We start from the raw sequence: 57,671 nt of genomic DNA on the forward strand, positions 1-57,671 counted from the left end.
GGTTCGTGACCGGCTGGCAGGCGGTAAACCGCTGGCGATCGGGTCGGTGAATCTCGACCACATCCACCACTTCGGCGGCATCGAGCGGTCGCGCCTCAACCTGCCGGACGAGCGCCCGACCCACGAGTGGCTACTTCTGGCCGACGGCCAGCCGATCGTCGACAGGGCGAACGACCTGACCGGGACCAAGTGGCCGAGGTTGACGGGATCGGATCTGCTCCCGGACATCCTGCGTGTCGCGGAGACCATGGGCAATTCCGTCGGATTCGTCGGGGGAACTCCTCGGGTGCACGAGTTGCTCGGCAAGCGGCTCCGTCGTGACTACCCGGCACTCGATGTGGTCGGGTACTGGGAACCGGACCGGACGACCGTCGAAAGTCCCACTCTCGCACGGGAGATGGCAGAGCAGGTCCGGACGGCCGGCGCCGACATCGTGGTCGTCAGTCTGGGTAAGCCGACCCAGGAACTCTGGATCGAGGAGTTCGGTGACGTGACCGGTGCGCGGTTGCTGCTCGCCTTCGGTGCCGCCGCGGACTTCATGGCCGGTGAGGTCTCACGAGCGCCGCACTTCTTCAGCGAACACGGGCTCGAATGGTTGTTCCGCCTGGCCATGGAGCCGCGGCGGCTCGCGCGTCGCTACGTCGTCCAGGGTCCGGAAGCATGGTTCCGTCTTCGCGGCGCCTACCTGGTGGCGGACTCGGATCCGTCGACTGAGAAGAAGGGCACCACGGCACGATGACGAGACGTTACGGAGTAGCTGTGATCGGCGCCGGCTACTGGGGACCGAACCTGGCCAGGAACTTTCGGGCACACCCGGCCTGGGATCTGGTCGCCGTATGCGATCGTGACGAGTCCCGAGCGCTCGCCGTGGTCGGCGAGCGGTCGACGGTGGACGTGGAGACCAGTGTCGAGGCCGTCCTGGCGCGCGCCGATGTCGACGCGGTGGCCATCGCCACACCGGCGGCGACGCACGCCAGTATCGCCCTGGCGGCTCTGGACGCGGGAAAGCATGTGCTGGTGGAGAAGCCGCTGGCCCCTGGCTCTGCGGACGCGTCAAAGATGGTGCGGACGGCGAGCGACGCCGGCCTGACCCTGATGATCGACCACACCTACTGCTACACACCGGCCGTGCAGTACATCCACGACGTGATCGCGAAGGGGATGCTCGGCCGCATCCTCTACATCGAGTCCACCAGGATCAATCTCGGACTGATTCAGCCCGACGTCGACGTGTTGTGGGACCTGGCACCGCATGATCTTTCGGTGCTCGACTACATCCTTCCGGGTGGGCTGGCCCCGACTCGGGTGTCGGCCACGGAGTCCGACCCGCTGGGGTCCGGGAAGTCGTGCGTCTCGCACCTCACCGTCGAGATCGGCGACGGTGCGTCCGCGCACATCTCCGTGAACTGGTTGTCACCGACAAAGATTCGTCAGATGGTGATCGGTGGAAGCCACCGCACCCTGGTCTGGGACGACCTCGACCCGATCCGGCGAGTGTCGCTCCACGACCGTGGGGTGACGATGGGACAGCCCAGCCAGGACGACCGTCGACGCGCCGCCGTCTCGTACCGGCTGGGCGACATCACCGTGCCGGCCCTGGCGGAGACGGAAGCCTTGCGGCTCATGGTCGGCGAGTTCGCGGCCGCGATCCGGGAGGATCGGCCCGCTCGCACCGACGGTGCCGCCGGGCTCCGCGTGCTCTCGGTGCTCGAGGCCGCGTCGCACAGCGCCGCTCACCACGGTGAGGCCGTCCGGCCCCGCCACGTCGATTCCGAGACCGGGGACATGGAATGACCGAACTGAACGGTGCCACGGCTGTCGTCACGGGCGGTGCCGGCACGATCGGATCGACCATCGTCGATCAGCTCGTCGATGCCGGGTGCTCTCGAATCATCGCGCTCGACAACCTCACGCGGGGGCGTCGCGAGAACCTGGAGCAATCGCTCGAGGATCCGCGCGTCGAACTCGTCGAAGGCGACATCCGCGATCGCGATCTCGTGAACGACGTGGTGTCGGGCGCAGATGTGGTGTTCCATCAGGCGGCAATCCGGATCACACAGTGTGCCGAGGAGCCTCGGCTCGCACTCGAGGTATTGGTCGACGGGACCTTCACCGTGTTCGAGGCCGCCGCTGCGAACGGCGTCGACAAGATCGTGTCCGCCTCCTCCGCATCGGTGTACGGCCTCGCGGAGACGTTCCCGACCGGGGAGCGTCATCATCACCACAACAACGACACCTTCTACGGCGCGGCGAAGTCTTTCGGCGAGGGCATGCTCCGGAGTTTCCGCGCCATGTACGGCACCGATCACGTGTCCCTGCGGTACTTCAACGTCTACGGACCGAGAATGGACGTCCACGGTCTGTACACCGAGGTGCTCGTTCGGTGGATGGAGCGGATCACCGACGGGCGCTCACCCCTGATCTTCGGAGACGGCACTCAGACGATGGACTTCGCGTACACCGAGGACATCGCACGCGCCAACATTGCTGCCGCATCGTCCTCGATCGTGGACGGCGTCTACAACATCGGCAGTGGTCGTGAGACGAGCCTGCGGGAGCTGGCGGAGGCGTTGCTGCGCGTCATGGGCTCGGATCTTCCGATCGAGTTCGGGCCGGCCCGGACGGTCAACGCCGTGACCCGACGATTGGCCGACACATCCTCCGCAACAGTGGATCTCGGGTACTCGGCATCGGTCGAACTGGAGGACGGTCTGCGAGCACTCGTCGACTGGTGGCGACCGCGTCGACACGCGGTGTCGGGCCTGACGGCGTCCGGTTCCGGTCTGACGGCGTCCACGACGTGACTCGGCTCGACGTCATGCGCCCCTGGCTGGGAGCCGAGGAGATCGCCGCAGTGACGGCGGCGCTCGAGTCCGGCTGGATCGCACAGGGTCCGCGTGTGGCGGAGTTCGAGGCCGCGTTCGCGCGCCGCATGGGCGTGCACCACGCAGTCGCGGTGAGCAGTTGCACGACCGGCCTGCACCTCGCTCTCGTAGTGGCGGGGATCGAACCGGGAGACGACGTCGTCGTGCCGTCGTTCTCCTTCGTCGCGACGGCGAACGCGGTGCGGTACGTCGGGGCTCGACCGGTCTTCGCCGACGTCGACCGGACGACGGGCAACATGGACGCGACCACGCTCGCGGCCGTTCTGACACCTCGGACGCGCGCGGTCGTCGCCGTCGATCAAGGCGGTGTGCCGGTGGCGATCGACCACATCCGGCAAGTCACCGACCCGCTGGGCATCGTGGTCGTCGAGGACGCCGCGTGCGGCGCCGGCGCGACCTACCGGGGTCGCCCCGTGGGTGTCGGTGCGGACATCGCGGCCTGGTCGTTCCACCCCCGCAAGATCCTCACCACCGGGGAGGGCGGGATGGTGACGACAGATCGTGCGGACTGGGCCGACCGTGCGCGGTCACTGCGTGAGCACGCCACCAGCAGATCCGCGGCGTCACGGCACGAGGACACTCTGCCCGCGGCCGAGACCTACACCGAGGTGGCCTACAACTACCGCATGACCGACCTGCAGGCCGCGGTAGGCCTGGTCCAGTTGAGCAGGCTGGACGCCGTCATCGAGCGGCGTCGCGCACTTGCGCAGCGGTACCGGGACGCGTTCGCCGGTGTGCGCGGTCTGCGATGCGTGGCCGATCCCGAGAACGGGGAGGCGAACTTCCAGTCGTTCTGGGTCGAGATCGGACCGGATGCCGCGCGCAGCCGAGACGACTATCTCCGTGATCTGGCGGCCGACGACATCTCGGCGCGCAGGGGCATCATGGCCTCCCACATGCAGCCCGCATATCAGGGCAGCGACGCGGTCGTCGGTGATCTGAGCGTGACGGAGCACCTGACCGCGTCGACGCTGATTCTGCCGCTCTTCCACGCGATGACGGACGACGAGCACCGTCGTGTGGTCACGGTGATGGCGCAGCGCCCGTGAGTGTTCCGTGACGATCACCGACGACCATTCGGTGAAGGGTGCCATCGCCTGGGGCAGTGTGGGATCGATCGGGCTTCGTCTCGGCAGCCTCGGGGTGGGCATCTTCCTGGCACGCATGTTCGTGCCCGAGGACTTCGCCGTGTTCGCGGTCGCCTTGACGGTGTCGACGGTTCTCACCTCGATCGCCGACCTGGGTCTGTCCTCGGGCCTCGTTCGGTCGAAGGACCCGCACGGCGACGCACCGACGACGGCGACCATCAGCCTCGTCGTCGGGTGCGTCTTCGCCCTGGTGCTTCTCGCCGCCGCACCTCTGATCGAGCGCACGTTCGCCGTCGAGGGCTCGGCGGCGGTCGTGGCCGTGCTCGGGCTGTCGATCCCGCTGGCATCGGCGGGCGTCGTCCCGTACGCCTTCCTGTTGCGGCGGTTCGATCAGAAGTCCCTTCTGGCCGCCGCGTCCGCCGACTTCGTCGTCAGTGCGGCGGTGACCGTCGTCCTGGTACTGGCCGATGTGGGACCGATGTCGCTGGCCATCGCCCGGATCGCGGGTCAGCTGTGTGCGACGGGCGTGCAGTTCTTTCGTGCGGACATGCTGCCGCACTTCGGGTTCGACCGGTCGAGACTGCGGCCGGCCCTGGCGTTCGGAGCTCCGATCGCTGCAGCGAACGTGCTGTCGTGGTCGGTCGTGAGCATCGACAACCTCGTGGTGGCGAGAGTCGTCGGGGACGTCGCACTCGGCTTCTACGCACTCGCCTTCAACATCTCCACCTGGCCGACCAATGCGATGGGCACCATCGTGCGCGCGGTGGCTCTACCGTGGTTCGCACGGGAGTCCGAACAGGCCGGGGGTGTGGGCGGACGGCGGGCTGCACTCGCGCGGGCCGGTGCGCTCACCTGGGCAGGCGCTCTTCCGACCGGGGTGCTGCTCGCCGTGATGGCCGCACCCGTCATCTCGGTGCTCTACGGCGACCGCTGGACCGACGCATCAGGAGCCCTGGTGGCCCTCGGAGTGTTCGCGACGCTGCGAGTCATGTTCGATCTCTTCGCGACCTACCTGCTCGCACACGGTGCATCGCGCGTGGTGCTGACGATCCAGGTGCTGTGGATCGGAATCCTGGTGCCGGCGAGCATCGTCGGTGCCCGTGTGGGGGGCATCGAGGGTGTCGGGTGGTCGCACACCGCGGTGGGCCTCGTCGTCGTCCTGCCCCTGTATCTGATCGCAGTGCACCGAGTAGGGGCGGACATCGGCGCGCTGGGTCGTGCGGCGATTCGTCCCCTGATGGCCTTCGTGCCCGCAGCGGCCGCGGCGTTCGCCGCAGTGTCCCTCATCTCGAACCCCTGGCTCGCCGTGGTCACGGGAGGCGGCGCGGCGGCGTGCGTCTACGCCGCAGCCCTGCACGGATGGGTCGTCGCCCTGATGAAAGACGAGAACACCACCGCAGCACCGAGACGAGGAGTAGTTCGATGACGACTGTCGATCAGTCGATCGCCGCAGTTCGCCCTGCAGGAGGCCCGATCCCGCTGGTGGATCTCGGCGCCCAGATCAGCGAGATCCGCGACGAGTTGTGGCCGGCGCTCCGCCGAGTCGTGGACGACACGGCGTTCATCGGTGGGTCTCCGGTCCGGGAGTTCGAGAGTGCGTACGCCGACTATCTCGGCTCCACGCACTGCATCGGAGTGGCGAACGGGACCGACGCGCTCGAGATCGCCCTCCGCAGTGTGGGGGTCGGCCCGGGCGACGAGGTGGTGGTTCCCGCGAACAGCTTCGTCGCGTCCGCCGAGGCGGTCGAGCGAATCGGTGCCGTGACGGTGTTCGCGGACGTCGATCCGGACCATCTGCTTCTCGATCCGGCATCCTGTGCGGAGGTCCTGACACCCCGCACGCGTGCGATCGTTCCCGTGCACCTGTTCGGTCAGGTGGCCCCGGTGGAGAACCTGGTGTCGTCGTGCGCGGCCGCGGGAATCTCGATCGTCGAGGACTGTGCCCAGGCGCAGGGCGCACGGCGGGGTGGACGGACGGCCGGAACGCTGGGCGACGTGTCCGCCACCAGTTTCTATCCTGGCAAGAACCTGGGTGCCGTGGGTGATGCGGGTGCCGTGGTGACGTCGAACGACGAGTTCGCTCGGACTGCGCGCATGCTCGGCGCGCACGGCAGCGTGGCGAAGTATCACCACGAGATTCTCGGTTTCAATTCCCGCCTCGACGCGGTGCAGGCGGTCGTGTTGTCGCTCAAGCTGACTCGGCTCGACGACTGGAACACCCGCCGCAGGTCCGCGGCCGCGCGGTACGAGCAGATGTTGGCCGACGTGCCCGAGGTGGTGACGCCGCAGTCGGCGTCGGGGAACGACGACGTGTGGCACCTCTACGTGGTCCGCGTCCAGGATCGGGATCGTGTCGTCACGCGTCTCGGCGAACTGGGTATCGGTGCGGGAGTGCATTATCCCGTCCCACTGCACCTCACACCCGCCCTCGCGCACCGTGGGCGTGGGGTCGGGGCGCACCCGGTGGCGGAGGCGGCTGCCGGTGAGATCCTGTCGTTGCCGCTGCACCCGCACATCACCGAACAGCAGCAACAGACGGTGGTCGCCGCACTGGTGAGTGCGATCCGGGGGTCGTCGTGACGAGGTCGTCCCGCGTCGGCAGGCTCGTGTCCTCGGGCTCGGTTCACGAGTTGACGCAGCGAGTGGTACGCCGTCTCTACGACCGGACCGGCGCTCACAGACTGGAGTTCCCGATTCGCGTCGGCGACATCGTCGACTCGTCGTCGGTGCGTCTGCCACCGCCGTCCACGAGGCAGATGTCCGACGCGCTGGTGGTCGGATGGGTGTGTTCTCCGCCGGGAGCAGCATCCGGGGGACACGCGACGATGTTCCGGATGGTGGCGGCGCTGGAGGATGCCGGACACGAGTGCCGAATTCTCCTGTACGACCCGCACGGGGTGGATCTGGCGCGGTATCGAGAGACGATCAGGGCCAGGTGGCCACATGTCCGGGCCGCGGTGGAGGACATCGACGCCGGCCTCGGTGTCGCGGACGCGTACGTCGCCACGTCCTGGCAGTCGGCGCACGTCCTCGCCGGCCGGGGTGACATCCCCGGAACGCGACTCTACTTCGTGCAGGACTACGAACCGTACTTCTACCCGCCGGGCAGCGAATACGCACTGGCGGAGGACACCTACCGCTTCGGCTTCCACCTTCTGGCGCTGGGTCACATGGTGCACGACGAGATCCGCACGAACGTGGGAGTCGACAGTTCGGTGATCGAGTTCGGTTGCGACACGGACACGTATCGGGTGCGCGGAGCGACTCCCCGTCACGGGATCGCCTTCTACTCGAGGCCGGACACGGCGCGACGAGGATCGATTCTGGCCGGCGTGGCGCTGGACGAGTTCCACGCCCGACGACCCGATCAGACCATTCACCTGATCGGCCCGCGTCCGTTGTCCATGTCTGCTCCCGCCGTCGAGCACGGTGTGCTCACCCCGGAAGAGCTCGCGGCTCTGTACAACTCGTGTGTCGGCGGAATAGGGCTCTCGTTCACGAACATCTCGCTGGTGGTGGAGGAGATGGCGATGTGCGGCGCCGTTCCCGTCGTCAACGAGTCGCCGCGAGCACGCGCTGATGTGGTGCATCCCGGTGTGGTGTGGGCGCAACCCACACCCGGTGCGCTCGCCACGGCGCTCTGCGACGTCGTCGACCACCACGACGTGACGGGAAGAGCGAGCGCCATGGGGCGCGCGCGCCGTCCGGGGTCCTGGGACCAATCCGGTCGGTCGCTGGTCACAGCACTGACGCTCGCAGTTCGGAACGAGGTCGAGAAAGTGATGACGCCGTGAGAATTCTCGTCATACCGCACCAGATGTCCATGGGAGGCAGCCAGATCAATGCGATAGAGCTGGCCGCCAAGGTGCGCGACATGGGACACCACGTGGTGCTGTACGCACCGCACGGCGTCCTCGATCCGCTCGTCGACGAGGTCGGGGTGCCCCGCATCGTCAAACGAACCGACGCGGACCTGTCGCCAGGGTCCGTCCGGAGGCTCGTCGACATCGTCCGACGTGAACGTATCGATCTGATCCATGCGTACGAGTGGGGTCCGAGCCTGGAGGCGACGTTCGGGCCGCACCTGAGGTTCGGGGTGCCCGTACTCATGACGGTGCTGTCGATGGTCGTCGACGATTTCCTGCCCCGGCATCTGCCCATGACTCTCAGTACCCGCGAGATGGTGGACCAGAGGCGCGCGGTGCACGAGAGAGTGCTACTCACCGAGCCGCCCATCGACACGGATCTCAACACTGCCGGTGATCGTGCGGCGGCCCGCGCCGTCTTCGGATTCGAGGACGACGAGATCGTGGTGACCACGGTCTGCCGACTGACCTCCGACCTCGAGAAGCTCGAGGGCACACTCGTCGCCCTCGACGTTCTCGGCCGACTCGCGCACGATCGACGCGTGACGATGGTGATCGTGGGAGACGGTACCGGTCTCGACGAGGTCAGGCGACGAGCGGACATCGTCAATGCCGATCACGGCCGCACCGTGATCCACGTGACGGGACAGCTGCTCGATCCGCGGCCGGCGTACGACGCCGCCGACGTCATGATCGGGATGGGCAGCTCGGCCCTGAAGGGTCTCGCGTTCGGGAAGCCTCTGGTGGTGCAGGGTGAGGGCGGTTACTGGAAGCTGCTGACTCCCGACACCGTCGACGAGTTCCTCTACGCGGGATGGTTCGGCCGGGGAGGGCGCGGTGCCGCCGACTTCGAACCGGAGATCGTGCGCGTGCTCGATGACCGGGCCCTGCGCACCGAACTGGGTGTGTACGGCCTCGAACTGGCTCGGCGACGGTACTCGTTGACGGTCCTGGCGTCGGCACTCGAGTCGATGTACGAGGACGTCCTGTCGAGTGCGCCGGGGCGTGAACCACGCGCGCTCGCGCGATCGGCTCGCGAGGTTGCGAAGTTCCTCGCGTACAGGGTCGTACATCCGTCACCGGTCGCGTCGTCCGCCGACGGCCGGACCGCCTGACACCGTGCGTCGGGTCCCGTTCCCGCTCGCGAGTACCGCTGACGGTCGACGAGCGACCGTGTCGGTCGTCGTCCCCTGCTTCGACTACGCGCACTTCCTGCCGTCGGCGGTGATGTCCGTCCTCGACCAGACGGAGGTCGACGTGGAGGTCGTGATCGTCGACGATGCGTCGACGGACGACAGCCTCGCCGTGGCCACCGCTCTGGCGGAACGCTTCTCGATGGTCTCCGTCCTGGCACACACCACCAACCGCGGCCCGGTCGAGACCTTCAACGATGGTCTGGCCCGCGCACGCGGGGAGTTCCTGGTACGCCTGGACGCCGACGACATGCTGACACCCGGCTCGCTCGAGCGGTCCGCACGAGTGCTGCGGGACCGGCCCGGTGTGGGAATGGTGTACGGCCACCCCCTGCACATGTCCGGGGACGTGTGTCCGGCGCCGTCCACCCGGATCAGGGACGTGACCATCTGGTCCGACGGGGAATGGCTGCGCGACCGGTGCGTCGATGCACTCAACGTGGTGACCTCGCCTGAAGTCATGATGCGAATGTCGCTGGTGAACGAGGTCGGAGGTCAGATGCCGCTCGCCCACACCCACGACATGGAGATGTGGTTCAGACTGGCAGCGTTCGCGGACGTCGCCTACATCCGCGGTGTGGATCAGGCCTGGCATCGCGACCACCCCGCCAGTCTGTCCGCCCGCGAGGTGGATCCGATGCGCGACCTGTCGGAGCGGCGCGCGGCCTTCGACACCCTGTTCTCCGGTCCAGCAGGTGAGGTGGACGGCGCCGCGGAGATGTACGCCGCCGCTCGGAACGCTCTCGCTCGCGACGCCCTGCAGCGTGCCCGCGGGGCTTTCGACCGGCGCGCGGTCGATCTCGACCTCGTGGACCGCTGTCGAAGGTTCGCGGCCGGCGTCGACCCGGGCATCATCGGCACGACGGCGTGGGCCACCGTCGACGCGAGAGTGCGCCGCGGAGCGGGATCGGCTGTCCGCCCGTCCTACGTCGCCGACAGGGTCGCCCGCCGACTGCGGTCACAGGCCGCATGGCGGCGGTGGCACCGCGACGGCGTCTACTGACGATCGGCTTCGTCTCGCGTCCGAGCCGAGCGATCGGCCGTGTCTCCGTTCGGTCGCCCGATGCGCGGTGTGGGTCGTACGGAGCTGCCGGTCCGTGACCTGGTGACGGTCGTCGTGGTCGTCTCGTCCGGTGTCCGATGTTGCACGGTCAGAGCCGGTGTGGTGGCCGGTGTCGGCCGACGCGCGGGGATGACCGACGGCATGCTCGGTGGGCGTTGTCTCGTCGAGGTCTTCGGCTCCACGGTGGTCGCGGAGCGTGTGGTGGCGGATTCCCGTGCCGGTACGGGATTCGGTCCGGTGCCGTCGACCCGGTCGATCGGCGTGCCGGTCGGCGTCGTGGTGGGCCGACCGTGCGGCCGCGCCGGGATTCTGGTGGGCGCGGGCGTGGCCGCCGGAGTCTGCGGCCGTGGGGACGGCAGGGACGGTTCGGGAGCCGGCAGAGCCGACACCACGGGTACCGGACGCGTGACCTCGTGATCGTCCGACACGGGTGTCGCGCGACGGAGGTCGAGCGTGCTCGTCGTCCCGTCGTCCGGCCGGGTCCGAGTCGACGGCTCCACCGGGGGCTTCGACGGGGTCCGTCGACGGTCGTCCAGCGCACGGGCCACGGAGATGGCGCCGACCAGCAGCACGATGCCGCCGATTCCGGCCACCGCAGCATTGCGAAGACGGCTCGACACTCGCTCCACGGCTCCGGTGGGGATGTTGATCGGCTGGATCGTGATCATGAACTCCGGGGACGCGCCGTTCACCGACTGAGCGTCCCGTACCTGGACACTCAGCAGTTCGCCCAGTCGTGCAGCGGTCGCGACGGCCACGGCAGGGTCGGGTGCCGACGCGGTGATGGTCAGGATCTGAGCGGTGGTGGCGAGGCCCTGGCCGACAGTGAACTCGGTCGACAGCCCCTCGTTCTCGAGGATCGAACCGACGTCCTCCGACGACAGACGAGTGCGACCGACCTCTAGTACGAGTGTGGGATCGGTGGATCGGAGATACGGATTGTCAGCTCTGGCACCGAGTTCCGGGTCCGCGTCGATCGCGAGATCGCTGGGCAGCGACGGGGTGATCATCGCGTAGGACGACGATGCCTGGTATGCGCGCGGACCGAAGAAGAGCGCTCCCACGACCAGTGCACCGGCGAGCACGGCGAACGGTAGGGCGATGTACTTGTGACGCCACACGATGCGCACGACTGTCATCGGATCCATAGCGAGAGCCTTTCGGTGATCATGAGGGTGCGGCCGATCCGCGAGGTGCCGTGTTCCGAGCGATCATCCAGACCGCTCCGGACAACCCGACGAAGATCGGGAAGACGATGGTGAAGACCGGGAACGACAGCGAGTCGAACACTGCCGAACCGACGGCGGCGACGGCGCACGCGGCCCCGACGCTTGCCGCCAGCAACCGAAGCGACGGCTCACTCGACCAGAACGCCACTCCCACAGCCGCTACGACGGGCGTGAGCATGAAGAGCATCAGTGCGACCACGCCGATGAGCCCGAGTTCGATGGCACTGTTGAGGTATTCGTTGTCCAGGATCTGCAGGGCATTGGTCGGCATGTAGGTTGCCGGTCCGCTACCGAAGAACGGGTGACGTTCGATCATCGCCTGAATTCTCGGGTAGTTGTTCACGCGCGTGAGCAGCGACGGATCCGACTCGGCGTCCGCGAACAGCGTGGCCCGAAGCGTGGCGATCAGACCGGGTACGGACACGAAGAGAACCACCACGACGAAGGGGATGGCGATCGCCGACCAGCGACGCGCGAAACGGGGGAGGAACGGCACCGTGACGATCGCCCCGACGACCAGACCGAGAATGGCTGACCGCGACACCGTGATGACGGAAGCGAATGCAATTGCACCACATTGGGTCCAGTGCACCCAGGCCCGTCCGGACGGGTCGTGGAGCGCCCGCCACACCGCGAGCGGAAGGACCATCGCGAGGACGAGTCCCAGTTCGATCGGAGTGAAGGTGTTGCCGGCGACCCGAGTCAGCAGACCGCGCGCCTGGAAGGTCGTCGCTCCACCGTTGTCCGTCATCCCGACCATCAGAGTGCGGACGTGGTCGAGCGGGTCCGTCTTCATGACGAACTGGTACAGCGCGACGGCCGCACACACCGTCGCCGCGCGAACGAAGGTACGCGACAGTGTCATCGCGTGGTCCAGGGTGCGGACGGTCTCCGCGGTGACGGCGATGAGGGCCGTGATCGCGAACATCGTCAGGATCCACCGATCCGCGGACGCTCGCTGCACCTCGTCGACGTCGGACATGCGGATGTAGGACAGGACGGACGACAGCCACAGTGCTGCGAGTCCGATCCGTGCGGGGTGGCGATGAGGAATGGGGTCGTGTGCGCGCCACACCACGGCAGCGGCCCACACGACGAACATCGCGATGGCAACCAGCATCGCGGCGTATCCCACGGCCCCGATGGGTGCGAACACCATGTTGGCGGGAAGCACCAGAGCCGCCACGACGATGATCCGAAGCAACAGCGGGATCGCACCGACTGACGACTCCGGGCCGGCGCGACGTCCCGGAGGCGCTGTGCTGCTTACCATGTGGTGGTTCCTCGCGATCGGCCGCGCAGAGCGGTGAGGTCGGTCGTGCACCCCCCGATGAACCAACCGTCGTCTATAACATACCGCACGACTGCTCTTCGGGTCGGTTCCGAGGAGAAAGATCGATCGATCGAATGACACCTTGCCCATCGGTATGGTTTCCGGGTTCGAGAGATGGAACAGTGGGCCCCACAACGAGACACCGCCGCTCGTCGGGTGTGTATTCCGGTGCTCGACTTCCGAGAGGTTCTCCGTCATGAGACGCACACGAGTCGGCACGGTTCTCGCGGTCCTGGTCCTCGCGATCAGCGGGTGCACCGCGATCGAACCGCCGGGGACGTCGACCGCGTCTCCCACGCCCGTCTCGTCCTCGTCCGTGGTCGTGCGTCAGGTCGACGGTGGTCCCGACTTCTACTCGCGCTTCACTGACTCTCTGCCCGACGACCCCGACTTCTTCCCCATGGCGGTGTGGTCCGAGTCGGTGGTCGACGACACGGGGTGGCCCGTGGAGAAGGCCGCCGGCATCAACGTGTATCTCGAGCCGACGGCGGACACGGACCTGCAACGCATCGCCGACAACGGTATGTACGCGATCACGAGCTCGAGCACACCGGAGGGCCCGGTGGCCGGCTACTTCACCGCCGACGAGGCGGACATGTGGGCGGGACCCGGAAGTGCTGCGGCTACCGGACTCAGGCCGGGCGAAGGGGATGTCTGCGAACCGTCCGACGAGCCGTGCGGGTACTCGGTGATGGCGAAGGCCGCCGAGGGCGCGCCGGACGGGGCTTTGCGTTTCACCAACTACGGCAAGGGAGTCGCGTACTGGGAGTCGGACGAGCAGGCCGGCCGCTTCGTGAACGAGTACCAGGACGTGGTGTCCGCGGACGTGTACTGGTTCACCGACCCCTCGGTGTGCGCCGGGACCGAGGGCGGCGGGCTGGTCAACGACGGCGAGACCGTTCCGGACGACAGGTGCCGTCTCGCCGCCAACTACGGGCGGACGGTGGAGCGCGTTCGGTCGCTCGTCGATCCGCCGGGAAGCCGACCGGTGTGGGGATTCGTCGAGGTGGGACATCCGTTCCGTGAGGAGTGGGCCCCCACCATCACGGTGCCGGAGATCCGAGCCGCCGTGTGGAGCAGTCTCATCGCCGGAGCCCGCGGAATCACCTACTTCGTTCACAACTTCGGGGGGCCCTGTCCCACCCAGCACGCGATTCGTGACTGCGGCAGCGAATTGAGGGAGGGAATCGCGAGAACCGGTCGGGAGGTCGCGGAACTCGCCCCGGTCCTGAACTCCCCCTCGGTGGACGGACTGGTGCATCACGACTCCCGGATCGCGACGTCGACCCGCATCCACGGTGATGCGCTCTACATTCTCGCCGGATCCACCGAGCCGGGTCCGGTCGACGCGGAGATCACCGTTGACTGCGCGGTGTCGACGGCGTCGGTGGTCGGCGAGGGTCGCGACGTCCCGATCACCGACGGCCGCATCTCGGACACGTTCGAGGACGGCAACGCCGTCCACGTCTACCAGTTGCCGGGCGGCGCAGCATGTCTGACCTGACGCGGACGATCGAGATCGTGACACCGTCCTATGCACCCGATCTGGCGCTCTTCGAGGACCTGCACAGTTCGGTGGTGCGATTCACTGCCGACGAGGTTCGGCACAGGGTGATCGTGCCGCGCCGGGACGAGGCGCTGTTCACGGCGATCGGGTCCTCTCGTCTGGTGGTCTCGACCGTCGACGACGTCCTGCCGGCGTCGTTCGTGTCTGTCGCCGCCGTGACCGACATGGTCCGGCGGCTCAGCCGGGTGTCGGCGATAGGAAAGATCCAACAACTGGATCTGACGCGCCCGTGGCTCCCGGTACGGGGATGGATCGTGCAACAGGTCGTGAAGATTGCCATCGCGGCGGAGTCCACGGCATCCGTGGTCCTGCTGGCGGATTCGGACCTGACGTTCGTGTCCACAGTTGCGGCGGACGACTTTCTGCGTGACGGTGTCGTCCGCCTGTACTCGAGAGCAACAGGGGTCCATGCCGGAATGGCGGATCATCTGGATTGGCATCGGTCGGCTCGCCGGTTGCTCGGCCTGGACGAGACTGTGACCCCTCCGTTGCCGGATCACATCTGTGGCCTCGTCGCGTGGGACCCACGCCTCGTGCGCTCGATGGTGGACCACATCGCCGCCGTGGGCGGTCGTCACTGGATCCGCTGTGTCACCGCGGAACGTCATGTGTCCGAGTTCATCCTGTACGGCACGTACGTCGCCGAACTCGCCGATACACGTGACCGATCGTTCCTGTCCGATGATCCGCGGTGCCTCAGCCACTGGAGCACCGACACCTTGACGGAAAGCGACGGGCTCGCGTTCGCGTCGGCGGCACGCCCGTCCGACATCGCCGTCCAGATCCAGTCCACCTCGTGCACGACGCCGGAGACGCGGCGGTATCTCACGAAGTCCGTGATCGCCCGTCTGGCTCGGTGACTCCCGCCGGCGGCACGGGCTGATCCGGCAGTGTCTGCCGTCGTGAGGTGAGATCGTCGCGCAGAGCGGACAGACCTCGTCCCACTCGTCCTCGGGCCAGCGCGACCGGATACATCGCCAGCGCGACGCCGATGCCGGCGATCTGAGCGGCAACAGTGGTCGGGTCCTCGCCGATGGCCAGCGGGAGAACCAGATTGGCCAGACACAGTGCGATGAAGCACGCGAGGCTCCGCGACCCGATGATCCGTACGGCCCGCACCGCTGCAGGGGCACGGGACACGGCCGTTCTGGCGCACTGGTAGAGCACGACGAAGGCACACCACGCGAGAACGATGCGACCGGGACCGCACTCGGCCTTCCCGAACACCACCTCCTGCACGCCGTCGTTCGGCAGGAGGACAGCGATCGCAGCCACCAACGTTCCTGTCACGATCGCAGCAGACAGGGCGCGAGGGCCACGGAGCACTGCGACGACGGTCTGCCATCGCCACCCGAGCACATAGGCGCCCGTGAACAGGAACTGCCAGCAGGCGACATCGAAGAACGCGTCACCGTACGGGCGATTGGGAAGAGCGCCGTGCGTCGACACCGACCCCGCCGTGTACACCAGAGCGCTCAGCACGAGGACGAGCACACCTCGTCTGGCAGCCAGTAACGGCGCACTGACGGCTGTGGAGAGAAGCAGCACGACGTACATGGACAGCATGTCGACGTTGCCGGGATTCACCTGCAGTGTGAGCGTCCAGAAGATCAAGCGGGACAACGACTCGGGTCCTCGATCCGGGAGTCCGTCGAGATGGGCGAGGAATCCGTCGACGATCGCGAGACCCACGATGGCGATGTGGGCGACATAGAGGAGGGCGGTGCGCTTCAGCCGTCGGGTGCGGAGTGCCGCGACACCGTTCGCCCGCGCGGTCCTCCCGTGCACCATGCCCAGGACGAGACCGGACATGAGGACGAAACCCGAGGCACCGTCCACCCAGGGTTGGAAATGCACGATTCTCCACACCGTCGACCCCGACGAGAGGTGCGTCAGAACCATGCTGAGAACGCAGAGGCCCCGGACGACGTCGATGGCATCGTCTCTACCGAGTCTCGGAGAGGGTGAGATCGCAGGCGTCGACATCGAGTACGGTTCGTTCACGTCCTGCTCGTGTCGTCGCGGGCCCATCGGGCGGACGTGCGCCGAGACGCGCGTCGGCCCAGGGCGGCGAAGAGGCAGTACACCGCCGCGTCCAGGAGTGTTCCGGGACCGTGGACGGTACCGGCGACGTCCCGGAGCGTCCCGGTCGAGCTGGTGGTGGCAGGGGCGTCGCGGTTGCCCGAGTAGTTGCGCGACAGCACGGCGATCAAGGCTGCAGGAGTGCGGGGAACGAGCACGACGACGGGATCGGTGTCCACGACGATCTTCTCGTCGGTCGCGAACGCCGCGTCCACCACGACGTCGTCGGCGACCACGTCGGGGAACCGGCCCACCCTCGCGTGACCCTCCTCGGACAGGGCATAGCAGCCCGCGCCCCAGAGGTGGGATCGGACGAGGGGGAGCGAGGACCGCGCGCGGTAGTAACGTCGGACCAGGTGGCCCGCACCCGTCGCGTCGTATCGCGACGCGGGTCGGGCAGCGAGCAACGTGCCGTCGGCCAGGGCGGTCACCAGATCGACGACGGCCGCAGGTGTGATGACGACGTCGGCATCGAGGTACACGCGTGGCCACAGCTCGGCCACCTCGTCCGCACCGTTCATCGCCGCTGTCTTCGACGCGACGTCCAGGTCGAGAACACGGACACCCGGGCGACCTGCTGCGATGCGAGCGGTGTCGTCGGTGCAGCCGTTGCACGCGACGATCACCTCCACGACACCTCGGGCGGCGAGGTCGGCGAGTGCGTCGAGCGTCCGGGCGATGACGCGGGACTCGTTGTGCGCCGGGATGACGACCGAGCCCATGTCCCGACACTCTGTCGGACGAGGGGTCTCGGCTCGGAGGAGGTTCGACCACTCGTGGCGCCTGGCAACAGCCCGGTAGGTTGCCCTGTGCTTCGATGACCAGCAGCGCAAGGCCTCACCGAACAGGGTCACCGCGTGGAACGCGGCGACGAACGACCGTGCGTGATACTTCTGGACGTAGCGAATCTTGTTGACGGTCAGGAGATCTGACAGCGCCTGTGAGCTCCCGGACCCGCCGCCGGTGTGCTCCACCCGGGCCTCGGGAACGTACAGGACGAGTCCGTGGGAACGAAGCCTGCGGAAGTAGTCGGTCTCCTCCGAGTAGAGGAAGAAGCGTTCGTCCCACGGGCCTACCGCGTCGAGCGCTCCCGCCGACATCATCATCGCCGCCCCGGTGGCCCACTCGATGGAATGGGCGCGGTCGTAGACCGCGACGTCGCGGATCGTCTCGCTCGCCCACACAGGCCTGCGAGGCAGGCGGGCGCCCAGCATCGCGTCGACGAGGGTGGCGGGCAGGCGAGGCTCACGTCGGAGAGAGAACGACAGTCGGCCGTCGACGTCGTGCAGACGCGGGACAGCGGCGACCACACCCGGTTCACGCAGGGCGGCACGCAGTGCGGTGACGCACCCCGGCTGCACGACGCAGTCGGGATTGAGGATCAGCACGGCGCGAGTGGCCCCGATGCGTGACCGCGCGACGTTGATCGCGCCCGCGTACCCCAGATTCACCTCTCCGGCGACCACGATGACGTCATCGTGGGCGGCCAGAGTTGACGCCGTGCCGTCTCCGGAGTTGTTGTCGACCACCACCACTCGTATCGACGACACCGCGGCCTCCGAGCGCAGACTGTCGACGAGCGTGTTGATCGAGTCCGCATTGCGGTATGTCACGATCACGACGGCGACATCGGCCGTCGACTCGTCCGTGGTGAAGCGATCCTGTCGAACGACGGAGTCCGACCGTGCAAGAGGGGCGATCACGGTCGGAGTGGGGTGGCCGACGGGTACACGCCGTCATCGCGCAGTTCGTGTGCGACCCCGCACTCACACGTGAGGTCCTCCGCGAGACGGGCACCGCATCGGCACACCCAACCGATCTGCCGGGCCGGGTTGCCGACGACGAACGCATGGCGCGGCACGTCGCGGTTCACCACTGCCCCCGCTCCGACGAAGGACGATTCCCCGACGGTCACCCCGCACACGACGACGACACCGGCACCCAGCGTCGCACCACGCCGGATCAGAGTGGACGACAACGATTCCCCTGATCGGCTGATGTGAGCGCGCGGGCGCAGATCGTTCGTGAAGGTGACGCCGGGACCCAGGAAGACCTCGTCCTCGACCGTCACGCCGTCGAACAGCAGGACGCGGTTCTTCACGGTGACACCGTCGCCGATCCGTACACCGCCCTCGACGAAGACGTGGTCGCAGATGTTGCAGTCCGAGCCCACGACCGCGCCCGAGAGGATGTGCGCGAAGGCCCAGACCCGGGTGCCGGGACCGACGTGCGTGCTCTCGCACAGCGCGGCAGGATGAACGTACGGTCCGGTCTCACTGTCGGCGTGCTCACGCCGGGCCCCCGTGGCGATGCCCATGTCTCCCCTGACCGCTCACGTCCTCCCCGAAACCGACCTCGATCCTGCTGGAACGGCGTGTCGCGGGTGATGAGTTCGAATCTAGAGTGGCCGAGTCGGTCTGACCAGTCGTTCATACGACTGACCGACTCAGATGTGCCCGACCGACGACCGCACCCCTCCCCGAACCCGCGGAACCGGCGAGTCGAGGAGGGGTGCGGAGGAGGAGTTCCGACGCGGAGTCAGCGCAGGGTGCCCGTCAGGAACGGGTAGCCCTTCTTCGGGTGCTTCAGCGCCACGTCCCACTGCCCCGGCCCGACGCCCGTGCCCACCCGCTCGGCGTACACGTTGATCTTGGCGGGCAACACGATCGGCTTGCCGAAGCGCACCGAGTACGTGACACGGTCCTGGATCTTGCCGTCGACGGCGCTGAGTACGGCCGCCGCACTCCACATCCCGTGAGCGATGGTGCGCGGGAAGCCGAAGGCCTTGGCGCCCAGCGACGAGACGTGGATCGGGTTGCGGTCACCACTCACCGCCGCGTAGCGCGAGATGGTCTTCTGGTCCACCCGCAGAATCGAGGTGGGCGGCGGCGGGACCTCGTCGGCCGGCGGTGCCTCTCGAGGTCCACCGGACAGCGACGTCTTCTGGAGGCTGAGGAAGGTGGACGTCTGACGCCACACCAGCTCTCGGCCCACCGACACGTCGCTGACGACGTCGACGAGCAGTCCCTTCCGGTGCTCGCGGACGTTCTCCGCGTGCACCGCGATGTCGAGCGGCTCCGAGGTCCCGATGGGGCGGAAGCTCTCGATCACGTTCTCCGCGTGCACCGATCCCATGGCCGCGAACGGGAAGTCCTTGGACACCATGAGGGACATCACGGTGGGGAACACCAGGGTGAAGGGGTACGTCAGCGGCAGGGTGTCGCTGAGACGGAGGCCGGTCACCTTGGCGTACGTCGCGAGGTTGTCCCGATCGATCCGGATTCCGCCGAGGGTGTACGTCGCGTCCGGTGCCGTCGGCGTGCGCTTCCCGCCGCCGATGATCGGCAGCGAGTCGAGAGCCGCGCGGGTGTAGATGTCGCGGATCCTCGGCGGGCCGTCGAGCGGGATCACCGTGGCCACGTCGCTCACGCTCCGATCAGGGACTGGCCGCACACGCGGACGACCTGACCGGTGACAGCGTTGGAGGCCGGGCTCGCGAAGTACGCGATGGTCTCCGCGACGTCGACGGTCTGGCCGCCCTGCAGCAGCGAGCTCATCCGGCGGCCGGCCTCGCGAGTGGCGAACGGAATGGCCGCGGTCATGGCCGTCTCGATGAAGCCGGGCGCCACCGCGTTGATGGTGATGTCCTTCTTCGCCAGTTCGGGTGCCTCGGCGTGCACCAGGCCGATGACGCCGGCCTTGGACGTGCCGTAGTTGGTCTGGCCGCGGTTGCCGGCGATGCCCGCGATGGAGGACACGTCGATCACGCGGCCGCCGTCGTTCAGCGTGCCGGACTTCACCAGAGCGGTGGTGAGGCGGTGCGGCGCTGCGAGGTTGACGCCGATGACGGAGTTCCACCGGCCGTCGTCCATGTTGGCGAGGAGCTTGTCGCGCGTGATGCCGGCGTTGTGGACGACGATGTCGAGGCCGCCGCTGTGGCGCTCCTTCACGTGCTTCTCGAGCACCTCGGCAGCGTCGGGAGCCGTGACGTCGAGTGCCAGCGACGTGCCGCCGACCTTGTTGGCGGTCTGCGAGAGGGCCTCGCCGGCCGCGGGGATGTCGGCGCAGATGACGTGCGCGCCGTCGCGTGAGAGAACCTCGGCGATGGTGGCGCCGATGCCACGGGCGGCGCCGGTGACCAGAGCGACCTTGCCTTCGAGCGGCCGGTCCCACGAGGCGGGGGCCGTGGACCCGTCCTTGCCGACGGCGATGACCTGACCGGACACGAACGCGGACTTGGCCGAGAGCAGGAAGCGCAGGGTGGACTCGACACCGGACAGGTCCGGCGCGGCGTCGGGGGAGACGTAGACCAGCTGCGCGGTGCCGCCGCGGCGCAGTTCCTTGCCGACGCTGCGGGTGAAGCCCTCGAGCGCGCGCTGAGCGATGTGCTCCTCGATGTCGCCGGTCTCCTCGGGCGTGGTGCCGAGGACGACGACGCGGCTCGACGGTCCGAGGTTGCGGACCGCGGGCTGGAAGAACTGGTACAGCTGCTCGAGCTGCTCAATGTTCTCGATGCCGGTGGCGTCGAACACGAGGCCGCCCAGCTTGTCGTCGTGCGGGCTCGCGGCGGGGTAGTCCGAGAGCAGCACGCGCAGCGGCTCGACGAGGCGACCGCTGCCGCCGATCAGGACCGGGCCGGCGAGCGGAGGCTCACCCGGCTGGTAGCGACGCAGAGTCTCCGGCTTCGGCAGTCCCGCCTGCTTGGCGAGAAACGCGCCGGGAGCAGAGGAGAGGAACTGCGAGTAGAGGTCAGGGGCTCCCTTGGTGGCTGCCATGTTCCTACCTTCGTGTCGGGTATGTCGAACGGTATCGACAAGTAACTTACTCGTGAGTAAGAATAGAGTCCACGACGAAGCGGCCCCGACTGTGGCCGCGCCATCTGCGCACAGGGAGAATCGTTCGATGACCAGCAAAGAGAAGCGCCCCGTCGCGATCCTCGGTGGAAACAGAATACCGTTCGCGCGCTCGAACAAGGTGTACGCCAACGCCTCGAACCAGGACATGTTGACGGCGGCCGTCGACGGTCTCGTCTCCCGCTTCAACCTGCAGGGTGAGCGGCTCGGCCTCGTGGCCGGTGGTGCGGTGCTCAAGCACAGCCGCGACTTCAACCTCACCCGCGAGGTCGTCCTGGGCAGCGCGCTGAGCCCGTACACCCCGGCGTTCGACCTGCAGCAGGCCTGCGGCACGAGCATGCAGACGGTCATCGCCGTCGGCGATGCCATCGCGTCGGGCCGGATCGACGTGGGAATCGGCAGCGGTGTCGACACCACGTCCGACGCGCCCATCAGCGTCAACAACGAGCTGCGCGAGTTCCTGCTCACGCTCAACCGGGCGAAGAGCACCGCCGACCGCCTCAAGCTGCTCGCGGGCGTCCGCCCGTCGATGCTGGGGATCGAGATCCCGAAGAACGGCGAGCCCCGCACCGGCATGTCGATGGGCGAGCACGCCGCCGTCACGGCCAAGGAGTTCGGCGTGCGCCGCGAGGACCAGGACGCCCTCGCCGCGGCCAGCCACCAGAACATGGCGAAGGCCTACGACAGTGGCTTCTTCGACGACCTGGTCACCCCGTACCTCGGTCTGACCCGCGACGACAACCTGCGTCCGGACTCCACGGCCGAGAAGCTGGCCAAGCTGAAGCCCGTGTTCGGCACCTCGCTGGGCGACGCCACGATGACGGCCGGCAACTCGACGCCGCTCACCGACGGCGCGTCCTCCGTGCTGCTGTCCACCGACGAGTGGGCCGCGCAGCACAACCTGCCGGTGCTCGCGCACCTCGTCGACTCGGAGTTCGCGGCCGTGGACTACATCCACGGCAACGGCTCGTACAAGGACGGCCTGCTCATGGCGCCGACGTACGCCATCCCGCGTCTGCTCGAGCGCAACGGCCTGACACTGCAGGACTTCGACTACTACGAGATCCACGAGGCCTTCGCCTCCGTGGTGCTCGCGACGCTGCAGGCCTTCGAGAGCGACGAGTACTGCAAGGAGCGTCTGGGTCTCGACGGTGCGCTGGGATCGATCGATCGCAGCAAGCTGAACGTGAACGGCTCCTCGCTGGCCGCGGGTCACCCGTTCGCGGCGACCGGCGGACGCGTCGTGGCCACGCTCGCGAAGATGTTGGCGCAGAAGGGTTCCGGCCGCGGACTCATCTCCATCTGTGCCGCCGGTGGCCAGGGCATCACGGCCATCGTGGAGGCCTGAGCCTCCCGTACCGAACACGAGGACCCGGCTGCGAGGGGTGGCCGGGTCCTCTGCCGTTTCCCGGACCGAGCGGTCTGCGTCTGGCACAGTGGCGGGGTGCAGCGGTGGCGAGGCGAGAGTGGGTCCTGCGCGACCCTCCTCGAGGGCAACCCTCGGGAACATTCACGGAATCGGGCACTGCGTCCGACGCAGCGATGCACGCTTCGCGTGCTGGCCTGCGACGACGACGAGAGTCTCAGGTCGCCTCGCCCCGCCGCACGTCCTCGGTCCACTGCTCGCTGATGTCCAAGTCGTTCTGGCATCACCGCACGGCGCGGATGATCGCACCGCGCCTGGTCGACATCGCGTGGAACAGCACCGAGCTCGGTGAGGTGCTGGCCCGGTTCGAACACGTCGCGGACGTCGAGACCCTCATCACCAGGCTCCTCGAGCGGCGTAACCATGCGCCCGATTCGACGGAAGTCGCCGCCGAACTCCTCGAGGTCATCGGGTATCCCGGTGATCCGTTCGTCCTCCCCGCGCCGCCCGTCCGTCCCACTCCGGCGGTGCGCTTCGGGGTTCCCGCGTTCGCGACGACCGCCGAGCTCGCCGCGTCACTGGACGTCACCGTCTCCGAACTCGACTGGTTCGCCGACGTCGGCGGCTGGTTGCGTCGGGCGGCTCCGCCGCTGCGCCACTACCGGGCTCGTGAGGTGGCCAAGAGTCGCGGCGGGACGCGCATCCTGGAGATTCCCAAGCCGAGACTGCGCGAGATGCAGCGGCGCGTGCTCCACCGCGTCCTCGATCACGTGGTGCCGCATCCTGCCGCTCACGGTTTCCGGGCCGGTCGGAGTGCCGTGACCTTCGCGCGCCCGCACGAGGGCCGGGACGTCGTCGTCCGGGTCGATCTCGCGGACTTCTTCCCGACGGTGACGAGGCCGCGCGTGCGCGCCGTGTTCGAGGCCTGCGGGTACCCGTACCGGGTGGCGTCGGTCCTCGCCGGCGTCTGCACCACCGCGATGCCGGTCGACGAGGTCGCCGGTCTGGCCCGGACTCAGGCGGCATTGCTGCGCGTCCCGCACCTCCCGCAGGGAGCACCGACCTCGCCCGCGCTCGCCAATCTGGTGGCCCGCGGACTCGACCGTCGCGTCGCGGGCCTCGCCCGCGCCCGTGGGCTCGTCTACACCCGCTACGCCGACGACCTGGCGCTGTCGGGCCCGTCGGACACCGATGTGGTCACGATCCTCTGGGCGCTCGACCGCATCGTGCGCGACGAGGGCTTCGTGGTGAACGGTGACAAGACTCACGTCGCGCGTGCACACCGTCGGCAGACGCTGGCCGGGCTGGTGGTGAACGAGAGTGCCGCGGCGCCCCGTGACCGCTACGACGCACTCCGCGCGCTGCTCCACAACAGTGTTCGTACCGGTGCCGCTGCCCAGAATCGTGCAGGTGTACCGGACTTCCGTGCCTCGGTGTACGGGCAGATCGCCTGGATCGGCGAAAGCAGTCCTTCGCGGCGGTCACGACTTCTGGCCATGGCGGAACGAGTCGATTGGGACTCCTGACAGATCCGGGACGTTCGGTCTGATTCGAGTTGTAACGAGTGCGGTCGTCCGGCGATACTCCTCATGGCTCCGCATCGCTGCCTGACCCCCGACCCGGCAGCGGTGCGGAGCCGTCTTCGTGAGGAGTCGGGCTCCGACCCCAGTGGGTAGGCTCGAGCAGAGGGCGAACGCGCCTGTTCAGCACGACGGAAGGGAGCCGGGTGACCGAGGACGTACCGGCGCAGCACGAGCACCGGACCGCCCCCGAGGGCACGCGCTCCACCCGCCGGCGCACGATCGCGCTGTCCGCGGCCGGCGGCGTCGTCGCCGTGGCCGCGCTCCTGTACGCCGCCGACTGGTTCACCTCCACCGGTGACATCCCCCGCGGCGTGACCGTCGCGGGCGTCGAGGTCGGCGGCCGCAGTGTGGCGGAGGCGGACAACCGGCTCCGCGACGCCCTGGGTCCGCGCACCGACGCCCCGGTGGACGTGCGCGCGGACGATGTCGCCGCCACCCTCACCCCGGCCGCCGCCGGTCTCGGAATCGACTGGGCAGCAACCCTCGATCGTGTCGGCGACCAGCCTCTCTCCCCGTTCACCAGGCTCGCGTCGTTCTTCGGCACCCGCGAGATCGGTGTCGTGTCCACTGTCGACGACGCGGCACTCACCGCCGCCGTCGGATCGTTGTCCCCGCAGGTCGACCGCCCCGCGGTGGAGGGCGACGTGGTCATCGAGGCCGGCGTGCCCCGCGCCGTCGGACCCGTTCCCGGACGCACGCTCGACGTACCGGGTGCGGCGTCCGCGTTCCGCACCGACTGGGCCGAGGGCGGTCCGGTGGAGCTCCCCGTCGTCGTCGAGGAAGTCGAGGTCGACGCTGCCGCGATCGACGCGGCGATCCAGGACGTGGCGACGCCCGCGGTGTCGGCGCCGGTGGTCGTGACCGGCGAGGACGGTGCGACGACGACGCTCGCACCCGATCGCGTCGGCGAGGTCCTGAGCTTCGAACCGGACGACGACGGCGGTCTGCGGCCGGTGTACGACACGAATGCCGCGATCGGCATCCTCGCGCCCGGGCTGGCGGCCACCGAGACCCGGCCCGTCGACGCGCGCTTCGACTTCTCCGGGGGTCGACCCGTGGTGGTTCCGTCCGTCGACGGCACCGAGGTGCGCTGGCCGGAGACACTGGCCACCCTGCCGGACCTGCTGGCGGCGTCCGGTGACGCGCGCACCACCGTCGCGCAGTACGGACCGCGTCCGGCGGCACTGACCACGGACGCGGCGAACGCTCTCGGAATCCGGGAAGTGATCAGCGAGTACACGACCGGCGGGTTCGAGTACGCGTCGGGTGTCAACATCGGTCTCACGGCGGACATCGTGAACGGCGCCGTGGTGAAGCCGGGCGAGACGTTCTCACTCAATGGCTACACCGGTCCCCGCGGGACGGCGCAGGGGTTCGTCGAGTCGGGCATCATCGACAACGGCCGACCCGATCGCGCCGTCGGCGGAGGCATCAGCCAGTTCGCCACCACCCTGTACAACGCCGGCTACTTCGGCGGCATGGACGACGTCGATCACACCGAGCACAGCTACTACATCAGCCGCTACCCCGAGGCCCGCGAGGCGACGGTCTTCGAGGGCGCGATCGATCTGCAGTTCCGGAACCCGGCGTCGACGGGTGTGGTCGTCGAGTCGTTCGCCGACGGATCCTCCGTCACGGTGCGGTTGTGGGGCACCAAGACCGTCGAGGTGGAGTCGATCACCGGCTCCCGCAGCCGACCCACCACGCCGGACACCGTCCGGCTGCCGCGCGGAGAGCAATGTGTCGCGTCGAGCGGAGCGCCCGGCTTCACCACCAGCGACACCCGGATCATCCGCGACGCGGCGACGGGTGCGGAGATCTCGCGGAACACGCGCACGGTGCGCTACGACCCGGTGCCGATCGTCCGCTGCGAGTGAGGCCCGCCGTTGGGCTCGGCGTGATCCGAATCCAGGGGCTGTGACCTTGCCCAGTGCCGGGCCCGCGATGGTGGCGGCGGATGGCGCGCGGCCCTACCGTGGGGTTCCATGAGTCAGACCGCATCCTCCGAGCTCGACCAGGCGACCCTCCGTCAGGCGTACGGCACCTTCCCGAGTGGGGTCGTCGCCATCGCGGCTCGCATCGGCGACGTGCCGGTCGGTCTGGCCGCGAGCAGTTTCGTGTCGGTCTCCCTCGACCCGCCGCTGGTCGCGGTGTGCATCCAGAACACGTCGACCACGTGGCCCAAGTTCCGCGACGCGACGCACATCGGCATCAGCGTTCTCGGCGAGGCCCACGACGTGGCCGCGCGCAGCCTCGCGGCGAAGACGGGTGACCGGTTCGCTGGTCTGACGCTGGAGACGACGCCCGACGGGGCCATCTTCATCGACGGCGCGTCCTCGTGGCTCGACACCACGATCGAGCAGGAGCTGCCGGCGGGTGATCACGCCATCGTCCTGCTGCGCGTGCACGGTCTCGAGGTGCACTCCGACGTCGCGCCCATCGTGTTCCAGGGCAGCCGCTTCCGAAAGCTGGTCGTCGAGCAGCGCTGAGTCTCGTCCTCCAGTGTCGAGCGAGAATCCGCGGATCCGCAGATTTCCGAGCGATCGGGTGGCTCCGCACGCGCGCCTGGCGATCCACGCATCCGCCGTGGACTTTCAGTTAATCATCGTTTACTGTCCTGGTTAGTGAGTGTTAACTGACGGACGGGCTGAGCGATGACGATGCTGGACGGTGCTCGAACCGAGCGCACGAGCAGGCGGGACGATCACCTCGCGCTGGTCGACGAGCTGCACCGAGCCATGGCGGCCGCTGCCCGCGGCGGCAGTGACGCCTCCCGTGAGCGCCATGTATCCCGCGGCAAGCTGCTTCCGCGCGACCGTGTCGACACGCTGCTCGACGACGGCAGCCCGTTCCTCGAGATCGCCCCGCTGGCCGCGAACGGCATGTATGACGATGCGTGCCCGGGCGCCGGTGTGATCGCCGGAATCGGCCGGGTGTCGGGCCGCGAGGTGATGGTCGTGGCCAACGACGCCACGGTCAAGGGCGGCACGTACTACCCGATGACCGTCAAGAAGCATCTGCGCGCGCAGGAGATCGCCCTGCAAAACCGGCTGCCCTGCGTGTACCTCGTCGACTCGGGTGGCGCGTTCCTGCCGATGCAGGACGACGTGTTCCCCGACCGGGAACACTTCGGCCGGATCTTCTTCAACCAGGCGACGATGAGTGCGAAGGGCATCGCCCAGATCGCGGCGGTGATGGGGTCCTGCACCGCCGGTGGCGCGTACGTGCCCGCGATGAGCGACGAGGCGATCATCGTCCGCAACCAGGGCACCATCTTCCTGGGCGGACCGCCGCTGGTGAAGGCGGCCACCGGCGAGGTGGTCACGGCCGAGGACCTCGGTGGCGGCGACGTCCACTCCAAGATCTCGGGCGTGACGGATCACCTCGCGACCGACGATCGTGACGCGCTCCGCCGGGTCCGCGCGATCGTGGCGACCCTCGGCCCCCGCACGCCGTCGCCGTGGGAGGTACGCACACCGCTGCCTGCGAGCGATCAGTCGGAGCTGTACGACGTGGTGCCGACAGATCCGCGCACCCCGTACGACGTGCACGAGGTGATCACCCGCCTGGTGGACGGTGGGCAGTTCCAGGAGTTCAAGGCCGAGTACGGCACCACGCTGGTGACCGGGTTCGCCCACATCGACGGCCACCCGGTGGGCATCGTTGCGAACAACGGTGTGCTGTTCGGTGAGTCCGCAGTGAAGGGCGCCCACTTCATCGAGCTGTGTGACAAGCGCAGCGTCCCGTTGCTGTTCCTGCAGAACATCACCGGCTTCATGGTCGGGCGGGAGTACGAGGCGGGCGGCATCGCCAAGCACGGCGCGAAGATGGTCACCGCGGTGGCGTGTGCCCGGGTACCGAAGCTGACGGTCGTCATCGGCGGGTCCTACGGCGCGGGCAACTACTCGATGTGCGGCCGGGCGTACTCGCCGCGCTTCCTGTGGATGTGGCCGAACGCGCGCATCTCCGTCATGGGCGGGGAGCAGGCGGCGTCGGTGCTCGCGACCGTGCGCAGCGATCAGCGGTCCGCGTCCGGCGAGCCGTGGACCGAGGACGAGCAGGAGCGGTTCAAGGAACCCATCCGCCGTCAGTACGAGGAGCAGGGCAACCCGTACCACTCGACGGCGCGGCTGTGGGACGACGGCATCATCGATCCGGCCGACACCAGAACTGTTCTCTCACTTGCTCTGTCGGTGTGCGCCAACGCGCCGCTCGAGCCGGTGTCCTACGGCGTCTTCAGGATGTGAGTGTGATGACCACGATCGACACGGTGCTCGTCGCGAATCGCGGTGAGATCGCCGTCCGGGTGTTCCGGACACTGCGCACCGTGGGAATTCGCTCCGTCGCGGTGTACAGCGACGCGGACGCCGACGCGCTGCACGTGCGCTCCGCGGACACCGCGGTACGACTGGGTCCGGCGCCCGCACGCGAGAGCTATCTGAACATCGACAAGGTGATCGACGCGGCTCTCGCCAGCGGCGCCGACGCGATCCACCCCGGATACGGGTTCCTCTCGGAGAATGCGGCATTCGCGGCGGCGTGCGAGAAGAACGGCATCACGTTCATCGGCCCGCCGACACGTGCGATCGAGACCATGGGCGACAAGATCACGGCGAAGAAGGCGGTCTCCGCGTTCGACGTGCCGGTGGTGCCCGGTATCGCGGAACCCGGACTCACGGACGACGAACTGATCGCGGCCGCGGGCGACATCGGCTACCCCGTGCTGATCAAGCCGTCGGCCGGTGGCGGCGGCAAGGGCATGCATCTGGTCGAACGAGCCGAGGACCTGGCGGCGGCACTGGTGCGGGCCAGGCGAGAGGCGGCGTCGTCGTTCGGCGACGACACCCTCTTCCTCGAACGATTCGTGTTGCGTCCCCGGCACATCGAGGTGCAGGTGATGGCGGACGCCCACGGCCACGTGATCCATCTCGGTGAGCGCGAGTGCTCGCTGCAGCGCCGTCACCAGAAGGTGATCGAGGAGGCGCCGTCGCCGTTGCTCGACGAGGTGACGCGGGCGCGGATCGGCGAGGCCGCGTGTGCGACCGCACGCAGTGTCGACTATGTCGGCGCCGGCACCGTCGAGTTCATCGTCTCCGCCGACGCGCCCGACGACTTCTTCTTCATGGAGATGAACACCCGTCTGCAGGTGGAGCATCCGGTGACCGAGGAGGTCACCGGCATCGATCTCGTGGAGCTGCAGATACGGATGGCAGCGGGCGACACGCTGCCGCTGCAGCAGGAGGATGTGACGTTGACCGGTCACGCGATCGAGGCGCGTGTCTACGCGGAGGATCCGGGCCATGGCTTCCTGCCCACCGGCGGCCGAGTGATCGAACTGCATGAACCGGCGGGCACCGGTGTCCGCGTGGACTCGTCGCTCGCACCGGACACGGTGGTGGGCAGCGACTACGACCCGATGCTGGCCAAGGTCATCGCGCACGGTCGGGACCGCGCCGAGGCACTGCGCATCCTGCGGCGGGCGCTCGGCGAGACGGCGGTGCTCGGCGTGGGCACCAACATCGACTTCCTCTCGTACCTGCTGGCCGATCCCGACGTCGCCGCCGGCCGTCTGGACACGGGCCTGCTGGACCGGGTCGCACCCGACTACGCGGCGCCCGTCGCGACGGACGAGGTCATCGCCGCCGCAGCCGTGTTCGATTGGTGCGCAGCCTGGCCCGCGCAGGACGCCGGCGCGTGGACTGTTCCGAACGGGTGGCGTCTCGGTGGTCGGAGCGTACCGACGACAGTCCTCGTCGAGGACGCCGGGCGGCGGCGCACCGTCGCGGTGACCGGGTCGCCGGGCGACGCGGCGGTGACCGTCGACGGCGGAGATGCTCGGTCGCTGACGGTGACTCTCGACGGTGCGACTCTCGTGGTCGCGATCGACGGTCGCCGGACGACGTACAGGGCTGCGCGGGACGCGGACGGGCTCTGGCTCGCGGCTTCCGGTGGTGTGTGGCATCTGCGCCCCGCCGCGGAGATCGACCTCGCCGCCGGGGGCGAGATGGAGCTCGAGGACACGGTGCGCAGCCCCATGCCGGGCACCGTGATCGCCGTCGAGGTGGCGAACGGTGACACCGTCACGGCCGGAACCGTTCTCGTGGTCGTGGAAGCCATGAAGATGGAGCACGCCCTCACTGCTCCCGCGGACGGCATCGTCGAGGTGACGGTGGCGACAGGCGACCAGGTCGCCGTGAACCAGGTACTCGCACGCATGACCACGGACCCGAAAGAGGATGCAGCATGAGCACATCGACCGTCGCGGGACACAGCCTGTTGTCCGACGAGCACCAGCAGCTGATCGCCTCGGTGCGCGACTTCGCTCGCACCGTGGTGGCGCCCGTTGCCGCGCAGCACGATCGCGATCACACGTTTCCCTACGAGGTGGTCCGCGGCATGGCGGACATGGGACTGTTCGGACTGCCGTTCCCCGAGGAGTACGGCGGCATGGGCGGCGACTACTTCGCGCTGTGCCTCGCCCTCGAGGAGCTGGGCAAGGTGGATCAGAGCGTTGCGATCACGCTCGAAGCCGGTGTCTCCCTGGGCGCGATGCCCGTGTACCGCTTCGGTACGGACGCGCAGAAGAAGGAGTGGCTCCCCAAGCTGACGTCGGGCCGGGCGCTCGGCGCGTTCGGCCTCACCGAGCCCGGTGCCGGCAGCGACGCCGGCGGTACGCGCACCACCGCGGTGCGCGACGGTGATCACTGGGTGATCAACGGGTCGAAGCAGTTCATCACGAACTCCGGCACCGACATCACCGAGCTGGTGACGGTGACCGCCGTGACCGGAACCGATGCCTCCGGGCGCAAGCAGATCTCCTCGATCATCGTGCCGACGGACACCCCCGGCTTCGAGGCCGGTCCCGCGTACGACAAGGTCGGGTGGAACGCCTCGGACACTCACCCCCTGTCGTTCACCGATGTTCGTGTGCCGCTGGAGAATCTGCTCGGCGACGAGGGCCGTGGTTACGCCGGGTTCCTGCAGATCCTCGACGAGGGCCGTATCGCCATCGCTGCGCTCGCCGTCGGTGTGGCGCAGGGGTGCGTCGACGAGAGTGTGAAGTACGCGAAGGAGCGCGAGGCGTTCGGTACCGCCATCGGCCGGAACCAGGCCATCGCATTCAAGATCGCCCGCATGGAGGCGCGCGCCTACGCCGCCCGGACCGCCTACTACGACGCTGCAGCGCTCATGTCGGCGGGCAAGCCCTTCAAGAAGGAAGCGGCCATCGCCAAGCTGATCTCGTCGGAGGCCGCGATGGACAACGCGCGCGACGCCACGCAGGTGCACGGCGGCTACGGGTTCATGAACGAGTACACGGTCGCGCGGCACTACCGCGACAGCAAGATCCTCGAGATCGGCGAGGGCACCACGGAGGTGCAGCTGATGCTCATCGCGCGCCAGGTGGGGCTGTGACCGAACCGGAGCGCATCGTCCAGCGCGGCCTGTGGTTCGACGAGATGACGGTGGGCACCGTCTACGAGCACCGGCCCGGGCGCACCGTCACCGAGGCGGACAACGTCCTGTTCACCACCCTCACGATGAACACGCAGGCGCTGCATCTCGACGCCGCGTACAGCGTGGACACCGCGTTCGGGGAGCGGCTCGTGAACTCGATGTGGACGCTCTCCACGCTGGTCGGGCTCTCCGTCGCCCAGCTGACGCAGGGCACCATCGTCGCGAACCTCGGGTTCTCGGAGATCAGCTTCCCGAAGCCGATGCTGCACGGTGACACCCTCTACGGCGAGACGGTGATCGCGGACAAGCGAGAGTCGGCGTCGAGACCCGGAGAAGGCGTCGTGACGTTCGAGCACACGGGCCGCAATCAGCACGGCGACGTCGTCGCGCGCGCCGTGCGGAAGACCCTCGTCCGGATGGCTCCCGCGTCGTGACGGGGCTCGGTCCGGTCTGGATGTTCTGCCCGGCCGACAGGCCCGAGCGCTACCGGAAGGCCGCCGCGGCAGCAGACGTGGTGATCCTGGACCTCGAGGACGCGGTGGCCCCCGGTGACAAGGAAGCGGCGCGGCAGGCCGTCGTCGACACCCCACTCGATCCGGACCGCACCGTGATCCGCGTCAACGCGCGATCGACGCCGTACTTCGAGGCTGATCTGGCAGCCCTGTCCGAGACGGTCTACCACCGCGTGATGGTGCCCAAGTGTGAATCGGCGCAGGACGTCTCGGCACTGGCTCCACGATCGGTGGTCGCCCTCGTCGAGACCCCACTCGGGATCCTGCACGCTGCGGAGATCTGCGCAGCCGACGGGTGCGAGGGCATGATGTGGGGCGCGGAGGACCTGGTGGCCGCGCTCGGCGGAGCGTCCTCGCGTCGCGGCGACGGGTCGTATCGCGACGTGGCCGTGCACGCACGCTCGACCGCTCTGCTGGCGGCCAAGGCCTTCGGGCGCCAGGCTCTGGACTCGGTGTATCTGGACATCGCCGATCTCGACGGACTGCGCGCCGAGTCGGAGGACGCCGTCGCGGTGGGGTTCGACGCCAAGGTGGCGCTGCACCCGACGCAGGCCGCCGTGATCCGCGAGTGTTACACCCCCACAGCCGATCAGGTGGACTGGGCCCGTCGGGTCGTGGCTGCCGCCGCCACCGAGCGCGGAGTGTTCACCGTCGACGGCAGGATGGTCGACGCGCCGGTGATCCGGCACGCCGACCGCATCCTGCGGGGACTCGGCTAGCGAGTCGGTGTCGCGGTGGTACCCGTGACGACGCGCGGCAACGCGAGACCCAGCCCGATCATGCCGACGCCGAGCACGAGGTGCAGCCAGTTGTCGGCGTCGTTCAGCGGCACGAAGTTGGCGCTGCTCTCGTGGTCGATGACGAGCCCGTACACGAAGAGCACCAGGTAGATGATGCCGCCGCCGATGAGGTACAGCCTCGCCGAGGACGGTGCACGGGCCAGCAGGATCCCGGCGACGCCGAACAGCAGGTGCACGATGTTGTGCAGGATCGACACCTCGAAGATGCCCAGGAGCATCGCCCCGCTGTGGTGGCCCGCGAAGGTGAGCATGTCGTAGTCCGTCGTGATGCCCGGGACGAACCCGAGCACACCGACGAGAAGGAACACGACGCCGACGATCAGTGCTCCCCATTGAACCGGTGACCGGCGGACCACGGTACGGCCCGCTCTGTTCGTGTTCGCCATGGTGGATCCTCTCCTGTCGCGAGTGGGCCTGTCCCACTGCGCAACGCGAGGTGTAGCCGGTGGGCGTCGCGGTAAACGCGGTGTTCCTCAGTCGACGAGACGCTCGCCGGTGACGGTGGAGAAGAGGTGCGTGCGCTCGGCGGCATAGGCGAGCGTGACCACCTGTCCGCGCTGCGGTGGAATGCGGCCGTCCGCACGGACGACGATGAGCTGTTCGTCACCGTCGACCTTGGCGCGGCCGTAGGCATAGGCATCGGCTCCGAGTTCCTCGACCACGTCGATCGTGACCTCGAGGCCCGATCCGGTGGTGATCGCGAGGTCCTCGGGCCGAACCCCGAGCGTCACCGAGCTCTCGCCGATGCCGGCAACGGCACTGCGCGGAACGGGAACGACCTCACCACCGAACCGCACGCCACCGTCGACGAGCGGAAGTTCGAGCAGGTTCATGGCGGGGGAGCCGATGAAGCCGGCGACGAACACGTTGTTCGGGTGCTCGTACATCCGACGCGGCGTGTCGCACTGCTGCAGGACGCCGTCCTTCAACACGGCCACCCGATCGCCCATCGTCATGGCCTCTACCTGGTCATGTGTCACGTAGACGGTGGTCGTGGCGAGGCGGCGCTGCAGTGCCGAGATCTGCGCACGCGTCTGCACCCGGAGCTTGGCGTCGAGGTTGGACAGCGGTTCGTCCATCAGGAACACCTTGGGCTTGCGGACGATGGCACGACCCATCGCCACGCGCTGACGCTGTCCACCGGACAGCGCCTTCGGCTTGCGGTCCAGGTATGCCGTGAGGTCGAGGATCTTCGCGGCGTCCGCGACTCGGCGCTTGATCTCCGCCTTGTCCTCGCCGGCGATCCGCAGTCCGAAGCCCATGTTCTCGCCGACGGTCATGTGGGGATACAGCGCATAGTTCTGGAAGACCATCGCGATGTCGCGATCCTTCGGCTGGTGCTCGGTGACGTCCTCGCCGCCGATCGCGATGGTGCCCCGGTCGACGTCCTCGAGACCGGCGAGCATCCGCAGCGACGTGGACTTGCCGCATCCCGACGGACCGACGAGGACGAGGAACTCGCCGTCCTCGATCGCGAGGTCGAGATCGTCCACGGCGGGCTGTTCTCCGCCGGCGAAGAATTTGGTGACGCCTTCGAATGCCACGGTGGCCATGATGGTGTGTCCTTTCACCGACAGGAACGTGTCGGACGATCCGAGTGAGAAGTACGAAGGACCGCGGTGACGACCGCGGGTCGCGAGCGTTCACGTACATGAACTACCGTCAGTACGGTGACTTCGTCTAGAAGTATGTACTAGCGTGATCTGTATTACAAGAGATTCGATCGACGAGAGGTCCTGACGTCATGAGCACACTGCTGATCACCGGAGCCGCCGGAAACATGGGGCGGATGCTGAGGCCACTCCTGCGGCGACCTGGTCGTACCCTCCGACTTTTCGACATCGCTGCGATCGACGACATCGACACGGCCACAGAGGAGTTCGTGCTCGGATCGGTGACCGACCGTGAGGCGGTCGACGCGGCCGTGGCAGGGGTGGACGTCGTGCTGCATCTGGGGGGCCTCAGTACCGAGGACTCGTGGTCGAACATCCTGTCGGTCAATGTCGATGGCACACAGGCGATCTACGAGGCTGCCGTGCGGCACGGAGTCACCCGGGTGGTGACCGCGTCGAGCAATCACGCCGTCGGTTTCTGGACGCACGACGAGGCCGGCGAGACCGCGCTCGCCGGAGACGTCGAGACCCGTCCCGACGGGTTCTACGGCTGGAGCAAGGCGGCGATCGAGGCGCTGGGCCGGTTGTACCACGACCGTTTCGGCATCGACGTGATCAATCTGCGGATCGGGTCGAGCTTCGATCGACCGCCGAACTATCGAGGGCTGGCCTCCTGGATGTCGCCCGCTGACACGGCCCGCCTGATCGAGGCGTCGTTGTCGGCCCGTGCCAATGGCTTCCACACCGTGTGGGGTGTCTCGAACAACACGCGGGGATGGTGGTCGCAGGCGCAGGGCGCCGTCATCGGCTACGAACCCGAGGACGACTCCGAGGTGTTCGCCGAGGAGTTGCTCGCCGATCACGAGTGGACGTTCGACGATCCGATTCTGCAGCGAGTGGGTGGCGCGTTCTGCGATCACCCACTAGGACAACGTATGTGACCCACCCGGCGGGGGAGTTCCCCCGCCGGGTGTGGTTCAGCGGTGGGCCGCGACGATCGCGCTGAGCGCGTCGAGCTGGGCCTTGTCGACGAGACCGAGGTGGTAGAGATGCAGTTCGTCCGCGCCGGCCGCCACCGTGGCCGCCACGTGGGCGTCGACCTCGTCGAGCTTCTTCGGGGGCAGTACGGACACGTAGGCCCCGAGATTCACGCCGTCGCCGATGAGCTCACGGGCGGCCCGGACGACCGACACCGTGTCCGCCGTGCCCGGCCATGCCGACACGAGGACCGCGTCGACGTCCGCGGTGGCCGTCTCGGTGAGGGCGGGGGAGGGTCCGGTCCGCCACGGGTCGGGATGCGCGTGGAGGGTCACCCGCGCCTCCGGTGCCTCGGTCCGCACCGAGGTGAGAACCTCGCGGCGCAGCGCGTCGGCGTCGGCATGGCGGACGGCCAGCACCGCGGAGGCCTCGGACTCGTCGAGCATGTCCGTGATGAAGGAGTCCGGCGCGAGTCGACCGGTGGTGAGAGAGTCGATGCCCGCGCGGAGCTTCGCGACGACGGCGTCCGGATCGGCTCCGCGCTCGGCCCACCGTGCCCGCTGTCGATCACTGCAGTCGATGGACATGAGCGTGTCCCCGATACCCGGGAATGCACCGTCGGTCTTCTCGTGGGGACCCACGTGGGCGATGCCGAGTTGGCCGCACGCCTCGATGGACACTCCGCTCACCGGGACGCCTCGGACGGCTTCGGCGGCGAGCGTGGCGGCGTAGCGGACGACGTCGGGATGGCCCGGCGCCAAGGCATAAGAGTACCTGTCCCCGAAACAGTTCACCACGGTCGCGTCGGGATGAGCCGTGCCGAGGATCGTGCTGTGTGCGAGCACGATCCACGCGTTCACGGCGAAGCCGGCCGCCACGAGGATCGAGGTGGCGTCCGCGAATGCATCCTCCGAGCCCGCCCAGGACGCGCTGACGGCCCTGATGGGGTGTGCGTCCCAGGCGTCGCTGCGCACGGGTCGATACAGCGCGGCGTGGTGTGCGTCGACGACCTTGTGTCGCGGATGCAGAGGGGTCGCTGCCCGGGTCGAGTGATAGCTGGCCGCGAGGGCGATCTCGCCGACGCCGACCGCGCGGGCTCGGTCCACGAAGTGCGGGTCGCCCAGGACGTCCCAGGGGTACGCGTGCGCGACGAGGCGCTCGACAGGTGAGCCGGACATGAAAGCCCTTTCGTAGGTCGAGATGGGACTGTTCATCAGAAAGAACGGGATTCACACATGGGAACACATGCAGCTCGGCGCTGTCCACGATCCGAGAACATCGCCGCCGCACTCGGCCTCCTCGGGCACCCGGCGTGCCCGGAGGTGACGGTCGGGCGTACCTGGAAACGCGACGGCGTCGAGGGTCGGGAACTGTTCTGGTCGGTGGACGACGGCCCACACACGGAGGCCTGGCTCCTGCGTCCGGCAGGGGAGGACGGGGACCTGCCCGGCGTACTGCTGCTCCACGGTCACGACGGCGTGAAGTTCCACGGCAAGGAGAAGGTCGCCGACGGGCCGGACGGCATCGCCGACGGCATCGCCGACCTGCGGCGACGCGGCTACGACGGTCTGTGTGTGGCGGACGGACTGGTGCGGGCCGGCTTCGCGGTACTGGTTCACGACGTGTTCGGGTGGGGGAGCCGCAGAGTGGCGTGGGAGGACCTTCCCTCTCGGGCCGTGGCGGCCGGTTTCGACGCTGTCCCGCGGGGACGAGAGTCCGACTCCGACCGCAGGTGCCGCTACGAGGCAGCAGCGCGGGAGCACGAGCACGGTCTGGCCAAGATCGCGGTGTTGACCGGGACATCACTCGCCGGCCGTGCCCTCGTCGAGGATCTGGTCGCGTTGTCGGTCCTCCGCGACCGGTCCGGCGTCGATGCCGCTCGGGTCGGCGTGTCCGGGTTCTCCGTCGGTGGAGCCCGCGGGTGTCACCTCCTCGCCTGTGCACCCGGCCTGGTCCGGGGCGGTGTGATCACCGCGTCCATGAGTACGTTCGCCGACATCGCCAAGGGACATGCCGACGACACGTCCTGGTGGATGGTCACGCCCGGACTCCCGGCGGTGTGCGACTGGCCGGACCTGCTCACGGTGGCGCCGACGCGGGTTCTGGTTCAGTTCGCGCAGTTCGACGCCCATTTCGGAGAGGCGGGAATGCGTGAGGCAGAGTCGGTACTACGGTCTGCGCGCACGAGCGTTCCGTGCTCGGACTCGGCGTGGTACCCGGAACCTCACAGGTTCAGCGCGGCCATGCAGGCCGACGCCGCGTCGTGGTTGAGCGCGGTCGTGGCGCCGCACGCTCTTGACAGTGGTTTGTGACAGCGGTCATAGTGTGTCCACGGTTCATATTTGCGGCAAGCATTCATATATGTGAACCAACAGCAGGCTCGGACAGTCCCGTCCGCCCTCGACCCCGGCCCACCCAACGGAGCGTGCACCATGGTCACCACCATCTCCCCGACACCGGGAGGATCGTCGGCGCCGGCATCTCCCGGCCCCATGCGGCGGCGTTCACGCCGCCGTCTCTCGGCGCCCTATCTGCTGATCGCCCCCGTCGTGCTGCTGCTCGTGGTGTTCATCTTCTATCCCGTGGGCAGCGTCTTCTACTACAGCCTGCAGTACTACAACCCCACGACGCCCTGGGAGAACGGCTTCGCAGGGCTGGACAACTTCCGCCTGATGTTCGCCGACGATCTGTTCTGGACGTCGCTGGTCACCACCGGCAAGTGGGTCCTGTTCCAAGTAGTGTTCCAGCTCGTACTCGGTCTGGGCCTCGCGCTGCTGGTGAACGAGGTGTTCCGCGGACGTGGACTCGCTCGCGCCCTCGTGTTCTCGCCCTGGGCCGTGTCGGGTGTGCTCACCACCGGGATCTGGCTGCTGATCTACAACCCGTCCACCGGCATCTTCAAGTTGCTGGGGGACATGGGAATCGGTGACGGCGCAGCTGCTCCGATCGCCGACCCGGACACCGCCTTCTGGGCGACGGGTGTCGCGGAACTGTGGCGAGGTGTCCCTTTCTTCGCGATCCTGATCCTGGCCGAACTGCAGAGTGCGCCCAAGGACCTGTACGAGGCGGCCAACGTGGACGGTGCCAGCCGCTGGCAGCGCTTCCGTTTCGTCACGCTCCCGCACCTCAAGGCCGTCATCATCCTCTCGACGCTGCTCCGCGGCGTGTGGGAGTTCAACAACGTCGACCTGCTCTACACCCTCACCGCGGGCGGTCCTGCGGACGTCACCACCACGTTGCCGCTGTACGTTTCCCAACTCGCGATCACCGCGCAGGACTTCGGGTACGGATCGGCCTTGACCACGGTCGCGTTCCTCATCCTGCTCTTCTGCTCGATCCTCTACTTGCGCCTGAGCAAGTTCAACAACGAGAAGGGCTGATCCACCATGACCACGACTGCAGATCGCCCTGCTCTGACGACCTCCTCGCGCTCCGAACCTCCACTGCGGATGTACAAGACGAAAACTCGGTATCTCAGCGTCGGGCTGCCGCTGGCGATCTACCTGCTCTTCACCCTCGTGCCGTTCTACTGGATGGTCGTCTTCGCCTTCCGCCCCGCGGACTCGAACTCGATGCTTCCGTGGCCCATCACGTTCGAGAACTTCGACACCGTGTGGAACACGCTGGGGTTCAGCTTCTTCTTCAAGAACTCCATGATCGTCGCCGCGCTGTCGCTCGTCCTGACGACGTTCGTGGCACTCGCGACCGGATATGCGTTGGCACGGTTCAAGTTCCGCGGCCGGCTTCCTCTGGTGATGGCGTTGCTGTGCAGCCAGTTCGTCCCCGGCGCGATGCTGCTCATCCCGCTGTTCGAGATCTTCCGCGAGATGAGTCTCATCAACAACCTGGCCGGACTGATCGTGGCCGACACCGTGTTCCAGCTCCCTCTCGCCGCGATGCTGATGGCGGGCTTCATCGCCCAGATTCCGGTGGAGCTCGAGGAAGCGGCCATGGTCGACGGGTGCTCGCGGCTGAAGGCCTTTCGTATGGTCATGCTGCCTCTCCTCAAGCCGGGGCTGATCGCCGTCGGCTCGTTCGCCTTCATCGGCAGCTGGAACAACTTCCTCTTCGGCCTCATGTTCATCAGCAGCCAGGAGAAGTTCACTCTGCCGGTGGGACTCAGCTACACCATCGGGTCGTACAACGTCGACTTCGGTGTGCTCGCTGCAGGCGGGTTGATCGCTGCGGTTCCCGTGGTGCTCGTGTTCGCCGTCATTCAGAAGTACCTCGTCCAGGGCCTGAGCGCCGGCGCGGTCAAGGGCTGACCCGCCGTGACCGCCTACCATCCGAAGTCGACCGAAGGACCGTCATGAAGAATATCGACCGGAGGACCCTGCTGCGCACCTCCATCGTGGGGGCCGTGGCCACCCTGATGCTCACGTCCTGCAGTTCCGAGACGAGCCTGCCCGACGGTGCGCTCGGAGACCCGAACAACGCGACGCTCACCTTCTGGGACAACAATGCCGGGCCGGACCGAACCCCGTTGTACGAGGAACTGATCCGCCGTTTCGAAGCAGCCAATCCCGGTATCGACATCGAGTACGTCGGGCTGCCGTCGGACAGTGCGCAGCAGAAGTATCAGACCGCCCTGGCCGGCGGTACGGCACCCGATCTGGGCATCGTCTCCACGGCGTATCTCGCGCCCTTGGTCGCGCAGAACGCGGTCATCCCGCTCGACGACTTCGTCGAGGCGTCGCCGCAACGTGACGACTACGACGAGGGCATCCTCGACTCTGCTCGCGAGTCCGGCGGTGGCGAGAATCTGTACGGGCTTCCGTACACGAGTAACAACGCCACTCTCTGGTACCGCAAGGACTGGTTCGAGCAGGCCGGTATCGAACCACCGGACGACTACGACGAGTTCTTCGCCGCGGCAGACACACTCACTGACAAGGACCGTGGGCGCTACGGGTTCACCATCCGCGGCGGCGCGGGGTCCATCTATCCGCTTCTGCAGTACATGTTCGCCAGTACCGGCACGAAGGCCTTCTTCGAGGACGGTGCGTCGACTCTGAACCGACCGGAGATGGTCGAGGCCATCGACAGGTTTGCAGCACTGTACGACGTGAACACCCCGACCGCCGACGTCAACAACGGCTTCCCCCAGATGGTCGCCAGCTTCGGGGGCGGCTCGGTGGGAATGTTGCAGCACAACCTCGGATCATTGAGCAACCACCGGAAATCTCTGGGCGACAACGCTGGAGCGGTGGCTCTACCCCGCAATGACGAGGGGGTGCGCACCATCATGACGGATCCGTTCCCGTCCTACACCGTCTTCCGGAGCAGCCCCCACCAGGCGGCGGCGTGGAAGTTCCTCGAGTTCATGACGTCGTCGGAATCGCAGGCGTACTGGAACGGCAACGTCGGTCAGATCCCCGTGAACAAGGCGGCTCGGCAGGCTCCCGAGTTCGCCGCGATGCCGTCGGTGCAGGCCGCTCTCACCGCGCTCGACGACCCGGAGACCGTGCTCGTCACCCCGCCCGACTACCTGTCCAGTTTCGGCAAGATCGTGCAGGTGCAGATGGTCAGCGAATGGCAGAAAGTACTGATCGGCTCGCTCAGCGCACAGGACTTCGCGGACGACTTCGCCGAGAAACTCGACATGGCACAGGCCAAGTACGACGCGCGTAACGGCAAGTGAGTCCTCGCCCGCTGTTCCTTCACCCAGTAGAAAGCAGAACCTCATGGCCAGCGTGATCGAACACGTCTCAGTCCAGGTGTTCAAGACCGAAGCCCGTACCTCCGTGGACTCCTATGGGCATCGGCACCCGGGTCCGTCCGCGCAGACGACCCAGGCGTTGCTGAGCATCACCGACTCCGACGGTGCGACGGGCCGAGTGCTGGGCAAGCCCAACTACCTTCGACGCGACCAGGTCGAACAGCATTTCCGCCCGGTGCTGGTGGGCACCGACATCCTGATGAGAGAGGCCGTCGACACGAAGTTCGGCATCCGGCAGCGGACGCGCGCGGTGGAGCTGCCGGAGCATTCACTCAGCTACGTCGATCAGGCGCTGTGGGACCTGGCCGGCAACGCCTTCGATACCCCGGTGTGGAAGCTGTTGGGCGGCGCCCGGTCCGAGGTCAAGGCGTATGCGAGCACGATGTGCGGAGACACTCTGGAAGGAGGGCTCTCCACTCCGGAGGAATACGCGGCGTTCGCTGTCGATCTGAAGAACCGCGGCTATCGAGGTATCAAGCTGCACACATGGATGCCGCCCATCGCCGGCGCTCCCGACCTCACCCGTGACATCGATGCCTGCGCCGCGGTGCGGGACGCTGTGGGGGACGGGTTCTCGCTGATGCTGGACGGATACCACTGGTACTCGCGTACCGAGGCGCTGACGTTGGGCCGTGAGCTCGACCGTCTGAAGTTCGACTGGTTCGAGGAGCCGATGGACGAGTTCTCGCTGCGGTCGTACAAGTGGTTGGCGGAGCAGGTGGCGACTCCGGTGATCGGTCCCGAGACCGTCCCCGGCCGGCATCGCGCCCGCGCGGAATGGATCGTGAACGACGCGTGCGACATCCTCCGGGTGGGTGCGATGAACGGCGGCGGGATCACGCCGGCGCTCAAGACCATGCACATGGCCGAAGGCTTCGGGCTCGAGTGCGAGGTGCACGGGAACGGGGCCCCCAATCTCGCACTGGTGGGCGGGAGCTTCGTCGCCCACTGGTACGAGCGGGGGCTGCTGCACCCGTTCGTCGACTACGACTGGGTGCCGCCGCATCTCACCTCCATCGTGGACCCGGTGGACGAGCACGGCATGGTAGCCATGCCGACGGCACCGGGCCTGGGCGAGCAGATCGATCTCGACTACGTCGCAGCGAATCTCGTCGAGGAGTACTGACGGTGCGAGGTCGACTCACCCTGATGGGTGAATACGTGTCGACAGTGGGTACCGGGTTCATCATGAAGGATAAAGTTCCTGGTGTGACAGACGCACGCGTCGCGACCCCCGAGTCGCAACCGGTGAAATCGGCAGAGCGCACCATCCACATCCTCGAGACGCTGGCGGCATCGCCGACGCGCATGAGTCTCGGCGAGCTCCAGGAGGCGTGCAAGTACCCGAGGTCGAGCCTGCACGCGTTGCTGCGGACACTCAAGGAACTGCGATGGATCGAGGCCGACGAATCCGGCAGCCGGTACGGCATCGGCACGCATGCGTTGCTCGCGGGCACGTCGTACCTCGACAAGGACTCGGTGGTGGGTCGAGCGGCGTCGGTGCTCGAGTCGCTGCGGGCCGAGATCGGTCACACGGTGCACTTCGCGCGGCGGGACGAGTCCAGTGTCATCTACCTCGCCAGCCGCGGTTCACGCCAGGAAGTGCGCCGGATGCATCGTGTGGGCCGCAAGTTGCCCTGCAGCGTGACCGCCCTGGGGCAGGCGCTGCTCGCCGAACTCACCGACGACGAGGTGCGCGCCCTGCTGCCGGAGACATTGGACCGTGTCACCGAGAACTCCATCACCGACCACGAGCAGCTGATCGCCGAGCTCGGCGAGGTGCGGCGGCGCGGCTGGTCACTCGAGCGGGAGCAGGGCACCGTCGGCGTGGTCTGCATCGCGACCGTCGTGCCGTACCGGATACCCGCGACGGACGCATTGAGCGTGTCCATGCAAGCCGACGTCGCGGCGTACCCCGCCGAGCTCGAGCGCATCGCGGAAGTGCTGACGCGGCATGCAGCCGTGTGGGCGCGCGAGTTGCGTTCAGAGGGTGTTCGCTAGCCGCGCCCTCTCCGATTCCGCACGCACTCTGATTCCGCACGCACACTGTTCCCGCGCGCACTCTGTTCCCGCACCCATGCTCGTGTACCGCACGCGTGTTGCTCGGCGAGGTCGCGTGCGACGCGCAAGCATGGGTGCGGAAACGGAGGAGCAGGGCTGTGGACGGACCGTGCGCCATCCACAGGACGCCGCCCGGTCCGGTGTCGGCGCCCCGGTCATCCGCTCATGCTCGACCGATGGATCTCGATGCATCACGGCTGGTGCTGCGGCAGAACGCTCTCCAGGACGGGTACACCGACAACGAGCTGCGACGGCTCTACACGAGGGGCGACATCACCCGGCTGGGTCACGGGGCGTATCTGGACGCGACTCGTCTCGACGGGTTGGACCGCCTCGAGAAGCACCGGGTGGCCGCCGTGGGCGGTCGATCTGACCAGGGTGCACGTGACGCGCGATCGGCGGAACGGCGGACGGCGGCGCGCCGACACGTTGGTGCACTGCGCGCCGCTGCCGGGCTCCGCCGTGCACGTGGTGAACGGGTTCACGGTGACGTCGCCGGCTCGGACCTTGGTGGACGTGGCGCGGACCGTCCCCTTCGAGCAGGCCGTGGTCATGGGCGACGCTGCGGGAATCGAGGGCGACTCCCTGGTGGACGAACTCGCCGTGGCCAGTCGTCGGCACGGCATCGCGGGCGCGAGGCGGGTCGCGGCATTCCTCGACCCGCTCTCGGGGAGTGTCGGTGAGTCGCGCAGCCGCGTGCTGTTCCATCGCGTCGGGCTCCCGCCACCAGTGCTTCAGGCGGGAATCGGGGTGTGGCGCGTCGATTTCCTGTGGGGCGATGTGATCGGCGAGTTCGACGGTCGCGTGAAGTACGGTCGCTTTCTCCGACCCGGGCAGGACGCAGGGGACGCCGTGTTCGAGGAGAAGCGGCGCGAGGATGCATTGCGCGCGCTCGGCTTCCGCGTCGTGCGCTGGACGTGGGCGGATCTCGCACGGCCCGAGGCGCTCATCGCCCGGTTGCGCGCCCTCCTCTGAGTTCCCGCACCCTTGCTCGTGGCCCGCACGGGACCTCGCCGAGCAACACGCGTGCGGCGTACGAGCATGGGTGCGGGAACAGGCAGGAACAGCACTGCGGCCCGGCTGGAATACCAGCCGGGCCGCAGTGGGGATTGAGCGGATCAGAACGCCGCTTCGTCGAGCTCCATGACGTCGTTGTCCAGGTCGGACAGGATCTGACGGGTGGAGGTCAGGCGGGGCAGGATGTTCTTGGCGAAGAACGACGCTGCGCCGATCTTGCCCTCGTAGAACGCCTTGTCCTTCTCGCCGGCGCCGTTGTCGAGTGCGGCGATGGCGATCTCGGACTGACGCAGCAGCAGCCAGCCGATCATCAGGTCGCCGACGCTCATGAGCAGGCGGACGGATCCGAGGCCGACCTTGTACAGCTCGGTCGGCTGCTCCTGGGCACCCATGAGGTGCTGCGTGAGTGTGGCGACCATGCCCTGCACGTCCTCGAGGGCGGTGTTGAGCAAGGCACGCTCGCTCTTGAGGCGACCGTTGCCCGCCTCGCTGTCGATCCACGTCTTGATCTGGCCGGCGACGTGGGCCAGTGCGACGCCGCGGTCCCGGGCGATCTTGCGGAAGAAGAAGTCCTGCGCCTGGATGGCCGTGGTGCCCTCGTACAGCGAGTCGATCTTGGCATCGCGGATGTACTGCTCGATTGGGTAGTCCTGCAGGAAGCCGGAGCCACCGAGCGTCTGGAGGCTCTGCGCCAGCTGCTCGTACGCGACCTCGGAACCCACACCCTTGACGATGGGGAGCAGCAGGTCGTTGACGCGGAACGCGGTGTCCTTGTCGGCGCCCGAGACGTGCAGTGCGGCAACCTCGTCCTGGTGAGCGGCCGTGTAGAGGAACACCGCGCGCAGGCCCTCGGCGTACGCCTTCTGCGTCATCAGCGAGCGACGGACGTCGGGGTGATGCGTGATGGAGACGCGGGGCGCGGCCTTGTCGGTCATCTGCGTCAGGTCAGCACCCTGAATGCGCTGCTTGGCGTAGTCGAGCGCGGTGAGGTACCCGGTGGACAGCGTCGAGATGGCCTTGGTGCCCACCATCATTCGAGCGTGCTCGATGACGTCGAACATCTGCGCGATGCCGTTGTGGACGTCGCCGACGAGCCAGCCCTTGGCGGGGACGCCGTGTCCGCCGAGGGTCAGCTCACAGGTGGCCGAGACCTTGAGGCCCATCTTGTGCTCGACGTTGGTGACGAACACGCCGTTGCGCTCGCCGAGTTCGCCGGTCTCGCTGTCGAAGTGGAACTTCGGGACGAAGAACAGCGACAGTCCCTTGGTGCCCGGCTTGGCGCCCTCGGGGCGAGCGAGCACGAGGTGGAAGATGTTCTCGAAGAGATCGTCCGAGTCGGCCGAGGTGATGAAGCGCTTGACGCCCTCGATGTGCCAGCTGCCGTCGGCCTGCTCGACGGCCTTGGTGCGGCCGGCGCCCACGTCCGAACCCGCGTCGGGCTCGGTGAGGACCATGGTGGCGCCCCAGTTGCGCTCGGAGGCGAGTACGGCCCACTTCTTCTGCTGCTCGTTGCCGTTGTCGGAGAGGATCTGCGCGAAGCCCGGGCCGGCGGAGTACATGAAGGCGGCGGGGTTCGATCCGAGGATCATCTCGGCGACGGCCCAGAACACCTGGCGCGGTACCGGCATGCCGCCGAGTTCCTCGTCGAGGCCCAGGTGGTCCCAGCCGGCTTCCTGCAGCGCGCGGTACGACTTCTTGAACGACTCCGGGAGGGTGACGGTGTGCGTCTCGGGGTCGAAGGTCGGCGGGTTGCGGTCGGCGTCGGCGAAGGACTCCGCGAGCGGGCCCTCGGCGAGGCGGCGGACCTCGGAGAGCATGTCACGCACGGTGTCGACGTCGAGATCGCCGAACTGTCCGGACTCGAGCGTCTTGTCCAGGGCGAACAGCTCGAACAGGTTGAACTCGAGATCGCGAAGATTGCTCTTGTAATGACCCATGGTGATGCGTTCTCCGTCTCAGTGGTGCGGTCCGGCCTCGGTACCGCCTGTGTGGCCCGGCGCTACCTACTCGCCAGTAACATACGGCTATGTTACGCCGGATCGGGAACACTGCCAATAGGGGTCTACTCGTCGGTAACTCGTCCCACCACAAGGGCGTCGATCGCTGCGGAATCACCTACGTGCCGCACCCTGTCCTCGGCGACGAGAATGCGCATCCTGTCGCCGATGTCCGCGACCAGATCGTCTGGGCTGTACAGGATCTCGGGATCCTGAGGACCGCCGACGCCATTCTTCAGATTGGCAGAATGGTGACCCACGATCACGAGGATTCCCTCATGTTTCAACGCCTGGACGGCAGTCGCGAGGACGTTTTCACGCTCGGTCCGCGATAAATGCAGGTAGGCGATGACAACGAGATCATAATTCCGCTCCGGTGTGAGTGTGGTCACGTCCGCGTGGACCCACCGCACACGCTCGCGGATCGACGCGGTGGCCGTGGCGGCGATGCGGACCGCCTTGGTCAGCGCCACGCTGCTGAAGTCGACGGCGTCGACACTCCATCCGCGCGTGGCGAGCCAGAGGGCGTTGCGCCCCTCGCCGCACGCGAGATCGAGCGCCCGGCCGCGCGGCAGGGAGGTGCAGAACTCGACGACCATGTCGTTCGGCGGTGCGCCCCAGATGAGTTCGGCGCGTTCGTACTTGGCGTCCCAGGCCGCGGCGTCCACTCAGGTCCAGACCGAGTCGGGGTCGACGGACGAGCGGGCCGGACCCGCCGGCGTCGACGTGGCGGTACGCCCGAAACGCGGCGCCGGGGCGTGCTGGGTGACCGCGTCGATGTCGATGAGGCTGCCGCGTTCGGCCATGTGGCGGTGGCGTGTGGCCTCGTCGAAGGTCAGCACGGGGGTGACGCAGGCGTCCGTGCCGTCGAAGACGGCGGCCCACTCGTCGCGCGTGCGGGAGGCGAACACCTCCGTGAAGGTCGACCGCAGCGTCGGCCACTGCTCACGGTCGAGCTGGTGGGGCAAGGCCGACGGATCGAGCCCGAGTCCCTGCAGCATCGCGGCGTAGAACTGGGGTTCCAGCGCACCGACGGCGACGTGCTTGCCGTCGGACGTCTCGTACGTGTCGTAGAACGGGGCACCGGTGTCCAGCAGGTTCCTGCCGCGCTCGTCGGACCACATGCCGATCCCGCGCCACCCCCAGATCATGTGCGACAACGCGACGGTGCCGTCGACCATGGCCGCGTCGATCACCTGGCCCTTCCCGGACCGACCGCGTTCGACCAGCGCCGCGAGAATGCCCATGACGAGGAACATCGATCCACCGCCGAAGTCGCCGACCATGTTCATCGGGGGTACCGGGCGCTCACCCTCGCGTCCGATCGCGTGCAGCACTCCGGTGACCGAGATGTAGTTGATGTCGTGTCCCGCGACCTGCGACCACGGACCCTCCTGGCCCCACCCCGTCATGCGTCCGTAGACCAGACCGGGGTTGCGCTCGGCGACGACGTCGGGTCCCAGACCCATGCGCTCGGTGACCCCCGGACGGAAGCCCTCGATGAGGACGTCGGCGCGGGAGATCAGGTCGAGCACCCGCTCCAGCTCGGCCGGATCCTTCAGGTTCGCCTCGACGATGCGGCGGTTGCGGAGCAGGGGGTCGCCCGGTGATCCCTCGGCCGGCAACGCGCCCGCACGCTGGACGCGCACGACGTCGGCGCCGAGGTCGGCCAGCAGCGTCGCGGTGTGCGGTCCGGGGCCGATGCCCGCGAGTTCCACGACCTTGATTCCGGCGAGAGGTCCACCTGCAGTAGTCATGGCGCGACCCTATCCACCGGAACCTGCCCGACGACAGGACCGGACTGTGCGGGTCGGGAGACTCAGAGGAACTCCGACGCGGCGTCGGCCACCCGCGACCGGTAGTCACCCCACCAGTCGGCGTCACCGTCTGCCAGGTTGGAGTTGCCGGGAGCCAGTCCGGCGCTGCCGTCGGCGAGTTCGCGCACGATGTCGGCGTGGCCGGCATGGCGGTGTGTCTCCGCGATCAGGTGCACCAGGATGTACTCGACGGTCACAGGGTTCTTCGCCGTCCACCACGGCACCGTCCCCTCCGCTCTCGGTCCGAGGGTGCGCACCGTCTCGTCGGCATGGGCGTTCACCCGGCGGTAGAGGTCGACGAGAGAATCGCGGGACTGGTCGGGTGTGGCCCACATGTCGGCATTGAGTTCGAGTGTCGGGTCGGACCACGGGATCGGTTCGGGGAACGGTCGCCCGAACGTGGACCCGAGGTACCCCGCCTCGGTCATGGCCAGGTGTTTCACGATTCCCAGCAGGTTGGTACCGGTCGACGTGAGGGGCCGACGGATGTCGTACTCCGACGCGCCGTCGAGTTTCCACACCACCGCGTCCCGTCCTCGCTGGAGGTAGGTGAGCAGGTCCTCGGTGTCCGCCATGCCCGATAGCATTCCAAGAGTGACGTGCTCCCGCATCGGTACTCCGCTTTCTCCGTCGGCCACCAAGGTGATGCTGCTGGGCTCCGGTGAGCTCGGCAAGGAAGTGATCATCGCGTTCCAGCGCCTGGGCGTCGAGGTGATCGCCGTCGACCGGTACGCGGACGCCCCCGGCCATCAGGTCGCGCACCGCGCCCACACGGTGGACATGAGCGATCCGGACGCCCTGCTCGCCGTCATCGAGTCCGAGGCGCCGCACTTCGTCGTGCCGGAGATCGAGGCCATCGCCACCGAGGCGCTCTCCGTGGTCGAGGACCGCGGGGTCACCACCGTCGTGCCGACGGCGCGCGCGACGCAGCTGACGATGAACCGCGAGGGCATCCGCAGGCTCGCGGCCGAGGAGCTGGGGTTGCCCACGTCGCCGTACGCCTTCGCCGACAGTGTGGACGAGGTTCGCGCGGCGCTCGAGCACACGGGCTTCCCGGCGGTGATCAAGCCGGTGATGTCGTCGTCGGGCAAGGGGCAGTCGGTCGTGACGAGCGACGACGACGTCCAGCGGGCCTGGGACCACGCTCAGGCCGGGGGACGAGTCGCGCTGGGCCGGGTCATCGTCGAGGGCTTCGTCGACTTCGACTACGAGATCACCCAGCTCACCGTCCGCGCGGTCGACGAGAACGGCGCCGACGAGACCTCCTTCTGCGAGCCCATCGGCCACCTCCAGAAGTCCGGCGACTACATCGAGTCGTGGCAGCCCCAGCCCATGTCGGCGGCCGCTCTGCACGCCGCACGCGAGGTCGCACGCACGGTCACCGCGGCACTCGGCGGCCGCGGCATCTTCGGCGTCGAGCTCTTCGTCAAGGGCGACGACGTGTACTTCTCCGAGGTCAGCCCACGACCGCACGACACGGGCCTGGTCACGCTCGGCACCCAGCGGCTGTCGGAGTTCGAGCTGCACGCGCGCGCCATCCTCGGGCTTCCGGTGGACACCACGCTGCTGACACCCGGCGCGTCCGCGGTGATCTACGGCGGTCTCGACGAGGTGGGCATCGCCTTCGAGGGCGTCGAGCAGGCGCTCCGCGTCCCGGAGACCGACATCCGCCTGTTCGGCAAGCCTGAGAGCTTCGCGAAGCGCCGGATGGGCGTCGCCGTGTCGACCGGTCCGGACGTCGAGACCGCGCGGGAGCGTGCACGCGACGCCGCGAGCCGCGTGCGTCCGGTCTCGGCACGGTGACCGCCGGTGCCGAGGTCCTCGTCGGACTGGTCGTCCTGATCGGCCTGATCGGGATCGTCGTCCCGGTGCTCCCCGGTGTCGTCCTGATCTTCGCCGCGATCGGCGTCTGGGCCTTCGTCGTCGGCACCGCATCGGCGTGGACGGTGTTCGGCATCGCGACGGCGCTGCTGGTGGCATCGGGCGTCGTCAAGTACCTGTGGCCGGGCAGACGACTGAAGACGGCCGGAGTGCCCACCCGTTCCATCGTCGCGGGCGGCGTCGTCGGCATCGTCGGATTCTTCGTCGTCCCGGTCGTCGGACTCTTCCTCGGGTTCCCCCTCGGTGTGTACCTGGCGGAACTTCCTCGTGCCCGCACGTCGGGATCCGCCTGGCAGTCGACGGTCCACGCCACCAAGGCGGTGGGCCTGTCGATCCTCGTCGAGCTGTTCGGTGGTCTGCTCGCGGCCGGCGTGTGGGTCGTTGCCGTCATCGTGCTCTAACGCTCCCGGTACCAGGCCCTCGCGTTCCTGAACAGCACCTTCTGGAGATCGCCGCCCACTGCCTCGGTCACCAGGTCGATGTCGGAGGGGACGAAGCGTCGCGGGGAGCGCGTGCCGGGCAGATCGGTCCCGAACATCAGTGCCTCGGGGTTGACGGCATGGATCCTGCTCATCGCCTCCACCGGGTCGTGGCCGATGCGGCCGAAGCCCGCCGCCTTGACCCGTGCTCCTCTGTCGACGAGATCGAGGAGGTACGGCATGGCGTCCTCGGCCATGCCGAGGTAGTCGATGCTGATGGCCGGCAGTTTGGACAGGACCGGCTCCAGGGACAGCAACAATCCGGCGTCCGCGTAGAACTCGGCGTGCCATCCGGCGATCTCGTGCGCGCGGACGGCCTGCTCGGTGAGGGTCGACACGTCGGTGTCGCCGCGCCGCAGATTGAATCTGAGCGCTCGGACGCCCGCGTCGTCGAGCGCGATGATGTCCTCGTCCTCGGCGTCCCACGGCAGGTGGGTCACGCCCACCCATCCGTCACCGAGTTCGGTCAGCGCCGCGAGCAGAAAGCTCTGGCCGCAGCCCTGGAACGACCCGGCGATGACGGCGCCGCCCACGACCCCCAGTCCGTCGGTCTCCTCGCGATAGTCGTCGGCAGTGAACACGGGGGGTTCGTATCCGCCGTTCGACACGAGAGGGAACCGCGGATCGATGATGTGGACGTGGCTGTCGAACACGTCTGCCAGGATGCCTCATGATGTGATGAGGCGTACGTCACATTCGATCATCCGTCTCGTCGTGCGAGGAGCTACACATGAAGGCAGAGCCGACCGTGGTCCTGGAGGGCTACACCTACTTCGAGTGCCCACGGTGGCGGGAGGGTCGTGTCTGGGTCTCCGACTTCTACACCCACCAGGTGCTGTCGGCGAACGAGGACGGCAGCGACGTCCGGGTGGAGGCCGAGGTGCCGCACCAGCCGTCCGGGCTCGGGTGGCTTCCCGACGGTCGGCTCCTGGTCGTCTCGATGCGAGATCAAACCGTTCTGCGGCGCGAGGAGAACGGCGACCTCGTGGTGCACGCGGACCTGTCCGCGCACGCGACCGGCAACGCCAACGACATGCACGTGGATGCGGACGGGCGCGCCTACGTCGGCAACTTCGGATTCGATCTCATGAACATGGCGCCCATCGAGACGGCCTCCCTGCTGCGTGTCGAGCCGGACGGCAGTGTGCACGAGGACGCCACCGATCTGCACTTCCCGAACGGCATGGCCGTCACCGCAGGCGGCGATCTCCTCGTCGACGAGACGCTCGGCAACCGGATCAGCGCCTTCGCGATCGGCGACGACGGTGTCCTCGGACCGCGCCGCGACTGGGCCGTGCTCGGTCCGATGCCCGAGTCGACGGACATGGCCAAGGGCATCGGCCAGGTGGTGGTGGCGCCCGACGGTTGCGCTCTCGCGCAGGACGGCACGCTGTGGGCGGCCGACGCACTGGGGCAGCGCATCGTGCAGATTCGCGAGGGCGAGGGAGTGGTCGACGAGTTGACCTTCGACACCGGGGTGTTCGCGTGCGGGTTCGGCGGCGACGACGGCCGCACCCTTTTCGTCTGCGCCGCACCCGATTTCAACGAGCACGCCCGCAAGGACGAGCGCGAGGGACGGCTGCTGTCCGTCCGGATCTGACACGCACGAAGCCCCGAGGACATCCTCGGGGCTTCGGTGCGTCAGGTGCTGGGGTCAGGCCTTGTCGGGCTCGCTGGCGCGCAGCATGTCCTCGCGCTCGACGACCTTGACGCGCTCGCGGCCCTGCGGCTCGCCGAGGCTGCGCTCGTGCGCGTCGAGGCGGTACCAGCCGTCCCACGTGGTGAACGGGACCTTCTTGTCCTCGAGGAACGCGACGACGGCGTCCGCGGACGGGTCGGTGGCACCCGCGAACGACGGGGCGTCGGCGAGGAGGTTCGCGACGGTCTCGTTGGCATCACCCTTGGTGTGGCCGATGAGGCCGACGGGTCCGCGCTTGATCCAGCCGGTGACGTACGTGGCGTCGACGGGGGTGCCGTCGTTGTTCTTCACGCGGCCGGCCTCGTTGGGGATGGTGCCCGCGAGGTCGTCGAAGGGGAGGTCGGCGATGTTCTGCGACAGGTAGCCCACCGCGCGGTAGACGGCCTGGACGTCCCAATCGGTGTAGTTGCCGGTGCCCTTGACGTTGCCGGTGCCGTCGAGTTCGGTGCGCTCGGTGCGCAGTCCGACGACCTTGCCGTCCTGGCCGAGCACCTCGTGCGGCGACTCGAAGAAGTGCAGGAACAGCTTGTGCGGGCGGTCGCCGGCATCGCGAATCGCCCAGTCCTGCAGCGTGTTCGCGACCATGTCGACCTGCTTGGACTCGCGGCGGGCCTTCTCCGAGCCCTCGTCGTAGTCGATGTCCTCGGGAGCGACGATGACCTCGATGTTGGGGGAGTGGTCCAGCTCGCGGAGCTCGAGCGGCGTGAACTTGGCCTGGGCGGGGCCGCGGCGGCCGAACACGTGCACCTCGACGGCCTTGTTGGCCTTCAGGCCCTCGTAGACGTTCGCGGGGATCTCGGTGGGCAGCAGCTCGTCGCCCGTCTTGGCCAGTACGCGGGCCACGTCGAGCGCGACGTTGCCGACGCCGAGGACGGCGACCTTCTCGGCGTCGAGGGGCCAGGTGCGTGGCACGTCGGGGTGACCGTCGTACCAGGAGACGAAGTCGGCGGCGCCGTAGCTGCCGTCGAGGTCGATGCCGGGGATGTTCAGCGCGCGGTCCGCGTTGGCGCCGGTGGAGAAGATGACGGCGTCGTAGAAGCGGCGCATCGTCTCGAGGTCGATGTCGGTGCCGTAGTCGATGTTGCCGAGCAGGCGGACCTGCGGCTTGTCGAGCACCTTGTGCAGCGCGGTGATGATGCCCTTGATGCGCGGGTGATCCGGTGCGACGCCGTAGCGGATCAGACCGAACGGAGCGGGCATGCGCTCGAAGAGGTCGATGCTCACGCCGGGGCCGGAGACGTTGTGGTCCGACTTCATCAACGCGTCGGCGGCGTAGATGCCGGCCGGGCCTGCACCCACGATGGCCACTCGGAGCGGGCGGGTCTGGTCAGTCATCAGCGTGGATCTACCTAACATCGTCGTCGGCCGGCCGCCCATCGAGCTCGGAGCGGGCGTCGTGGCCGCAGGGAGGCGGACACCCCAGCATAAGTGACGAGGCGGCGCCTCCGGTGCGCCAGGTGGCCGTGACGTGTGCACAGAGAACTGGGTGAACATCGGGATTCCACCGAGTGATGCGGCCCACAGTCGGGCATGGATCGCGGACCCCTCAGGCTTGCGTCAGAGGACAGCTCGACAGTCAGCACCTTCGAAAGGCCGATCGACGTGACCGAACTCAGTCCCGAATCACACCTGCTCCAGCCGCTCGAACTCGGCGACATCCACGCCCGCAACCGTGTCTTCATGGCGCCGCTCACGCGCAGCCGCAGTGGTGACGACGGTGTGCCCGGTGACCTCGTCGTCGAGTACTACCGCCAACGTGCGGGTGCCGGCCTCATCGTGTCCGAGGGAACGCAGCCTTCCGCCGTCGGCAAGGGCTACACCAACACCCCGGGCCTGCACACCGACGAGCAGCAGGCCGGCTGGGCGAAGATCGCGGACGCGGTGCACGGTGAGGGCGGCAAGATCGTCGTCCAGCTGATGCACGCGGGTCGGGTGTCCCACCCCGACAACTCTGGCCTGGAGGCCATCGCACCGTCCGCCATCGCGCCCGGTATCGAGATGTTCACCAAGGGTGGGTCGAAGGAGATCCCCGCGCCGCGCGAGATCGCCGCGGACGAGATCGCTCGCGTGGTCGACGTGTTCGTCGACGCCTCGACCCGTGCGATCGAGGCCGGTCTCGACGGTGTCGAGCTGCACGCCGCCAACGGCTACCTGCTCCACCAGTTCCTGGCGGACGGCGCGAACCACCGCACCGACTCCTACGGCGGCAGCCCCGAGAACCGTGCGCGCCTCGTCGTGGAGGTCGTGCGCGCCGTCTCCGCCGCCATCGGCGCGGGCCGGGTCGGCATCCGCATCTCGCCCGGAGGCACCGCGAGCGGCATCACCGAGGACGACACGACGGGTGCCTACGAGGCGCTGCTGTCGCAGATCGACGGCCTCGGCCTGGCGTACCTGCACGTGCTCGTCGACGCCGAGGATCCGTTCCTGGGCAAGCTGCGTTCGGCCTGGAGCGGCCCGTTCGTGCTCAACACCGGCTTCGCCGCGATGACCACTCGCGACGAGGCCGAGAAGCTGGTGTCCGACGAGATCGCCGACGCCGTCACGGTGGGTCGGCCGTTCATCGCCAACCCCGACCTGGTGACCCGGTGGACCCACGACACCGAGCTCAACACCCCCGACGAGAGCACCTTCTACGGCGGCGGCGCCGAGGGCTACACCGATTACCCATCGCTCGAGGGCTGAGCTGCACCGAGCTGACATGATCGGAGCATGAGCTCCGAAGAGGATCCGAGACCCACCACCGCAGCGCCCTTCATCGCGGCCGCTGCGGTGGTGGTCGTCGTGGCGGTGATCATCGCGATCCTGTCGCTGACCGGGTCGCCCGACGAGAACGTCAGCGACAACCAGCGTGTCGGGACCGCCGTCGCCGCCTACGTCGAGGCTGTGAAGTCCGGCGACACCGCCGCTGTCACCGCACTGCAGTGCCCCGGCATCACCGACGCACCGCTGGCGGATGCGGGTACGTCGGTGGATCTCGAGAACATCGAGGAGGTGCGGGTCAAGGGTGACGCCGCCGAGGCCGACGTGCGCGTCAGCCTCGACGGCAGCGAGCAGAGCCTCACCTGGAACGCGGTGCGGTCCGGTGACGACTGGCTGCTCTGCAGTCCCTGACGTGTCCTACTCGGCTGCGTCCTTGCTCGCCGTGCGTTCCGACGCCTGAGCTGCGAGGCCGCCCTGGGTGCGCAACGGGACCTCCTTGTAGAACAGGTTGATCACGAAGGCCAGCGCCAGCACGAACCCGGCCACGACGAAGACCGAGTCCATCGCGTCGGAGAATCCGATCTGGAACGGCGCCGCCACCGCGTCGGGCAGCTTCTGGATGAAGGACGTGTCGTCCAGGATGCCCCCGGCGGCCGACCCGTTGCCCTGCACGAGCCCCTGCGCGAGGCCGGACACCGCGGGATCGGTGCTGGACGCGGCCTGACCCACCGCCTCGCGGAACTCGGGAGTCTCCGCGGCGGAACGCAGAGCCGACGCGATGGCGTCGGTCACGCGCGAGAAGAGCAGGGACAGGAACACCGCGACGCCGATGGTGCCGCCGATCTGCCGGAAGAACGTGGCCGACGAGGTGGAGACGCCCATGTCCTGCGGCGGCAGTGCGTTCTGGATCGCGAGGGTCAGCGGCTGCATCAGATTGCCCAGGCCGAACCCGAAACCGAACATCGCGATCATGATCATCCACAGCGGTGTGTCGTACTCGATGAACGAGAACGCGAACATGCAGACCGTCATGAGAGTCGTGCCGATGATGGGATACGGACGGTAGTGGCCCGTGCGGGAGATCATCTGGCCGGAGAAGATCGACGCGACCATGATGCCCAGCACCAGCGGGAGCATCTGGAACCCGGCGAGCGTCGGCGACGAGCCCTTGACCACCTGCAGGTACTGGGGGAGCAGCGTGATGCCGCCGAACATCGCCGCACCGGTGATGACCGAGAGCACGAGTCCGACGCTGAACGTCGAGTTGCGGAAGAAGCGCATCGGGATGAGTGCGTTCGTCTTCATCCTGATCTCGATGGCGATGAAGGCCGCGATGCCGAGGACGCCGATGGCGTAGCAGATCATGGCCCGCCCGGAGCCCCATCCCCACGTGCGTCCCTGCTCGGCGATGATCAGCAGCGGCACCAGTCCGACGGCCAGCGCCGCGGCGCCGCCCCAGTCGACGACCGCGCTGCCGTGTCGACGCGGCAGATTCAGCACCTTGGCGACGACGAACAGAGCGACGATGCCGATGGGCACGTTGACGAAGAACACCCAGCGCCAGCCGGTGATGTTCAGGATCTCGGACTGGCCCGACAACACGCCGCCGATGACCGGACCGAGCACGCTGGACGTGCCGAACACGGCGAGGAAGTAGCCCTGGTACTTGGCCCGCTCCCGCGGCGGGACGATGTCGCCGACGATGGTCAGTGCGAGCGAGAACAGGCCGCCGGCACCGAGGCCCTGGAACGCGCGGAAGGCCGCGAGTTGGTACATCGACGTGGCGAAGCCGCACAGCGCCGATCCGATGACGAAGATCGTGATCGCGGTCAGGAAGAACTGTTTGCGCCCGTAGATGTCCGAGAGCTTCCCGTACAGCGGCGTGGAGATGGTGGCCGTGATCAGGTACGCCGTGGTGACCCACGCCTGAACGGAGAAGCCCTGCAGGTCGTCCGCGATGGTGCGGATGGACGTCGAGACGATCGTCTGGTCGAGCGCGGCCAGGAACATGCCGAGCATCAGACCGGAGATGATCGTCATGATCTGGCGATGGGTGAACTGCCCCGTGTCGCCGCTCGTGTCCGGCTGTGGTGAGCCGGCGCCCGTCGCAGGGCGCAGTGTGTCGTCCGTCATCGGCTCATCTTGCCCCCTCGAGGCCGTACGCTGCGACTATCGGACATATCGGGCCGAGCCGACCATGTGAGAAACTGGCCTCGTGAGCTACGCAGGAGACATCACGCCCGAGCAGGCCTGGGAACTTCTCAGCACCGATCCGGAGGCCTCGCTCGTCGACGTCCGCACCCACGCCGAGTGGAGCTACGTGGGTGTCCCGGACATCTCGTCGCTGGACAAGCCGACGGCCTTCGTCGAGTGGGTCGGCTACCCGGACGGCGCGAGGAACGAGAACTTCGTCGACGAGGTCCGTGCCGCCGGGGTCGAACGAGGACCCGTGGTCTTCCTGTGTCGCTCCGGTCAGCGGTCCATCGGTGCCGCCGAGGCCGCGACCGCTGCGGGGCTCGGACCCGCCTACAACGTGCTCGACGGCTTCGAGGGCGCGACCGACGCCGAGGGACACCGCGGCAGTGCCGGGTGGCGCGCCGTCGGACTGCCCTGGCGGCAGAAGTGATCCCCACCGGCGGCGGGTTCTCCAAGCCCCTGCCCGACGGGGTCGGGCAGGGAACTCTCGGTGTCCGCGGCGGTCTGAACCGCTCGGGGTTCGAGGAGAACGCCGAGGCCCTCTATCTCAGTTCGGGTTTCGTGTACGAGAGTGCCGAGGCCGCCGAGCAGGCGTTCACCGGCGACATCGACCACTTCGTCTACTCGCGCTACGGCAAC

The 57,671-nt window shown here is 67.9% G+C and carries 52 protein-coding genes (2 of these 52 cut by a window edge); 35 read left to right on the top strand and 17 right to left on the bottom strand.

What is annotated here, in order from left to right; translation table 11 throughout:
• The 9 genes in view from OG947_RS12555 to OG947_RS12595 are tightly spaced (at most 58 nt apart) and all read left to right on the top strand, a layout consistent with a single transcriptional unit that may run on beyond the window.
• Positions 1–739, top strand: partial view of a WecB/TagA/CpsF family glycosyltransferase gene (locus tag OG947_RS12555; RefSeq protein ID WP_328811088.1) — the 3' portion only. The gene continues 56 nt to the left of window position 1, outside the view; only the last 739 of its 795 coding nucleotides appear in the window; the start codon falls outside the window, past its left edge; its stop codon occupies positions 737–739.
• Complete coding sequence (locus OG947_RS12560; RefSeq protein ID WP_056441280.1) at positions 736–1,794, top strand: Gfo/Idh/MocA family protein; 1,059 nt, start codon at positions 736–738, stop codon at positions 1,792–1,794. The genes OG947_RS12555 and OG947_RS12560 overlap by 4 nt, the downstream gene beginning before the upstream one ends.
• The gene (locus tag OG947_RS12565) at positions 1,791–2,804 is read left to right on the top strand and encodes an SDR family NAD(P)-dependent oxidoreductase (RefSeq protein ID WP_328811089.1); all 1,014 of its coding nucleotides are present in this window, start codon (positions 1,791–1,793) and stop codon (positions 2,802–2,804) included. The genes OG947_RS12560 and OG947_RS12565 overlap by 4 nt, the downstream gene beginning before the upstream one ends.
• Complete coding sequence (locus tag OG947_RS12570; protein ID WP_328811090.1) at positions 2,801–3,934, top strand: DegT/DnrJ/EryC1/StrS family aminotransferase; 1,134 nt, start codon at positions 2,801–2,803, stop codon at positions 3,932–3,934. Before OG947_RS12565 ends, OG947_RS12570 begins: the two co-directional genes overlap by 4 nt.
• A gap of 7 nt (positions 3,935–3,941) precedes the next feature.
• Positions 3,942–5,399: an oligosaccharide flippase family protein gene (locus tag OG947_RS12575; RefSeq protein ID WP_328811091.1), complete on the top strand. Its 1,458-nt coding sequence runs from the start codon at positions 3,942–3,944 to the stop codon at positions 5,397–5,399.
• Positions 5,396–6,553, top strand: a complete 1,158-nt coding sequence (locus OG947_RS12580; protein WP_328811092.1) for a DegT/DnrJ/EryC1/StrS family aminotransferase — start codon at positions 5,396–5,398, stop codon at positions 6,551–6,553. The genes OG947_RS12575 and OG947_RS12580 overlap by 4 nt, the downstream gene beginning before the upstream one ends.
• Complete coding sequence (locus tag OG947_RS12585) at positions 6,550–7,767, top strand: rhamnosyltransferase WsaF family glycosyltransferase (RefSeq protein ID WP_328811093.1); 1,218 nt, start codon at positions 6,550–6,552, stop codon at positions 7,765–7,767. The genes OG947_RS12580 and OG947_RS12585 overlap by 4 nt, the downstream gene beginning before the upstream one ends.
• A complete protein-coding gene (locus OG947_RS12590) occupies positions 7,764–8,954 on the top strand; it encodes a glycosyltransferase (RefSeq protein ID WP_328811094.1) in 1,191 nt (396 codons plus the stop codon). Before OG947_RS12585 ends, OG947_RS12590 begins: the two co-directional genes overlap by 4 nt.
• 58 nt (positions 8,955–9,012) lie before the next feature.
• Entirely contained in the window at positions 9,013–10,035 is a 1,023-nt protein-coding gene (locus OG947_RS12595) for a glycosyltransferase family 2 protein (RefSeq protein WP_328811095.1), read from the top strand.
• Here the strand turns inward: OG947_RS12595 and OG947_RS12600 are convergent.
• Entirely contained in the window at positions 10,029–11,234 is a 1,206-nt protein-coding gene (locus OG947_RS12600; protein ID WP_328811978.1) for a hypothetical protein, read from the bottom strand. The two genes, OG947_RS12595 and OG947_RS12600, sit on opposite strands and share 7 nt — an antisense overlap.
• Before the next feature lie 28 nt (positions 11,235–11,262).
• Positions 11,263–12,597: an O-antigen ligase family protein gene (locus OG947_RS12605; protein WP_056441303.1), complete on the bottom strand. Its 1,335-nt coding sequence runs from the start codon at positions 12,595–12,597 to the stop codon at positions 11,263–11,265.
• 256 nt (positions 12,598–12,853) lie between these two features.
• On the opposite strand from OG947_RS12605, the gene OG947_RS12610 reads away from it, so the two are divergent.
• Both OG947_RS12610 and OG947_RS12615 read left to right on the top strand, forming a co-directional pair.
• The gene (locus OG947_RS12610; protein WP_056441306.1) at positions 12,854–14,161 is read left to right on the top strand and encodes a hypothetical protein; all 1,308 of its coding nucleotides are present in this window, start codon (positions 12,854–12,856) and stop codon (positions 14,159–14,161) included.
• Between the two features lie 17 nt (positions 14,162–14,178).
• The gene (locus OG947_RS12615) at positions 14,179–15,084 is read left to right on the top strand and encodes a DUF6492 family protein (RefSeq protein ID WP_328811980.1); all 906 of its coding nucleotides are present in this window, start codon (positions 14,179–14,181) and stop codon (positions 15,082–15,084) included.
• On the opposite strand, the gene opgC is transcribed toward OG947_RS12615, so the two are convergent.
• The 5 genes from opgC to OG947_RS12640 form a co-directional block, all read right to left on the bottom strand.
• Entirely contained in the window at positions 15,050–16,255 is a 1,206-nt protein-coding gene (gene opgC / locus OG947_RS12620; RefSeq protein WP_328811981.1) for an OpgC domain-containing protein, read from the bottom strand. The genes OG947_RS12615 and opgC overlap by 35 nt on opposite strands.
• Complete coding sequence (locus tag OG947_RS12625) at positions 16,225–18,009, bottom strand: glycosyltransferase family 2 protein (RefSeq protein WP_328811982.1); 1,785 nt, start codon at positions 18,007–18,009, stop codon at positions 16,225–16,227. Before OG947_RS12625 ends, opgC begins: the two co-directional genes overlap by 31 nt.
• Positions 18,006–18,623 carry an acyltransferase gene (locus OG947_RS12630; protein WP_056441315.1) on the bottom strand — a complete coding sequence of 206 codons (618 nt, stop codon included), beginning with the start codon at positions 18,621–18,623 and terminating at the stop codon, positions 18,006–18,008. The genes OG947_RS12625 and OG947_RS12630 overlap by 4 nt, the downstream gene beginning before the upstream one ends.
• 221 nt (positions 18,624–18,844) lie before the next feature.
• Positions 18,845–19,726 carry a MaoC/PaaZ C-terminal domain-containing protein gene (locus OG947_RS12635; RefSeq protein ID WP_328814018.1) on the bottom strand — a complete coding sequence of 294 codons (882 nt, stop codon included), beginning with the start codon at positions 19,724–19,726 and terminating at the stop codon, positions 18,845–18,847.
• Between the two features lie 5 nt (positions 19,727–19,731).
• Complete coding sequence (locus tag OG947_RS12640; RefSeq protein WP_056441320.1) at positions 19,732–21,081, bottom strand: 3-oxoacyl-ACP reductase; 1,350 nt, start codon at positions 21,079–21,081, stop codon at positions 19,732–19,734.
• Positions 21,082–21,208: 127 nt separating this feature from the next.
• Between OG947_RS12640 and OG947_RS12645 the strand changes: the two genes are divergently transcribed.
• The 9 genes from OG947_RS12645 to OG947_RS12685 all read left to right on the top strand — a co-directional run bounded on the left by OG947_RS12645 (position 21,209) and on the right by OG947_RS12685 (position 32,794).
• Entirely contained in the window at positions 21,209–22,507 is a 1,299-nt protein-coding gene (locus OG947_RS12645; RefSeq protein ID WP_056441321.1) for an acetyl-CoA C-acetyltransferase, read from the top strand.
• Positions 22,508–22,788: 281 nt separating this feature from the next.
• On the top strand, positions 22,789–24,051 hold the full coding sequence (locus OG947_RS12650) for a reverse transcriptase family protein (protein ID WP_328811983.1): 1,263 nt from the start codon (positions 22,789–22,791) through the stop codon (positions 24,049–24,051).
• Positions 24,052–24,251: 200 nt separating this feature from the next.
• Complete coding sequence (locus OG947_RS12655) at positions 24,252–25,985, top strand: VanW family protein (RefSeq protein ID WP_328811984.1); 1,734 nt, start codon at positions 24,252–24,254, stop codon at positions 25,983–25,985.
• Between the two features lie 108 nt (positions 25,986–26,093).
• A complete protein-coding gene (locus tag OG947_RS12660; RefSeq protein ID WP_056441328.1) occupies positions 26,094–26,597 on the top strand; it encodes a flavin reductase family protein in 504 nt (167 codons plus the stop codon).
• Between the two features lie 171 nt (positions 26,598–26,768).
• Positions 26,769–28,355 carry a carboxyl transferase domain-containing protein gene (locus OG947_RS12665; protein WP_307097675.1) on the top strand — a complete coding sequence of 529 codons (1,587 nt, stop codon included), beginning with the start codon at positions 26,769–26,771 and terminating at the stop codon, positions 28,353–28,355.
• Positions 28,356–28,360: 5 nt separating this feature from the next.
• The gene (locus OG947_RS12670; RefSeq protein ID WP_328811985.1) at positions 28,361–30,355 is read left to right on the top strand and encodes an acetyl/propionyl/methylcrotonyl-CoA carboxylase subunit alpha; all 1,995 of its coding nucleotides are present in this window, start codon (positions 28,361–28,363) and stop codon (positions 30,353–30,355) included.
• The gene (locus OG947_RS12675) at positions 30,352–31,521 is read left to right on the top strand and encodes an acyl-CoA dehydrogenase family protein (protein ID WP_027506197.1); all 1,170 of its coding nucleotides are present in this window, start codon (positions 30,352–30,354) and stop codon (positions 31,519–31,521) included. The genes OG947_RS12670 and OG947_RS12675 overlap by 4 nt, the downstream gene beginning before the upstream one ends.
• Positions 31,518–31,997, top strand: a complete 480-nt coding sequence (locus tag OG947_RS12680; protein WP_027506198.1) for a MaoC family dehydratase — start codon at positions 31,518–31,520, stop codon at positions 31,995–31,997. The genes OG947_RS12675 and OG947_RS12680 overlap by 4 nt, the downstream gene beginning before the upstream one ends.
• 20 nt (positions 31,998–32,017) lie before the next feature.
• The gene (locus OG947_RS12685; protein WP_056442231.1) at positions 32,018–32,794 is read left to right on the top strand and encodes an HpcH/HpaI aldolase/citrate lyase family protein; all 777 of its coding nucleotides are present in this window, start codon (positions 32,018–32,020) and stop codon (positions 32,792–32,794) included.
• On the opposite strand, the gene OG947_RS12690 is transcribed toward OG947_RS12685, so the two are convergent.
• Positions 32,791–33,261 carry a DUF4383 domain-containing protein gene (locus tag OG947_RS12690; protein ID WP_222632151.1) on the bottom strand — a complete coding sequence of 157 codons (471 nt, stop codon included), beginning with the start codon at positions 33,259–33,261 and terminating at the stop codon, positions 32,791–32,793. The two genes, OG947_RS12685 and OG947_RS12690, sit on opposite strands and share 4 nt — an antisense overlap.
• A gap of 87 nt (positions 33,262–33,348) precedes the next feature.
• Positions 33,349–34,428 (bottom strand): ABC transporter ATP-binding protein, encoded by a 1,080-nt coding sequence (locus tag OG947_RS12695; protein WP_328811986.1) that lies wholly within the window; start codon positions 34,426–34,428, stop codon positions 33,349–33,351.
• Positions 34,429–34,619: 191 nt separating this feature from the next.
• Between OG947_RS12695 and OG947_RS12700 the strand changes: the two genes are divergently transcribed.
• Entirely contained in the window at positions 34,620–35,429 is an 810-nt protein-coding gene (locus OG947_RS12700; protein ID WP_328811987.1) for an NAD-dependent epimerase/dehydratase family protein, read from the top strand.
• A 36-nt stretch (positions 35,430–35,465) separates the two neighbouring features.
• On the opposite strand, the gene OG947_RS12705 is transcribed toward OG947_RS12700, so the two are convergent.
• Positions 35,466–36,644: a hypothetical protein gene (locus OG947_RS12705; RefSeq protein ID WP_328811988.1), complete on the bottom strand. Its 1,179-nt coding sequence runs from the start codon at positions 36,642–36,644 to the stop codon at positions 35,466–35,468.
• 57 nt (positions 36,645–36,701) lie between these two features.
• On the opposite strand from OG947_RS12705, the gene OG947_RS12710 reads away from it, so the two are divergent.
• From OG947_RS12710 to OG947_RS12740, 7 genes are all read left to right on the top strand, one after another.
• The gene (locus tag OG947_RS12710; RefSeq protein WP_328811989.1) at positions 36,702–37,778 is read left to right on the top strand and encodes an alpha/beta hydrolase family protein; all 1,077 of its coding nucleotides are present in this window, start codon (positions 36,702–36,704) and stop codon (positions 37,776–37,778) included.
• A gap of 120 nt (positions 37,779–37,898) precedes the next feature.
• Positions 37,899–38,846 (top strand): carbohydrate ABC transporter permease, encoded by a 948-nt coding sequence (locus tag OG947_RS12715; protein ID WP_328811990.1) that lies wholly within the window; start codon positions 37,899–37,901, stop codon positions 38,844–38,846.
• Positions 38,847–38,852: 6 nt separating this feature from the next.
• Positions 38,853–39,731: a carbohydrate ABC transporter permease gene (locus OG947_RS12720; protein ID WP_328811991.1), complete on the top strand. Its 879-nt coding sequence runs from the start codon at positions 38,853–38,855 to the stop codon at positions 39,729–39,731.
• A gap of 44 nt (positions 39,732–39,775) precedes the next feature.
• Entirely contained in the window at positions 39,776–41,107 is a 1,332-nt protein-coding gene (locus OG947_RS12725; RefSeq protein WP_328811992.1) for an ABC transporter substrate-binding protein, read from the top strand.
• A gap of 43 nt (positions 41,108–41,150) precedes the next feature.
• Positions 41,151–42,311: an enolase C-terminal domain-like protein gene (locus OG947_RS12730; RefSeq protein WP_328811993.1), complete on the top strand. Its 1,161-nt coding sequence runs from the start codon at positions 41,151–41,153 to the stop codon at positions 42,309–42,311.
• An 83-nt stretch (positions 42,312–42,394) separates the two neighbouring features.
• A complete protein-coding gene (locus OG947_RS12735; protein WP_328811994.1) occupies positions 42,395–43,186 on the top strand; it encodes an IclR family transcriptional regulator in 792 nt (263 codons plus the stop codon).
• A gap of 444 nt (positions 43,187–43,630) precedes the next feature.
• On the top strand, positions 43,631–44,221 hold the full coding sequence (locus OG947_RS12740; RefSeq protein ID WP_328811995.1) for a hypothetical protein: 591 nt from the start codon (positions 43,631–43,633) through the stop codon (positions 44,219–44,221).
• A 143-nt stretch (positions 44,222–44,364) separates the two neighbouring features.
• Here OG947_RS12740 and OG947_RS12745 read toward each other — a convergent pair whose 3' ends face one another.
• The 4 genes from OG947_RS12745 to OG947_RS12760 form a co-directional block, all read right to left on the bottom strand.
• Positions 44,365–46,200 (bottom strand): acyl-CoA dehydrogenase, encoded by a 1,836-nt coding sequence (locus tag OG947_RS12745; protein ID WP_027506200.1) that lies wholly within the window; start codon positions 46,198–46,200, stop codon positions 44,365–44,367.
• Positions 46,201–46,325: 125 nt separating this feature from the next.
• Entirely contained in the window at positions 46,326–46,928 is a 603-nt protein-coding gene (locus OG947_RS12750) for a class I SAM-dependent methyltransferase (protein ID WP_222632147.1), read from the bottom strand.
• A complete protein-coding gene (locus OG947_RS12755) occupies positions 46,929–48,017 on the bottom strand; it encodes a CaiB/BaiF CoA transferase family protein (protein ID WP_328811996.1) in 1,089 nt (362 codons plus the stop codon).
• A 62-nt stretch (positions 48,018–48,079) separates the two neighbouring features.
• Positions 48,080–48,652: a DinB family protein gene (locus OG947_RS12760; protein ID WP_328811997.1), complete on the bottom strand. Its 573-nt coding sequence runs from the start codon at positions 48,650–48,652 to the stop codon at positions 48,080–48,082.
• Here OG947_RS12760 and purT point away from each other — a divergent pair.
• Both purT and OG947_RS12770 read left to right on the top strand, forming a co-directional pair.
• The gene (purT, locus tag OG947_RS12765) at positions 48,651–49,880 is read left to right on the top strand and encodes a formate-dependent phosphoribosylglycinamide formyltransferase (RefSeq protein ID WP_442973129.1); all 1,230 of its coding nucleotides are present in this window, start codon (positions 48,651–48,653) and stop codon (positions 49,878–49,880) included. The two genes, OG947_RS12760 and purT, sit on opposite strands and share 2 nt — an antisense overlap.
• The gene (locus tag OG947_RS12770; protein WP_027506205.1) at positions 49,877–50,359 is read left to right on the top strand and encodes a DUF456 domain-containing protein; all 483 of its coding nucleotides are present in this window, start codon (positions 49,877–49,879) and stop codon (positions 50,357–50,359) included. Before purT ends, OG947_RS12770 begins: the two co-directional genes overlap by 4 nt.
• Here the strand turns inward: OG947_RS12770 and OG947_RS12775 are convergent.
• Complete coding sequence (locus OG947_RS12775) at positions 50,356–51,090, bottom strand: amidohydrolase family protein (RefSeq protein WP_328811999.1); 735 nt, start codon at positions 51,088–51,090, stop codon at positions 50,356–50,358. The genes OG947_RS12770 and OG947_RS12775 overlap by 4 nt on opposite strands.
• A 77-nt stretch (positions 51,091–51,167) precedes the next feature.
• Here OG947_RS12775 and OG947_RS12780 point away from each other — a divergent pair, with 77 nt between their 5' ends.
• The gene (locus OG947_RS12780; RefSeq protein WP_328812000.1) at positions 51,168–52,037 is read left to right on the top strand and encodes an SMP-30/gluconolactonase/LRE family protein; all 870 of its coding nucleotides are present in this window, start codon (positions 51,168–51,170) and stop codon (positions 52,035–52,037) included.
• Positions 52,038–52,091: 54 nt separating this feature from the next.
• Here OG947_RS12780 and OG947_RS12785 read toward each other — a convergent pair whose 3' ends face one another.
• Positions 52,092–53,471, bottom strand: a complete 1,380-nt coding sequence (locus OG947_RS12785; RefSeq protein WP_328812001.1) for an FAD-dependent oxidoreductase — start codon at positions 53,469–53,471, stop codon at positions 52,092–52,094.
• 267 nt (positions 53,472–53,738) lie between these two features.
• Between OG947_RS12785 and OG947_RS12790 the strand changes: the two genes are divergently transcribed.
• Both OG947_RS12790 and OG947_RS12795 read left to right on the top strand, forming a co-directional pair.
• Positions 53,739–54,818, top strand: a complete 1,080-nt coding sequence (locus OG947_RS12790; protein ID WP_328812002.1) for an alkene reductase — start codon at positions 53,739–53,741, stop codon at positions 54,816–54,818.
• Between the two features lie 27 nt (positions 54,819–54,845).
• Positions 54,846–55,247 carry an Rv0361 family membrane protein gene (locus tag OG947_RS12795; RefSeq protein ID WP_051613444.1) on the top strand — a complete coding sequence of 134 codons (402 nt, stop codon included), beginning with the start codon at positions 54,846–54,848 and terminating at the stop codon, positions 55,245–55,247.
• A gap of 6 nt (positions 55,248–55,253) precedes the next feature.
• Here the strand turns inward: OG947_RS12795 and OG947_RS12800 are convergent, their stop codons facing one another.
• Positions 55,254–56,969 (bottom strand): MDR family MFS transporter, encoded by a 1,716-nt coding sequence (locus OG947_RS12800; RefSeq protein ID WP_307108163.1) that lies wholly within the window; start codon positions 56,967–56,969, stop codon positions 55,254–55,256.
• Positions 56,970–57,051: 82 nt separating this feature from the next.
• Between OG947_RS12800 and OG947_RS12805 the strand changes: the two genes are divergently transcribed.
• Both OG947_RS12805 and OG947_RS12810 read left to right on the top strand, forming a co-directional pair.
• On the top strand, positions 57,052–57,462 hold the full coding sequence (locus tag OG947_RS12805; RefSeq protein ID WP_222646315.1) for a rhodanese-like domain-containing protein: 411 nt from the start codon (positions 57,052–57,054) through the stop codon (positions 57,460–57,462).
• A protein-coding gene (locus OG947_RS12810; protein WP_027506211.1) for an O-succinylhomoserine sulfhydrylase crosses the window boundary here: on the top strand, positions 57,462–57,671 show its 5' portion. It continues 996 nt past the right edge of the window; 210 of the gene's 1,206 nt are visible here — the first part of the coding sequence; it begins with the start codon at positions 57,462–57,464; its stop codon lies beyond the right edge, outside the window. Before OG947_RS12805 ends, OG947_RS12810 begins: the two co-directional genes overlap by 1 nt.

Source organism: Rhodococcus sp. NBC_00297 (genome assembly GCF_036173065.1).
Lineage (GTDB): Bacteria > Actinomycetota > Actinomycetes > Mycobacteriales > Mycobacteriaceae > Rhodococcoides.

Bases quoted from the DNA above. Each gene is read 5' to 3' on its own strand.
- OG947_RS12560 (WP_056441280.1), top strand. From the start codon at position 736: ATGACGAGACGTTACGGAGTAGCTGTGATCGGCGCCGGCTACTGGGGA.
- OG947_RS12565 (WP_328811089.1), top strand. From the start codon at position 1,791: ATGACCGAACTGAACGGTGCCACGGCTGTCGTCACGGGCGGTGCCGGC.
- OG947_RS12580 (WP_328811092.1), top strand. From the start codon at position 5,396: ATGACGACTGTCGATCAGTCGATCGCCGCAGTTCGCCCTGCAGGAGGC.
- OG947_RS12600 (WP_328811978.1), bottom strand. From the start codon at position 11,234: ATGACAGTCGTGCGCATCGTGTGGCGTCACAAGTACATCGCCCTACCG.
- OG947_RS12605 (WP_056441303.1), bottom strand. From the start codon at position 12,597: ATGGTAAGCAGCACAGCGCCTCCGGGACGTCGCGCCGGCCCGGAGTCG.
- OG947_RS12610 (WP_056441306.1), top strand. From the start codon at position 12,854: ATGAGACGCACACGAGTCGGCACGGTTCTCGCGGTCCTGGTCCTCGCG.
- opgC (WP_328811981.1), bottom strand. From the start codon at position 16,255: ATGGGCCCGCGACGACACGAGCAGGACGTGAACGAACCGTACTCGATG.
- OG947_RS12630 (WP_056441315.1), bottom strand. From the start codon at position 18,623: ATGGGCATCGCCACGGGGGCCCGGCGTGAGCACGCCGACAGTGAGACC.
- OG947_RS12640 (WP_056441320.1), bottom strand. From the start codon at position 21,081: ATGGCAGCCACCAAGGGAGCCCCTGACCTCTACTCGCAGTTCCTCTCC.
- OG947_RS12645 (WP_056441321.1), top strand. From the start codon at position 21,209: ATGACCAGCAAAGAGAAGCGCCCCGTCGCGATCCTCGGTGGAAACAGA.
- OG947_RS12650 (WP_328811983.1), top strand. From the start codon at position 22,789: ATGTCCAAGTCGTTCTGGCATCACCGCACGGCGCGGATGATCGCACCG.
- OG947_RS12660 (WP_056441328.1), top strand. From the start codon at position 26,094: ATGAGTCAGACCGCATCCTCCGAGCTCGACCAGGCGACCCTCCGTCAG.
- OG947_RS12665 (WP_307097675.1), top strand. From the start codon at position 26,769: ATGCTGGACGGTGCTCGAACCGAGCGCACGAGCAGGCGGGACGATCAC.
- OG947_RS12670 (WP_328811985.1), top strand. From the start codon at position 28,361: ATGACCACGATCGACACGGTGCTCGTCGCGAATCGCGGTGAGATCGCC.
- OG947_RS12675 (WP_027506197.1), top strand. From the start codon at position 30,352: ATGAGCACATCGACCGTCGCGGGACACAGCCTGTTGTCCGACGAGCAC.
- OG947_RS12685 (WP_056442231.1), top strand. From the start codon at position 32,018: ATGTTCTGCCCGGCCGACAGGCCCGAGCGCTACCGGAAGGCCGCCGCG.
- OG947_RS12690 (WP_222632151.1), bottom strand. From the start codon at position 33,261: ATGGCGAACACGAACAGAGCGGGCCGTACCGTGGTCCGCCGGTCACCG.
- OG947_RS12695 (WP_328811986.1), bottom strand. From the start codon at position 34,428: ATGGCCACCGTGGCATTCGAAGGCGTCACCAAATTCTTCGCCGGCGGA.
- OG947_RS12700 (WP_328811987.1), top strand. From the start codon at position 34,620: ATGAGCACACTGCTGATCACCGGAGCCGCCGGAAACATGGGGCGGATG.
- OG947_RS12705 (WP_328811988.1), bottom strand. From the start codon at position 36,644: ATGTCCGGCTCACCTGTCGAGCGCCTCGTCGCGCACGCGTACCCCTGG.
- OG947_RS12710 (WP_328811989.1), top strand. From the start codon at position 36,702: ATGGGAACACATGCAGCTCGGCGCTGTCCACGATCCGAGAACATCGCC.
- OG947_RS12715 (WP_328811990.1), top strand. From the start codon at position 37,899: ATGGTCACCACCATCTCCCCGACACCGGGAGGATCGTCGGCGCCGGCA.
- OG947_RS12720 (WP_328811991.1), top strand. From the start codon at position 38,853: ATGACCACGACTGCAGATCGCCCTGCTCTGACGACCTCCTCGCGCTCC.
- OG947_RS12725 (WP_328811992.1), top strand. From the start codon at position 39,776: ATGAAGAATATCGACCGGAGGACCCTGCTGCGCACCTCCATCGTGGGG.
- OG947_RS12730 (WP_328811993.1), top strand. From the start codon at position 41,151: ATGGCCAGCGTGATCGAACACGTCTCAGTCCAGGTGTTCAAGACCGAA.
- OG947_RS12745 (WP_027506200.1), bottom strand. From the start codon at position 46,200: ATGGGTCATTACAAGAGCAATCTTCGCGATCTCGAGTTCAACCTGTTC.
- OG947_RS12755 (WP_328811996.1), bottom strand. From the start codon at position 48,017: ATGACTACTGCAGGTGGACCTCTCGCCGGAATCAAGGTCGTGGAACTC.
- purT (WP_442973129.1), top strand. From the start codon at position 48,651: ATGCCCGATAGCATTCCAAGAGTGACGTGCTCCCGCATCGGTACTCCG.
- OG947_RS12760 (WP_328811997.1), bottom strand. From the start codon at position 48,652: ATGGCGGACACCGAGGACCTGCTCACCTACCTCCAGCGAGGACGGGAC.
- OG947_RS12780 (WP_328812000.1), top strand. From the start codon at position 51,168: ATGAAGGCAGAGCCGACCGTGGTCCTGGAGGGCTACACCTACTTCGAG.
- OG947_RS12785 (WP_328812001.1), bottom strand. From the start codon at position 53,471: ATGACTGACCAGACCCGCCCGCTCCGAGTGGCCATCGTGGGTGCAGGC.
- OG947_RS12795 (WP_051613444.1), top strand. From the start codon at position 54,846: ATGAGCTCCGAAGAGGATCCGAGACCCACCACCGCAGCGCCCTTCATC.
- OG947_RS12800 (WP_307108163.1), bottom strand. From the start codon at position 56,969: ATGACGGACGACACACTGCGCCCTGCGACGGGCGCCGGCTCACCACAG.